Source organism: Streptomyces sp. NBC_01288, from assembly GCF_035982055.1.
GTDB lineage: Bacteria > Actinomycetota > Actinomycetes > Streptomycetales > Streptomycetaceae > Streptomyces.
This window is the reverse complement of sequence record NZ_CP108427.1, coordinates 8402699-8459994: the sequence shown is the minus strand read 5'-3', so window position 1 is coordinate 8459994 and position 57296 is coordinate 8402699. Positions and strand designations below refer to the sequence as shown.

At 69.9% G+C, this 57296-nt stretch carries 50 protein-coding genes and 1 tRNA gene (2 of these 51 running past the window's edge); 25 read left to right on the top strand and 26 right to left on the bottom strand.

The annotated features are described in order from the left end of the window. From prcB to arc, 5 genes are all read right to left on the bottom strand, one after another. A protein-coding gene (gene prcB, locus OG194_RS38050) for a proteasome subunit beta (protein ID WP_327405280.1) crosses the window boundary here: on the bottom strand, window positions 1–760 show its 5' portion. It extends 86 nt beyond the left edge of the window; the window shows 760 of its 846 coding nt (coding positions 1–760); its start codon is at window positions 758–760; its stop codon lies beyond the left edge, outside the window. Continuing rightward, window positions 712–945: an endonuclease VII domain-containing protein gene (locus tag OG194_RS47765; protein ID WP_442811821.1), complete on the bottom strand. Its 234-nt coding sequence runs from the start codon at window positions 943–945 to the stop codon at window positions 712–714. The genes prcB and OG194_RS47765 overlap by 49 nt, the downstream gene beginning before the upstream one ends. Window positions 946–1286: 341 nt before the next feature. Continuing rightward, window positions 1287–1505, bottom strand: a complete 219-nt coding sequence (locus OG194_RS38040) for a ubiquitin-like protein Pup (RefSeq protein ID WP_019066113.1) — start codon at window positions 1503–1505, stop codon at window positions 1287–1289. Between the two features lie 155 nt (window positions 1506–1660). Further along, entirely contained in the window at window positions 1661–3172 is a 1512-nt protein-coding gene (gene dop / locus OG194_RS38035) for a depupylase/deamidase Dop (RefSeq protein WP_327405279.1), read from the bottom strand. A gap of 245 nt (window positions 3173–3417) precedes the next feature. Continuing rightward, a complete protein-coding gene (gene arc, locus OG194_RS38030; RefSeq protein WP_327405278.1) occupies window positions 3418–5184 on the bottom strand; it encodes a proteasome ATPase in 1767 nt (588 codons plus the stop codon). Between the two features lie 386 nt (window positions 5185–5570). Here arc and OG194_RS38025 point away from each other — a divergent pair, with 386 nt between their 5' ends. Then, window positions 5571–5876: a ferredoxin gene (locus tag OG194_RS38025; protein ID WP_327407345.1), complete on the top strand. Its 306-nt coding sequence runs from the start codon at window positions 5571–5573 to the stop codon at window positions 5874–5876. A gap of 17 nt (window positions 5877–5893) precedes the next feature. Here OG194_RS38025 and OG194_RS38020 read toward each other — a convergent pair whose 3' ends face one another. The 3 genes from OG194_RS38020 to OG194_RS38010 all read right to left on the bottom strand — a co-directional run bounded on the left by OG194_RS38020 (window position 5894) and on the right by OG194_RS38010 (window position 9073). Then, complete coding sequence (locus OG194_RS38020) at window positions 5894–6475, bottom strand: hypothetical protein (RefSeq protein ID WP_327405277.1); 582 nt, start codon at window positions 6473–6475, stop codon at window positions 5894–5896. Between the two features lie 247 nt (window positions 6476–6722). Beyond that, the gene (locus OG194_RS38015) at window positions 6723–7631 is read right to left on the bottom strand and encodes a tRNA (adenine-N1)-methyltransferase (protein ID WP_019059114.1); all 909 of its coding nucleotides are present in this window, start codon (window positions 7629–7631) and stop codon (window positions 6723–6725) included. Window positions 7632–7681: 50 nt separating this feature from the next. Further along, a complete protein-coding gene (locus OG194_RS38010) occupies window positions 7682–9073 on the bottom strand; it encodes a site-2 protease family protein (RefSeq protein ID WP_442811820.1) in 1392 nt (463 codons plus the stop codon). Between the two features lie 712 nt (window positions 9074–9785). Here OG194_RS38010 and OG194_RS38005 point away from each other — a divergent pair. Both OG194_RS38005 and OG194_RS38000 read left to right on the top strand, forming a co-directional pair. Next, the gene (locus OG194_RS38005; protein ID WP_327405275.1) at window positions 9786–10844 is read left to right on the top strand and encodes a RecB family exonuclease; all 1059 of its coding nucleotides are present in this window, start codon (window positions 9786–9788) and stop codon (window positions 10842–10844) included. A gap of 180 nt (window positions 10845–11024) precedes the next feature. Continuing rightward, window positions 11025–11696: a response regulator gene (locus OG194_RS38000; protein WP_019059117.1), complete on the top strand. Its 672-nt coding sequence runs from the start codon at window positions 11025–11027 to the stop codon at window positions 11694–11696. Window positions 11697–11873: 177 nt separating this feature from the next. On the opposite strand, the gene OG194_RS37995 is transcribed toward OG194_RS38000, so the two are convergent. The 3 genes from OG194_RS37995 to metH form a co-directional block, all read right to left on the bottom strand. After that, on the bottom strand, window positions 11874–13478 hold the full coding sequence (locus OG194_RS37995) for an ABC transporter substrate-binding protein (protein ID WP_327405274.1): 1605 nt from the start codon (window positions 13476–13478) through the stop codon (window positions 11874–11876). 424 nt (window positions 13479–13902) lie between these two features. Next, window positions 13903–14601, bottom strand: coding sequence for an HAD family hydrolase (locus OG194_RS37990; RefSeq protein WP_327405273.1), 699 nt, complete (start codon window positions 14599–14601; stop codon window positions 13903–13905). Window positions 14602–14750: 149 nt separating this feature from the next. Further along, a complete protein-coding gene (metH, locus tag OG194_RS37985; protein ID WP_327405272.1) occupies window positions 14751–18266 on the bottom strand; it encodes a methionine synthase in 3516 nt (1171 codons plus the stop codon). A gap of 404 nt (window positions 18267–18670) precedes the next feature. On the opposite strand from metH, the gene OG194_RS37980 reads away from it, so the two are divergent. The 5 genes from OG194_RS37980 to OG194_RS37960 all read left to right on the top strand — a co-directional run bounded on the left by OG194_RS37980 (window position 18671) and on the right by OG194_RS37960 (window position 24542). Further along, window positions 18671–19444 (top strand): IclR family transcriptional regulator, encoded by a 774-nt coding sequence (locus OG194_RS37980; protein ID WP_327405271.1) that lies wholly within the window; start codon window positions 18671–18673, stop codon window positions 19442–19444. A gap of 390 nt (window positions 19445–19834) precedes the next feature. Then, complete coding sequence (locus tag OG194_RS37975) at window positions 19835–20614, top strand: MIP/aquaporin family protein (RefSeq protein ID WP_327405270.1); 780 nt, start codon at window positions 19835–19837, stop codon at window positions 20612–20614. A gap of 83 nt (window positions 20615–20697) precedes the next feature. Beyond that, window positions 20698–22236, top strand: coding sequence for a glycerol kinase GlpK (gene glpK, locus OG194_RS37970; protein WP_327405269.1), 1539 nt, complete (start codon window positions 20698–20700; stop codon window positions 22234–22236). Between the two features lie 9 nt (window positions 22237–22245). Continuing rightward, window positions 22246–23862, top strand: coding sequence for a glycerol-3-phosphate dehydrogenase/oxidase (locus tag OG194_RS37965; RefSeq protein ID WP_327405268.1), 1617 nt, complete (start codon window positions 22246–22248; stop codon window positions 23860–23862). Window positions 23863–23981: 119 nt separating this feature from the next. Then, entirely contained in the window at window positions 23982–24542 is a 561-nt protein-coding gene (locus OG194_RS37960) for an SMI1/KNR4 family protein (RefSeq protein WP_327405267.1), read from the top strand. 24 nt (window positions 24543–24566) lie between these two features. Here the strand turns inward: OG194_RS37960 and mtnK are convergent, their stop codons facing one another. The 4 genes from mtnK to OG194_RS37940 are packed head-to-tail and all read right to left on the bottom strand — an operon-like array spanning window position 24567 to window position 29450. Continuing rightward, window positions 24567–25727, bottom strand: a complete 1161-nt coding sequence (gene mtnK / locus OG194_RS37955; protein WP_327405266.1) for an S-methyl-5-thioribose kinase — start codon at window positions 25725–25727, stop codon at window positions 24567–24569. Between the two features lie 22 nt (window positions 25728–25749). Continuing rightward, the gene (locus tag OG194_RS37950) at window positions 25750–26796 is read right to left on the bottom strand and encodes an ABC transporter permease (RefSeq protein WP_327405265.1); all 1047 of its coding nucleotides are present in this window, start codon (window positions 26794–26796) and stop codon (window positions 25750–25752) included. A 25-nt stretch (window positions 26797–26821) separates the two neighbouring features. Next, window positions 26822–28366: a sugar ABC transporter ATP-binding protein gene (locus OG194_RS37945; RefSeq protein ID WP_327405264.1), complete on the bottom strand. Its 1545-nt coding sequence runs from the start codon at window positions 28364–28366 to the stop codon at window positions 26822–26824. After that, window positions 28353–29450: a substrate-binding domain-containing protein gene (locus OG194_RS37940; RefSeq protein ID WP_327405263.1), complete on the bottom strand. Its 1098-nt coding sequence runs from the start codon at window positions 29448–29450 to the stop codon at window positions 28353–28355. The genes OG194_RS37945 and OG194_RS37940 overlap by 14 nt, the downstream gene beginning before the upstream one ends. Before the next feature lie 588 nt (window positions 29451–30038). Between OG194_RS37940 and OG194_RS37935 the strand changes: the two genes are divergently transcribed. Genes OG194_RS37935 through mtnB form a run of 3 tightly spaced genes read left to right on the top strand, consistent with a single transcriptional unit; the run spans window position 30039 to window position 31965 of the window. After that, on the top strand, window positions 30039–30638 hold the full coding sequence (locus OG194_RS37935) for a 1,2-dihydroxy-3-keto-5-methylthiopentene dioxygenase (RefSeq protein ID WP_327405262.1): 600 nt from the start codon (window positions 30039–30041) through the stop codon (window positions 30636–30638). After that, window positions 30635–31360 (top strand): acireductone synthase, encoded by a 726-nt coding sequence (mtnC, locus tag OG194_RS37930; RefSeq protein WP_327405261.1) that lies wholly within the window; start codon window positions 30635–30637, stop codon window positions 31358–31360. Before OG194_RS37935 ends, mtnC begins: the two co-directional genes overlap by 4 nt. Next, window positions 31357–31965 (top strand): methylthioribulose 1-phosphate dehydratase, encoded by a 609-nt coding sequence (mtnB, locus tag OG194_RS37925; RefSeq protein ID WP_327405260.1) that lies wholly within the window; start codon window positions 31357–31359, stop codon window positions 31963–31965. Before mtnC ends, mtnB begins: the two co-directional genes overlap by 4 nt. 111 nt (window positions 31966–32076) lie before the next feature. On the opposite strand, the gene mtnA is transcribed toward mtnB, so the two are convergent. Beyond that, window positions 32077–33117, bottom strand: coding sequence for an S-methyl-5-thioribose-1-phosphate isomerase (gene mtnA, locus OG194_RS37920; protein WP_327405259.1), 1041 nt, complete (start codon window positions 33115–33117; stop codon window positions 32077–32079). A gap of 309 nt (window positions 33118–33426) precedes the next feature. Here mtnA and OG194_RS37915 point away from each other — a divergent pair, with 309 nt between their 5' ends. The 8 genes from OG194_RS37915 to OG194_RS37880 all read left to right on the top strand — a co-directional run bounded on the left by OG194_RS37915 (window position 33427) and on the right by OG194_RS37880 (window position 41937). Continuing rightward, window positions 33427–34479, top strand: coding sequence for a BMP family ABC transporter substrate-binding protein (locus OG194_RS37915; RefSeq protein WP_327405258.1), 1053 nt, complete (start codon window positions 33427–33429; stop codon window positions 34477–34479). After that, entirely contained in the window at window positions 34460–35983 is a 1524-nt protein-coding gene (locus OG194_RS37910) for an ABC transporter ATP-binding protein (protein WP_327405257.1), read from the top strand. The genes OG194_RS37915 and OG194_RS37910 overlap by 20 nt, the downstream gene beginning before the upstream one ends. Window position 35984: 1 nt before the next feature. After that, the gene (locus OG194_RS37905; protein WP_327405256.1) at window positions 35985–37052 is read left to right on the top strand and encodes an ABC transporter permease; all 1068 of its coding nucleotides are present in this window, start codon (window positions 35985–35987) and stop codon (window positions 37050–37052) included. Beyond that, entirely contained in the window at window positions 37052–37924 is an 873-nt protein-coding gene (locus tag OG194_RS37900) for an ABC transporter permease (RefSeq protein WP_327405255.1), read from the top strand. Before OG194_RS37905 ends, OG194_RS37900 begins: the two co-directional genes overlap by 1 nt. Next, on the top strand, window positions 37921–38679 hold the full coding sequence (locus OG194_RS37895) for a nucleoside phosphorylase (RefSeq protein WP_327405254.1): 759 nt from the start codon (window positions 37921–37923) through the stop codon (window positions 38677–38679). The genes OG194_RS37900 and OG194_RS37895 overlap by 4 nt, the downstream gene beginning before the upstream one ends. Before the next feature lie 5 nt (window positions 38680–38684). Then, complete coding sequence (locus tag OG194_RS37890) at window positions 38685–39980, top strand: amidohydrolase (protein ID WP_442811819.1); 1296 nt, start codon at window positions 38685–38687, stop codon at window positions 39978–39980. An 85-nt stretch (window positions 39981–40065) separates the two neighbouring features. Then, complete coding sequence (locus OG194_RS37885; RefSeq protein WP_033283704.1) at window positions 40066–40737, top strand: FadR/GntR family transcriptional regulator; 672 nt, start codon at window positions 40066–40068, stop codon at window positions 40735–40737. Between the two features lie 198 nt (window positions 40738–40935). Further along, entirely contained in the window at window positions 40936–41937 is a 1002-nt protein-coding gene (locus OG194_RS37880) for a PAC2 family protein (RefSeq protein ID WP_327405252.1), read from the top strand. A gap of 84 nt (window positions 41938–42021) precedes the next feature. Here OG194_RS37880 and mshC read toward each other — a convergent pair whose 3' ends face one another. The 4 genes from mshC to OG194_RS37860 all read right to left on the bottom strand — a co-directional run bounded on the left by mshC (window position 42022) and on the right by OG194_RS37860 (window position 45480). After that, on the bottom strand, window positions 42022–43251 hold the full coding sequence (mshC, locus tag OG194_RS37875) for a cysteine--1-D-myo-inosityl 2-amino-2-deoxy-alpha-D-glucopyranoside ligase (protein WP_327405251.1): 1230 nt from the start codon (window positions 43249–43251) through the stop codon (window positions 42022–42024). A 94-nt stretch (window positions 43252–43345) separates the two neighbouring features. Then, the gene (locus OG194_RS37870; protein ID WP_327405250.1) at window positions 43346–44164 is read right to left on the bottom strand and encodes an SCO1664 family protein; all 819 of its coding nucleotides are present in this window, start codon (window positions 44162–44164) and stop codon (window positions 43346–43348) included. Next, window positions 44128–44718 carry a DUF3090 domain-containing protein gene (locus OG194_RS37865; RefSeq protein WP_327405249.1) on the bottom strand — a complete coding sequence of 197 codons (591 nt, stop codon included), beginning with the start codon at window positions 44716–44718 and terminating at the stop codon, window positions 44128–44130. Before OG194_RS37865 ends, OG194_RS37870 begins: the two co-directional genes overlap by 37 nt. 75 nt (window positions 44719–44793) lie before the next feature. After that, entirely contained in the window at window positions 44794–45480 is a 687-nt protein-coding gene (locus OG194_RS37860) for a histidine phosphatase family protein (RefSeq protein WP_327405248.1), read from the bottom strand. Window positions 45481–45542: 62 nt separating this feature from the next. Between OG194_RS37860 and corA the strand changes: the two genes are divergently transcribed. Beyond that, window positions 45543–46541: a magnesium/cobalt transporter CorA gene (corA, locus tag OG194_RS37855; protein WP_327407344.1), complete on the top strand. Its 999-nt coding sequence runs from the start codon at window positions 45543–45545 to the stop codon at window positions 46539–46541. Window positions 46542–46544: 3 nt separating this feature from the next. Here the strand turns inward: corA and OG194_RS37850 are convergent, their stop codons facing one another. After that, window positions 46545–47333 (bottom strand): ferritin-like domain-containing protein, encoded by a 789-nt coding sequence (locus OG194_RS37850; RefSeq protein WP_327405247.1) that lies wholly within the window; start codon window positions 47331–47333, stop codon window positions 46545–46547. A 236-nt stretch (window positions 47334–47569) separates the two neighbouring features. Then, window positions 47570–48625: an LLM class F420-dependent oxidoreductase gene (locus tag OG194_RS37845; protein ID WP_327405246.1), complete on the bottom strand. Its 1056-nt coding sequence runs from the start codon at window positions 48623–48625 to the stop codon at window positions 47570–47572. A gap of 186 nt (window positions 48626–48811) precedes the next feature. Here OG194_RS37845 and OG194_RS37840 point away from each other — a divergent pair, with 186 nt between their 5' ends. Both OG194_RS37840 and OG194_RS37835 read left to right on the top strand, forming a co-directional pair. Then, a complete protein-coding gene (locus OG194_RS37840; protein WP_327405245.1) occupies window positions 48812–49795 on the top strand; it encodes an aldo/keto reductase in 984 nt (327 codons plus the stop codon). Next, complete coding sequence (locus tag OG194_RS37835; protein ID WP_327405244.1) at window positions 49792–52053, top strand: helix-hairpin-helix domain-containing protein; 2262 nt, start codon at window positions 49792–49794, stop codon at window positions 52051–52053. Before OG194_RS37840 ends, OG194_RS37835 begins: the two co-directional genes overlap by 4 nt. A gap of 99 nt (window positions 52054–52152) precedes the next feature. Here OG194_RS37835 and OG194_RS37830 read toward each other — a convergent pair whose 3' ends face one another. Then, the gene (locus tag OG194_RS37830; RefSeq protein ID WP_327405243.1) at window positions 52153–52875 is read right to left on the bottom strand and encodes a hypothetical protein; all 723 of its coding nucleotides are present in this window, start codon (window positions 52873–52875) and stop codon (window positions 52153–52155) included. Between the two features lie 47 nt (window positions 52876–52922). Here OG194_RS37830 and OG194_RS37825 point away from each other — a divergent pair, with 47 nt between their 5' ends. Then, window positions 52923–53111 carry a DUF5703 family protein gene (locus OG194_RS37825; protein ID WP_005485166.1) on the top strand — a complete coding sequence of 63 codons (189 nt, stop codon included), beginning with the start codon at window positions 52923–52925 and terminating at the stop codon, window positions 53109–53111. Between the two features lie 117 nt (window positions 53112–53228). Here the strand turns inward: OG194_RS37825 and OG194_RS37820 are convergent, their stop codons facing one another. The 3 genes from OG194_RS37820 to OG194_RS37810 form a co-directional block, all read right to left on the bottom strand. After that, entirely contained in the window at window positions 53229–54290 is a 1062-nt protein-coding gene (locus tag OG194_RS37820) for a chaplin (RefSeq protein ID WP_327405242.1), read from the bottom strand. A gap of 131 nt (window positions 54291–54421) precedes the next feature. Further along, window positions 54422–54655, bottom strand: coding sequence for a chaplin ChpH (gene chpH / locus OG194_RS37815; RefSeq protein WP_019059153.1), 234 nt, complete (start codon window positions 54653–54655; stop codon window positions 54422–54424). 185 nt (window positions 54656–54840) lie between these two features. Then, the gene (locus OG194_RS37810) at window positions 54841–56166 is read right to left on the bottom strand and encodes a M20/M25/M40 family metallo-hydrolase (RefSeq protein ID WP_327405241.1); all 1326 of its coding nucleotides are present in this window, start codon (window positions 56164–56166) and stop codon (window positions 54841–54843) included. 198 nt (window positions 56167–56364) lie between these two features. Here OG194_RS37810 and OG194_RS37805 point away from each other — a divergent pair. Together OG194_RS37805 and OG194_RS37800 are read left to right on the top strand one after the other, a co-directional pair. Next, window positions 56365–56449, top strand: a tRNA-Leu gene (locus OG194_RS37805). Between the two features lie 277 nt (window positions 56450–56726). Then, window positions 56727–57296: the 5' end (the start) of a Pls/PosA family non-ribosomal peptide synthetase gene (locus tag OG194_RS37800; protein ID WP_327405240.1), read on the top strand. The gene runs 3297 nt beyond the window's last position; 570 of the gene's 3867 nt are visible here — the first part of the coding sequence; it begins with the start codon at window positions 56727–56729; the stop codon falls past the right edge of the window.

Here is a 57296-nt window from a genome sequence, read left to right as displayed (position 1 = left end):
TGAGCCGACGGAAGCCGTCCTCGGTGATCACGGTGACGATCGGGTAGATCCGGCGGGCGACATCGGGACCACCGGTCGCCGAGTCGTCGTCGGCCGCGTCGTAGAGGGCCTGGACCACGAGGGTCGTGGCCTCGCTCTCGGTCAGCTGGTCGTGGAAGAGCTTCTTCATGGCGCCCCGCGCGAACACCGAACCGGAGCCGGTGGACGCGTAGCCGAGCTCCTGGGAACGGCCGCCCGTCACGTCGTAGGAGAAGATGCGACCGATGCCGCGGTCCACGTCGAAGCCGGCGAAGAGGGGGACCACGGCGAGGCCCTGCATGGCCATGCCGAGGTTGGAACGGATCATGGTGGACAGTCGGTTCGCCTTGCCCTCCAGGGAGAGTTGGGCGCCTTCGACCTTCTCGAAGTGCTCCAGCTCCAGTTGGAAGAGCTTGACCATCTCGACGGCCAGACCGGCGGTGCCGGCGATACCCACCGCCGAGTACTCGTCGGCCGGGAAGACCTTCTCGATGTCCCGCTGCGCGATGACATTGCCCATGGTGGCCCGCCGGTCACCGGCGAGCACGACCCCGCCGGGGAACGTGACGGCGACGATCGTCGTGCCGTGCGGAGCCTCGATGACGCCCTGGGTGGGCGGCAGTTGCCGGTTGCCCGGAAGCATCGCCGGCTGGTGGTCGGAGAGGAAGTCCATGAAGGACGACGACCCAGGCGTCAGGAAGGCAGCTGGTAGACGCCCTGTGCTACGAGTGTTGGCTTCCACGAGGATCCTTCCAAGTAGGCGGCAGCCCGACGAACAGCGTCGGGATCATCTCCCAACTTGCCGATGGCCGAATTGCAGTTGAAGCACAGTACGCCACGGACCCTACCCGTCTCGTGGCAGTGATCCACATGAACGGCAGGGGCTTTCAAACAGATAACGCAGAGCCCCATTTGAGAGGCGACCATCGCGTCACGCTCGGCTTCGGTGAGGCCGTAGTTGCGCTTCAAATGATCCTCGCGCCCCTTGATGGCCCCACACGCCTTGCACCGGGTGGACAGGCCGTCCGATGCCGACGAGTTTCGGTGCCACTCGCTGTGCGGGCTTCACCTCCCCGCAGGTTCGGCACAACTTGTGCCCCACGGGGATGTCCACCTTCTCGCGCACAGTCCTGCCGAGCGATTCCCTGCGCCGCCGGTAGTGCGCGGCAGAATGTTCCGCCACACACTCCCGACAGCGCACGAACCGAGCGGCAACTCTCGCCCACATCCGGTACACCGCTTCGATTCAAGCGGGTCCGACATGTCCGCTATTGCCCGCCCTTTTGCACAAATGACCGCACGAAGTCCTCGGCGTTCTCTTCGAGTACGTCGTCGATCTCGTCCAGAACCGAGTCGACATCGTCGCTCAGCTTCTCGTGGCGCTCCTTGAGGTCGTCGGTCGCCTGCGCTTCCTCCGCCTGCTCTTCGACCTCCTCCGTGGAGCGCGTCGCCTTCTGCTGTCCGCCGCCGGTGTCCTTGGTCGCCATAACCCTCACCCCGCTCGGTTCGACGTTCTTGATCAGACCCTACTTGCAGGGACTGACATCGGCCCCGCAGTTCCTACAACGTACGGCGGCCACCTCGATGATTCCCGGCCACCGGACATTCCACCCTGTCCGGAGCCCCGGATCCGAGAGTCCTGTCAGCCGCCCGACAGGACCCTGACCAGGTCTTCCGCGGTTCGACAGCGGTCAAGGAGCTCCTTGACGTGATTACGCGTTCCGCGAAGCGGTTCCAGGGTTGGGACCCGCTGGAGCGAGTCCCGGCCCGGGAGGTCGAAGATCACGGAGTCCCAGGAGGCCGCCGCGACGTCGTCGGCGTACTGCTCCAGGCAGCGTCCGCGGAAGTACGCGCGCGTGTCCTCCGGAGGCGTCGTACGCGCCCGCTCGACCGCGTCCTCGTCCAGCAGGCGCTTGATACGGCCGCGGGCCACCAGGCGGTTGTAGAGGCCCTTCTCGGCCCGTACGTCCGCGTACTGGAGGTCGACCAGTTGCAGCCGGGCCGCGTCCCAGTCGAGGCCGTCGCGGCGCCGGTAGCCCTCCATGAGCTCGCGCTTGGCGACCCAGTCCAGCTCGCCGGCCAGGCTCATCGGGTCGTTCTCCAGGCGGTTGAGCGTGTCCTCCCAGCGGGCCAGGACGTCCTTGGTCTGGTCGTCCGCGTCGGAGCCGTAGCGCTCCTCGACGTATTTGCGGGAGAGCTCGAAGTACTCCATCTGGAGCTGGACCGCGGTGAGGGTCCGGCCGCTGCGGAGGGTGACCAGGCGCTTGAGGGTGGGGTCGTGGGAGACCTGGTGGAGGGTGCGGACGGGCTGGTCCACGGCCAGGTCGACGGCGATGAAGCCGTCCTCGATCATGGAGAGGACCAGCGCTGTCGTGCCCAGTTTGAGGTAGGTCGAGATCTCGGAGAGGTTCGCGTCGCCGATGATCACGTGCAGGCGGCGGTACTTCTCGGCGTCCGCGTGCGGTTCGTCGCGGGTGTTGATGATCGGGCGCTTGAGCGTGGTCTCCAGGCCGACCTCGACCTCGAAGTAGTCGGCGCGCTGGCTGAGCTGGAAGCCGTGCTCGTGCCCGTCCTGGCCGATGCCGACCCGGCCCGCTCCGGTGACGACCTGGCGCGAGACGAAGAAGGGTGTCAGGTGGCGCACGATGTCCGAGAAGGGGGTCTCCCGCTTCATCAGGTAGTTCTCGTGCGTGCCGTAGGAGGCGCCCTTGTTGTCGGTGTTGTTCTTGTAGAGGTGGATCGGCTGCGCGCCCGGGAGTTGGGCCGCGCGCTCGGCGGCCTCCGCCATGATGCGCTCGCCGGCCTTGTCCCACAGGACGGCGTCCATGGGGTTGGTGACTTCGGGGGAGCTGTACTCCGGGTGTGCGTGGTCGACGTAGAGCCGTGCGCCGTTGGTGAGGATGACATTGGCGAGGCCGATGTCCTCGTCGGTGAGCTGGCTGGAGTCGGCGGTCTCCCGGGCGAGGTCGAAGCCTCGCGCGTCCCGCAGCGGGTTCTCCTCCTCGAAGTCCCAGCGGGCCCGCCGGGCCCGGTGCATCGCCGCCGCGTAGGCGTTGACGATCTGGGACGAGGTGAGCATGGCATTGGCGTTGGGGTGGCCGGGGACGGAGATCCCGTACTCCGTCTCGATGCCCATTACTCGCCGTACGGTCATGCGGCCCTCCTTGCCCGGCGGCGCCCTCGGTCGGGGGCGCCGCTCAAGTACCGCTGGCGCTCCGGTGCGTGTGCGGTGCCCGTCCCCGCACTGCGCGACTCGGCGGTACCGAAGAGCCTAGAACGGCTTTGCGCTGGTGGGGAGATCATTTGCGTCATTGCCTCACGCGCCCCTTGTTGCGGCCATGGCCTGAAAAACAGTCAGCTGCGGGTACCCGCCGAGGGCACCCGCAGCCACCCTGCTTTTTACAGGTACTGACCGGTGTTCGCCACCGTGTCGATGGAGCGTCCGGTGTCGGCGCCCTGCTTGCCGGTGATGAGCGTACGGATGTAGACGATCCGTTCGCCCTTCTTTCCGGAGATCCGGGCCCAGTCGTCCGGGTTGGTGGTGTTGGGCAGGTCCTCGTTCTCCTTGAACTCGTCCACGCACGCCTGGAGGAGGTGCGAGACGCGGATGCCCTTCTGCTTGTGGTCGAGGAAGTCCTTGATGGCCATCTTCTTGGCCCGGCCCACGATGTTCTCGATCATGGCGCCGGAGTTGAAGTCCTTGAAGTAGAGGACTTCCTTGTCACCGTTGGCGTAGGTGACCTCCAGGAAGCGGTTCTCCTCGGATTCCGTGTACATGTGCTCCACGGCCGTCTGGATCATGCTCTGGACGGTGGTGGTCTTGTCGCCGCCGTGCTCGCCCACGTCGTCGGGGTGGAGGGGAAGGCGCTCGGTGAGGTACTTGCCGAAGATGTCCTTGGCGGCCTCGGCGCCGGGACGCTCGATCTTGATCTTCACGTCCAGGCGGCCGGGGCGCAGGATGGCGGGGTCGATCATGTCCTCGCGGTTCGAGGCGCCGATGACGACCACGTTCTGCAGGCCTTCCACGCCGTCGATCTCGGCGAGCAGCTGGGGGACGATGGTGTTCTCCACGTCCGAGCTGACACCGGAACCACGGGTGCGGAAGAGGGACTCCATCTCGTCGAAGAAGACGATGACGGGGGTGCCCTCGCTGGCCTTTTCCCGAGCGCGCTGGAAGACCAGGCGGATCTGCCGCTCGGTCTCACCGACGTACTTGTTGAGGAGCTCGGGGCCCTTGATGTTGAGGAAGAAGCTCTTGCCGGTGGCCTGGCCGGTGACCTCGGCGACCTTTTTGGCCAGCGAGTTGGCGACGGCCTTGGCGATGAGCGTCTTGCCGCATCCGGGGGGCCCGTACAGCAGGACGCCCTTGGGCGGCCGCAGTTCGTGCTCCTTGAAGAGCTCGGGGTAGAGGTACGGCAGTTCGACCGCGTCGCGGATCATCTCGATCTGGCCGCCCAGACCGCCGATCTGCTCGTAGCCGATGTCGGGGACCTCTTCGAGGACGAGTTCCTCGACCTCGCTCTTCGGAACGATCTCGTAGACATAGCCGGAACGGGGTTCGAGCAGCAGGGCGTCGCCGGGGCGGATGGTGATGTCCAGCAGCGGCTCGGCGAGCCGCACCACCCGCTCCTCGTCGGTGTGCCCCACCACGAGGGCGCGTTCGCCGTCCTCCAGGATCTCCTTGAGGGTGACGATGTCGCCGACACGCTCGTACTCCATGGCCTCGACCACGTTGAGCGCTTCGTTGAGCATTACTTCCTGGCCGCGGCGGAGCTCTTCGAGTTCCACGCTTGGGCTGACGTTCACCCGCAGTTTGCGACCGCCGGTGAAGATGTCCGCTGTGCCGTCCTCGTTGGCCACGAGGAAGACACCGAAGCCGGCCGGCGGCTGTGCGAGCCGGTCGACTTCTTCCTTGAGGGCCACGATCTGGTCGCGGGCCTCACGGAGCGTGTTGGCGAGTCGCTCGTTCTGGGCGGACACCCCGGCCAGATTGGTCTGCAGCTCGACGATCCGCTCTTCGAGAATCCTCGTGTGTCGCGGAGAGTCGGCGAGCTTACGTCGCAGGACGGCGATCTCCTGCTCAAGGTAGGCAATCTGCCCGGACGGGTCGTCGGACCCTCGTCCCGGGCGGATGCCGCGGTTCATGTCGTCGTCGTGGGCTGCCACGGTCCTCACCTCCTCCAAGGGGAGCTGGACGCTTCCAGACCCTACCTGGGTGGGTGTCGATTGAAACCCCTAGATCACAAAGACTGTCAAGGTGTGTCGTCGGTCACCCTGCGCTCTCCCTCACGCCGAGTGGATACCCACTCAACGTGATTCAGAAGCGGACTGTTCCAAGGCCGGGTTGGTCAAAACCCTTCACGGTGGACGTGAGTTGCCGTGCGGGCGGGTTCTGCACCCTACGGAAACCGGCCAATCCGCTCCTGACTGAGAGTGTCCATGCGGACAGTGTCCGTCATGCGGGGGCATGAAACCTGAGATCGCGGAGAAAGGTCGTTCGGGCGGGCGGAGGTAGGGTCGACGATGTTCAACACCCGGCGGAAACAGGAGACATCACCGTGCAGGACGAGGCCGCGGCCGACGGCGAGGCGCTGGAGGTCTGGATCGACCAGGACCTCTGTACCGGCGACGGCATCTGCGCCCAGTACGCCCCCGAGGTCTTCGAGCTGGACATCGACGGTCTGGCCTATGTGAAGAGCCCGGACGACGAGCTGTTGCAGGACAAGGGTGCCACCACGATCGTGCCGCTGCCGCTGTTGGTCGATGTCGTGGACTCCGCCAAGGAGTGCCCCGGTGACTGCATTCATGTGCGCCGGGTCGCGGACCGGGTCGAGGTGTACGGGCCCGACGCGGCCTGAGGTTCAGCGGGTCGTCGTCAGACGTTCTGGGCGTTGCCGGGGGTGGAGCGGACGAACGCGCCGTCCTGCCACTGCCACTTGGCGGTTTCCTTCACGTCGGGGCAGCAACTGGGCACGTCCGCCGTCGAGTAGCCGAGCAGGGTCGCGAGCACCGCTCCGTCGCGTACGGAGAAGTCGGTGACGGTCTCTCGGGCCTTCGGGGCGACCAGGGTGGCGACGACGCGCGGCTTGGCGGCGCCCGCTCCCTGGGTGAGGACGTAGACGCCGTCGGGCGGGGTGCCCATGCCCGCGTCGCAGTGCACCACCGCCACGGTCTCCGGCCGTCCGTCGCCGTCGAGGTCCCCGGACGCCTTCTTCTGTACGACGGCCTTCACGGGGCCGCAGTCGAGGGGGAAGGCGACTCCTGTGGTCGCGGGGGCCGAGGCGGCGGGCGCGGACTTGGTCTGCGGGCCGGCGGCCTGGGCGGCGTGCGCGGAGTCGGGCTGGAGCCCCGAGGAGAGTGCCACGACACCGGCGAGAGCCGTGGCGGTGGCGACCCAGTGGATGGGTCGGGTGTTCGTGTGTGCCAGTTCCAGTTCCGGGACGGCGGAGTGCTGCACTAGGAGTGTCTCCTGTGAGGGCTGTGCCGGTGGGGGTGGCCTGCATGTTGCCACACGGCACGGTGCGGGGGAACGGCGGGGTCGACAGTTCGTTCGCCCGGTCACACGGGAGGGTCCGGCGGTATCGGTTCTTCAGGAATCGGTGCGTCAGAAGAAAGACGCCGTGGCCGAGTTCCCGGAGATCTCCGGGAACTCGGCCACGGCGTTCGTACGTTGAGTGCGGCACAGGGCCGCCTTTGGGTGCGGCTCAGCGGCCGGCGGCGCCGCCACCGTCGGCGTTCGGGCCGGTGTAGTCGTCGCCGTAGGCACCCTTGGAAGGGCGGCGTCGGCGCATCGGCGGCTCGACGCCGTCCGCGAGGCGGCGGGCGGTGAGGAGGAAGCCGGTGTGGCCGATCATCCGGTGGTCGGGGCGGACGGCGAGGCCCTCGACGTGCCAGTTGCGGAGCATCGTCTCCCAGGCGGTCGGCTCGTTGAAGGAGCCGATCTCGCGGATGGACTCGACGGTCCGCGCGAGCTGGGTGGTGGTCGCGACGTAGCAGCACAGGATGCCGCCGGGCACGAGCGCCTTGGAGACGGCCTCCAGACACTCCCAGGGGGCCAGCATGTCGAGGATGACGCGGTCGACGTCCAGGTCGGACAGGTTGTCCTGGAGGTCGCCGACGGTGAGCTGCCAGGCGGGGTGCGGGCCGCCGAAGTAGCGCTCCACGTTCTGCTGGGCGATCTCGGCGAAGTCCTCGCGGCGCTCGTAGGAGTGCAGCATGCCCTGGTCGCCGATGGCGCGCAGCAGGAAGCTGCTGAGCGAGCCGGAGCCGACGCCCGCTTCCACGACGCGTGCGCCGGGGAAGATGTCGGCGAAGGCCAGGATCTGCCCCGCGTCCTTGGGGTAGACCACGGCGGCGCCGCGGGGCATGGACAGGACGTAGTCGGGGAGCAGGGGGCGCAGCGCGAGGTAGGCGACGTTTCCGGTGGTGCGGACAACGCTGCCCTCGGGAGCACCGATCAGTTCGTCGTGCGGGAAGGAACCCTTGTGGGTGTGGAAATTCTTCCCGGCTTCGAGCGTGAACGTGTAGTGGCGGCCCTTGGGGTCGGTCAGCTGAACCTGGTCCCCGACCTTGAAGGGCCCGCGCCTGCGGGCGGCACCGGTCGGTTCGGACATGTGACCAGCCTACCGGCGTTTGCCGGGGTCGCCGACCACGCGCGCGTGCGTCAGTTGGGGCGGGCCATGGCCTTCACGAAGGCGCGCTCGACGTCGGCGGCGGACAGGACGCCGTAGATCTCGCCGGTCTCCTCGACCACGAGGTATTCGGTGGCGGGGGTGGCGCGCAGGGCGTCCAGGAGGTCCTCTCCGGCGAGTTCCGCGGAGACGCGCATGCCGTCCGTGAGGTCCTGGGCGAGGCCGCTGACGACGACCCAGGGGCGGCGGTGTTCGGGGACGCCGACGATGGCGGCCTCGCGGACGAGAGAGAGGGGCTGGCCGTCGGCGTCGACGACGACCAGGGCGCGGGCGCCGGCGGCGTTGGCGCGGCGCAGGGCCTCGGAGAGCGGGGTGTTGGTCTCGACGGGGACCGCGCGGCGGGTGAGGTTGCGGGCGCGGAGTTCCGGGAGGTGTTCGCGCAGTCGGGCCATACGGAGGCTGTTGCCGGCCCCGGTCCAGATGATCGCGGCGAGGATCGCGGCGAGCAGGGCGTCCGTGACGGTGTCCATGCCGCTGATGTCCTCGGTGTTGGTACCGAGGGCGCCGGTCTGGGTGAGCAGCGGGAGGCCGATCAGGACGGAGACGGCGAGGGCGCGGCCGACCCAGGCGGCGGCGATCGTGCCGCTCATGGGCCTGCCGGTGATCTTCCAGACGACGGCACGGAGCATGCGGCCGCCGTCGAGGGGCAGGCCGGGCAGGAGGTTGAAGACGGCCACGATGAGGTTGGAGACCATCAGGCCGGCCAGCAGGACGCCCGGGACGGTGCCGGGTTCGACGGGCAGCATGGCCAGGTAGAAGATGCCCGACAGGATCAGCGAGAGCAGCGGGCCGACGAAGGCCAGCACGAACTCCCTGCCAGGGGTCTCGGCCTCCTTCTCGATCTCGGAGACTCCCCCGAAGAACTGCAACTGGATGCGGCGGACCGGGAGTTTGAAGCGGAGCGCGGCGACGGTGTGGGCGAGTTCGTGCACCAGGACCGAGCCGTAGAAGGCGACCGCGAAGAAGAGGGCGACCAGGTAGCGGGCGGCGCCGAGTTCGGGCAGCACGCGGTCCAGCTGACCGCCGAACACCCAGGTGATGAGCGCGGCGACGAGGAACCAACTGGGCGCGACGTAGACGGGCACACCGAACGGCCGCCCCATCAGCAGGCCGCCGCCGGGCTCCTTGGGGCGCTGCGGGGGGCGGCCCTTGGCGATGCGGGGGTCTGCGTGGGGGGTGGTGTCGGGGTCGGTGTGGGCGTAGGGGAGGTTCGGGTGGCTGGGGGTGTGGTCGTCTTGGCCCTGGATGCGGTCGGCGTCGTGGTCGGTGGCCGTGGAGGCGCCGTCACGTTTCGGCTCACCGTTCAGGTGGGCGGGTGACGAGGGGGCGGGCTCGCTGTGGCCCTGTGCCGCACGTCCGGGCAGTGTGCCGGGCGTCTCCGTCTCCGCGGCGCCGTTCTCGGGGGACTCTGCCGGTGATCCCGGCTCCGTACGACTCTCTGCGGCCGGCCCGGACGACGTGCCCGGCTCCAAGTCGCCGTCACGCGTGGCGTGTTCGAGCGACTTGGCCGTCTCCTCGCGGTCCCCCGACGACGTGCTCCCGCCGCCGTGGTCCCGGGACGTCCTGCTCGCGTCCGCACGGTCGCCGGACGGCGTACCCGTGTTCCCGTGCTCTCCGGACGACGTGCTCCCGCCCCTGCGGCTCTCGGACGACGTTCCCGTGGCACTGCCCTCTTCGTCCGTGGCGTGCTCGGGTGACTCGGTCGCGCTCCCGTGTTCCGCGGACGACGGGTTCGCGCGCCCGCGCTCCTGCGGGGACGTCTCGGGCTTCTGGTGGGCGGAGTCGTCCGGTTTCGGTTCGGGAGTGCCGGGGTCGGTGGTCGGGGTCGTGGCACCCAGGGCGTGTTCGGTCGGCTCGTTGGTGCCGGACCGCGGCTGCCCGCTCCCGCCGCTCTCGTCCACGGTGTCCCCTCGTTCGAAGCATCCTCCGCGCCAGCCGGGCGGAGGGGTCTCGGGTCGATGGTATGCGGCGGTCGCGACGCGTTCCGCCCCGGCACCCCCCGCGTTTCCCCGGCCGTCGCGGGCTCGCGGGCCGGGATCGGGTCACTGTCAGTGGCGGGCCGTAAGGTCTGTGGGCATGGAGACCAGTGCGGAGGGCGTCGCGGGGACAGTCGGCGACGAGGGCGCGGCGGCGGAGCCGACCGCGGCGGTGACGGTGGAGACGGGGACGGTGGACGTGGTCGAGCGCGTCGCCATAGCGCCCGCCTCGTTGTCGCCCTCGCGTGCCAGTGACTTCATGCAGTGCCCGTTGCTGTACCGGTTCCGGGTGATCGACCGGCTCCCGCAGAAGCCCAGCGAGGCGGCGACCAGGGGGACCCTGGTGCACTCGGTGCTGGAGCGGCTCTTCGACGCGCCGGCGGCCGAGCGTACGGCGCCGCGGGCCAAGTCGCTGATCCCCGGGCAGTGGGACCGGCTGCGGGAGTCCCGGCCGGAGGTCGTGGAGCTGTTCGCCGACGATCCCGAGGGTGAGCGGCTGGCGCGCTGGCTCGGGGAGGCGGAGCGGCTGGTCGAGCGGTGGTTCTCCCTTGAGGATCCGACGCGGCTGGAGCCCGCCGAGCGGGAGATGTTCGTCGAGGCCGAGCTGGATTCGGGACTGAAGCTGCGCGGGATCATCGACCGGGTCGACGTGGCACCCACGGGCGATGTGCGGATCGTCGACTACAAGACAGGGAAGGCGCCGCGGCCCGAGTACGCCGAGGGCGCGCTGTTCCAGATGAAGTTCTACGCCCTGGTGGTCTGGCGGCTGAGGCAGGTCGTTCCGCGGCGGCTCCAGCTGGTGTATCTGGGCAGCGGGGACGTGGTGACGTACGACCCCGTCATCGCCGACCTGGAGCGGGTGGAGCGCAAGCTGCTGGCCCTGTGGGAGGCGATCCGGCTGGCCACGGAGACGGGCGACTGGCGCCCCCGCCCGACCAAGCTGTGCGGCTGGTGCGACCACCAGGACGTGTGCCCGGAGTTCGGCGGCACTCCCCCGCCGTATCCGTTGCCGGTGCGGAGGGCCGACGGCGGTTCTGACGGGGTTGTCGAGGCGGCGGGTGGAGCTTCCGCCGGGGGTGTTGAGGCCGTGGACGGTGTTTCCGCTGAAGGTGCCTCGGGTCCGGAGACTGCGGACGATCCCTCCGCCAAGGGGTCGTAGGCGACGGACCGGCCCTTCCGCCAAGGGTCCGTACGGCGGGTGCCCCGCCACAAGTCCGGACACAGCTGACCGCGTCCCGACACCCCCTCCCACCAAGACCCGACAGCCTCCCCCAAGGCCGGTCGAGTCGGCCGGCGCCGCGCAGGGCAGAATGGGCCCGGGCTAGCGAAGGAGATTCACGTGGCCATCCGCGTCCTACTGGTTGATGACCAGCCGCTGCTGCGAACCGGGTTCCGGATGATTCTGGAGGCGGAGCAGGATCTCGCGGTCGTCGGTGAGGCCGGTGACGGTCTGCAGGCGCTCGACCAGGTGCGGGCTCTGCAGCCCGATGTGGTGCTGATGGACATCCGTATGCCGCGGATGGACGGGGTGGAGGCGACCCGGCAGATCACCGGTCCCGGGCGGGACGGTCCGGCGAAGGTGCTGGTGCTGACCACCTTCGATCTCGACGAGTACGTGGTGGAGGCGTTGCGGGCCGGAGCCAGTGGCTTCCTGCTCAAGGACGCGCCGGCGAATGAACTCGTGCAGGCGATCCGGGTGGTGGCCTCCGGCGAGGCCATGCTCGCGCCCAGCATCACGCGGCGGCTGCTCGACAAGTACGCCAGCCATCTGCCGTCGGGTGACGAGCCCGTCCCGGACGCCCTGCACACGTTGACCGAGCGTGAGGTCGAGGTGCTGAAGCTGGTGGCGCGCGGGCTGTCGAACGCGGAGATCGCCGCCGACCTGTTCGTCAGCGAGACCACCGTCAAGACGCATGTGGGGCACGTCCTCACCAAGTTGGGCCTGCGCGACCGGGTCCAGGCCGCGGTGTACGCGTACGAGAGCGGGCTGGTGCGCCCCGGCGCGCAGTAGACACCGGTTACGCACTAAAGGCAGTAGACACCGGTTTACGTACGAAAGAGGGCGCCCCTTCCTGACAGGGGCGCCCTCTTCGTGTCTGCGGGCCCGGGCCGACAGGCCAGTGGCCGGTCCCGCCGGATTCGGCGGGACCGGCCACTGGTCGAGCTTGTTCAGCGCGCGACCGCGCTGTCAGTTGCCCACGCCTCGGCCCAGCTCCCAGAGCTGGAGGGTCGAGGAGGAGTTGAGCACGTACGCGGTGCCCGTGACGTCGTCGCGGGCGGCGACGTACTGCTTGCCCTGCCACAGCGGGATCAGCGGGACGTCGGTGGCGACGATGTCCTGGATGGCCGTGAGGCTCTTGGACGCGGCGAGCCGGTCGGCCTCACGACGGGACTCCGGGATCAGCGTGCTCCTGATCTTGGTGTTGTCGTACGGCAGGCCGAGGGTGTTGTCCTTGTCGAGGAACGGCGCGAGGTAGTTGTCGGCGTCGGGGAAGTCCGGGAACCAGCCCATCCCGTAGACGTCGTACTTGCCCTTCTGCTCGGCCGGACGGAACGTCGCCCAGGGGGTGCCCTTGATGCTGACGTCGAACAGGCCGCTGTCGTTGAGCTGCTTCTGGAGCTGCTCGAACTCTTCCTTGGTGGCCGAGCCGTAGTGGTCGGTCGTGTAGTTCAGGGTCAGCTTCACCGGAGTGGTGATGTTGGCCCCCTCCATCGTCAGCTTGGCCTTGGCGACGCTCGGGTCGCCGTACTTGTTGAAGAACGAGTTCGAGTGGCCCGTGATGGTCGCCGGGACCATGGAGTAGAGCGGCTCGGCCTCGGTGCCGTAGACCTTGGAGACGAGTTCGCCGCGGTCGATGATCTGGGCCATCGCCTCGCGTACGGCCTTCGTCTTCACGGTCGGGGCGTCGGTGTTGAAGCCCAGGTAGCGGATTTCGAGGCCGGGCATCTCGACGAGGTCGACGTCGCCGTCCGTGTCGTCGCTGAGCTTCTGGATCTGCTCCGGCGACATGGTGCGCGTCATGACGTCGATGTCGCCCTTGCTGATCGCGCTGCCCATGGAGTCGGCGTCGTCGAAGGAACGCATCTCGACCTTGTTGTTGTTCACCTTCAAGGCACCCTTGTAATTGGGGTTCTTGGTGAACGTGGCCGTGGTGATCGCGTCGCCCTTCTTGGCCACCGAGAGGGTGTACGGGCCCGAGCCGTCGATGTCGAAGCCGTCGCGCAGCTTGTCCTTCTGGTAGTCGTCCGGATTCACGATGCCGGCGACGGGAGTGGACAGCTTGTACGGGAACGTGGCGTCGGCCGTCTTCAGGTGGAAGATGACCTCGCGGTCGCCCTGGGTCTCGACGGTGTCGACGGTCGACAGCAGGGCGAACACACCGCTGTCGGCCTTGATGCGCATCGCGCGGTCGATGGAGTACTTCACATCTTCCGCGGTGATCTTGTCGCCGTTGGCGAACTTCAGACCCTCGCGCAGGGTGCAGGCGTAGCGCTCGTTGCCGGTGTCGGTGAAGCCGCACTTCTCGGCGGCCTCGGGCACCGGGTCGCCCTCGCCCTTGGGCTGGATCATCAGGGTCTGCACGGTCTGGCGCAGGATGTTCCAGGTGCCGACGTCGTAGGCGTAGGCCGGGTCGAGCGGCGCCGGAGCGTCCTTCGTCGCCTCGAACCGGTCCGTGGTGCCGACGACTATCGCATCGTCGCTGGAACTCCCGCTGCCGGAGCCGCCACACGCGGCGAGCACCGGCGCGAGCAGGCCGACGACGACCGGCAGCACCAAAGTCTTGCGGTTCATGCGGGAGTTTCTCCAGAGCTGTTCGAGTCCGTGTACCCGGCATGCATGGGGTGGTGATGCCGATCACGGGGATAAGGGCGATGTTCTCGCGTTGAGATTAGTCCGGACCCGCACGGGGGTTCACGGTCACCGTAGTTGAGTTCCCATCACGCTGCGGAACCGGCTGTGGACAGACCGAAAACCCGCCGAGGGAAGGATTAGTGCAGGCTTTCACCAATCGGGACACAAGGGTGCGTGATCGGCCTCAGAAATGGGGTGAACAGCACAGGGCGACGGCGATGTCGACCCTCCTGCACGTGGGGAACCTCACACGCTTCAACTCGGTTGGAGAGCAACGGAATTCGGCTGGTCGATCACTCCCGAATTCCTTTCCCTTTGGTCCCATTGAACTTTGCACGCTCGGTGAACAGCTGGCGCATTTCCGTCATCGGTCGGCCATCAGTCCGCGCAGAAATGCCAGGTCGACGACTTCCAGGGAGGTCACGACGGTGCGCCGGTCGGCCGGGGCGATGGGTGCCACGGACGGCACGGCCACCACCAGGCAGCCCGCCGCCTCCGCCGCCGCGACACCGGTCGCGGTGTCCTCCACGACCGCGCAGCGGGCCGGGTCGACGCCGAGTCCGGCGGCGGCGAGCAGATACGGGTCGGGGTACGGCTTGGTGCGCGCGACCTCGTCACCGGCGACCGTCAGCGCGAAGTGCTGGGGGCCGAGCGCGGTCAGGACGCGGTCGATGATGCGCCGGTGCGAGGCGGAGACCAGGGCCGTGGGGATCTCGTACTCCGCCAGCTCGGCCAGGAGTCTGGCGGCGCCCGGCATCAGCGGCAGGCTCCGCCCGATGCGGTCCTCGAAGCCCGCGTTGAGCAGGACGGACAGCTCGGCGAGGGTGATGTCGGCGCCGGTGGCCTCGATCAGGAAGCCGGCGCTGCGGGTCATGGGGCCGCCGACCACGACATGGCGCCAGGAGTCGTCGAGGGTGTGTCCGAGGGCGGCGAAGACCTCGACCTCTACCTCCCACCAGAAGCCCTCGGTGTCCACCAGGGTGCCGTCCATGTCGAGGAGTACGGCCTGGAGTGCTGAGCCTTCGGCCGTACGGGTTCCGAGCGCGGGGACCGTGCTGGTCATCCTGGCGCACCTCCTTGAGGGACGATCAGGCCGGCCGCCCCTGATACCAACAAGGGCGACCGGCCTGCGGTGGACCGACCAGTGTACGACTTATCCGATCAGTGTGCTTGTCCGTTCCGTGCGCACACCCGATCGGCGTACTCGTCCGCTCAGCGCGCGTTGAAGTACTTCGCCTCCGGGTGGTGGATGACGATCGCGTCAGTGGACTGCTCCGGGTGCAGCTGGAACTCCTCCGAGAGGTGGACGCCGATGCGCTCCGGCTCCAGCAGGGCGGCGATCTTCGCGCGGTCCTCCAGGTCGGGGCAGGCGCCGTAGCCGAGGGAGAAGCGGGCGCCGCGGTACTTGAGGGCGAACATGTCCTCGACGTCGGTGGGGTCCTCGCCGGCGAAGCCGAGTTCGGAGCGCACGCGCGCGTGCCAGTACTCGGCGAGCGCCTCGGCCAACTGGACGGACAGGCCGTGCAGTTCGAGGTAGTCGCGGTAGGAGTTCGACTCGAAGAGCTTCGCGGTCTCCTCGCCGATGCGGTTGCCCATGGTGACGATCTGGAAGCCGACGACGTCGGTCTCGCCGGACTCCTCCGGGCGGAAGAAGTCGGCCAGGCAGAGACGGCGGCCGCGGCGCTGGCGCGGGAAGGTGAACCGGGTGCGCTCGTTGCCCTCGTCGTCGAGGACGATCAGGTCGTCGTCCTTGGAGACGCAGGGGAAGTAGCCGTAGACGACGGCCGCTTCGAGGAGGTTGTCGGTCTGGAGCTTGTCCAGGAGGCCGCGCAGGCGGGGGCGGCCCTCGGTCTCCACCAGTTCCTCGTAGGTCGGTCCGTCGCCCGTGCGGGCCTGCTTGAGGCCCCACTGGCCCTTGAAGAGGGCGCCCTCGTCCAGCCAGGACGCGTACTCCTTGAGCTGGATGCCCTTGATGACCCGGGTGCCGCGGAACGGCGCCTCGGGGACCGGGTTGTCGACGGACACGTCGGAGCGGACGTGGCCCTCTTCGGGGCGCTCCTCGACCTCCACGGCGGCGCTCGCCCGCACCCGGCGCTGCTTCAGCTCGGGCAGCTTCGCGCCGGGCACGCCCCGCTTGACGCCGATCAGGGCGTCCATCAGGCGCAGACCCTCGAACGCGTCGCGGGCGTACCGAACTTCGCCCTCGTAGATCTCGTGCAGGTCCTGCTCTACGTAGGCGCGGGTCAGCGCGGCCCCGCCCAGGATGACCGGGTAGTCGGCGGCCATCTTGCGCTGGTTGAGCTCCTGGAGGTTCTCCTTCATGATCACCGTGGACTTGACCAGGAGGCCCGACATGCCGATGACGTCGGCGCGGTGCTCCTCGGCGGCCTCCAGGATCGCGGAGACGGGCTGCTTGATGCCGAGGTTGACGACGTTGTAGCCGTTGTTGGACAGGATGATGTCGACGAGGTTCTTGCCGATGTCGTGGACGTCGCCGCGCACGGTGGCGAGCACGATGGTGCCCTTGCCCTCGGCGTCCGACTTCTCCATGTGCGGTTCGAGATAGGCGACCGCGGTCTTCATGACCTCGGCGGACTGGAGCACGAACGGCAGCTGCATCTGGCCGGAGCCGAACAGTTCGCCGACGACCTTCATGCCGTCCAGGAGTGTCGCGTTGACGATGTCCAGGGCCGGGCGGGTCTCCAACGCCTCGGCGAGGTCGGTCTCCAGGCCGTTCTTCTCGCCGTCGATGATCCGCCGCTTGAGGCGCTCGTCCAGCGGGAGGGCGGCCAACTCCTCGGCGCGGCCCGCCGTCCGGGACTTGGTGGTGGCGCCTTCGAAGAGGGCCATCAGCTTCTGGAGCGGGTCGTAGCCCTCGCGGCGGCGGTCGTAGACCAGGTCGAGGGCCGTCTGGACCTCTTCCTCGGTGAAGCGGGCGATCGGGAGGATCTTCGAGGCGTGCACGATCGCCGAGTCGAGGCCCGCCTTGACGCATTCGTCGAGGAAGACGGAGTTGAGCAGCACGCGGGCGGCCGGGTTGAGGCCGAAGGAGATGTTCGAGAGGCCCAGCGTGGTCTGCACGTCCGGGTGGCCGGCCTTGAGGCGGCGGATCGCCTCGATGGTGGCGATGCCGTCGCCGCGGGACTCCTCCTGGCCGGTGCAGATGGTGAAGGTCAGGGTGTCGATGAGGATGTCGGACTCGTGGATGCCCCAGTTCGTCGTGAGGTCCTCGATGAGCCGCTCGGCGATGGCGACCTTGTGCTCCGGGGTGCGGGCCTGGCCCTCCTCGTCGATGGTCAGCGCGATGAGGGCGGCGCCGTGTTCCTGCGCCAGCTTGGTGACCTTCGCGAAGCGGGACTCGGGGCCGTCGCCGTCCTCGTAGTTGACGGAGTTGATGACCGCGCGTCCGCCGAGCTTCTCCAACCCGGCCCGGATGACCGGGACTTCGGTGGAGTCGAGGACGATGGGGAGGGTGGAGGCGGTGGCGAAGCGGCCGGCCAGTTCCTCCATGTCGGCGACGCCGTCGCGGCCGACGTAGTCCACGCAGAGGTCCAGCATGTGGGCGCCCTCGCGGATCTGGTCGCGGGCCATCTCCACACAGTCGTCCCAGCGGCCGTCCAGCATGGCCTCGCGGAACTTCTTCGAGCCGTTGGCGTTGGTGCGCTCGCCGATCGCCATGTAGGCGGTGTCCTGGCGGAACGGGACCGTCTGGTAGAGCGACGCGGCGCCCGGCTCGGGCTGGGGGTGGCGCTCGGTCGGCGAGGCCTCGCGGACCCGCTCGACGAGCCGGCGCAGGTGCTCGGGGGTCGTACCGCAGCAGCCGCCGACCAGGTTCAGGCCGTAGTCGTGGACGAAGTGCTGCTGGGCGTCCGCCAGGCCCTCGGGGTCGAGCGGGAAGTGGGCGCCGTCCTTGGTGAGGATGGGCAGACCGGCGTTCGGCATGCAGAGCAGCGGGGTGCGCGAGTGGCGGGCGAGATAGCGCAGGTGCTCGCTCATCTCGGCCGGGCCCGTCGAGCAGTTCAGGCCGATCATGTCGATGCCGAGGGGTTCCAGCGCGGTGAGCGCGGCGCCGATCTCGGAGCCGAGGAGCATGGTGCCGGTGGTCTCGAAGGCCATCGAGACGAGCAGGGGTACGTCGACGCCGGTCGCCTCCATCGCGCGCTTGGCGCCCAGGATCGACGACTTGGTCTGGAGGAGGTCCTGGGTGGTCTCCACGATCAGGGCGTCGGCGCCGCCGGCGAGCAGGCCCTCGGCGTTGGCCTGGAAGCCGTCGCGGAGAGTGGCGTAGCCGATGTGGCCGAGGGTGGGCAGCTTCGTGCCGGGTCCGATCGAGCCGAGGACCCAGCGCTGGCGGCCGTCGCGGGCGGTGAAGTCGTCGGCGGTCTCGCGGGCGATGCGGGCGCCGGACTCGGAGAGTTCCTGGACGCGCTCGGGAATGTCGTACTCGGCCATCGCGGAATGGTTCGCGCCGAAGGTGTTCGTCTCGACGCAGTCCACGCCGACGCCGAAGTACTCCTCGTGGACCGAGCGGACGATGTCCGGGCGGGTGATGTTCAGAATCTCGTTGCAGCCCTCAAGGTTCTCGAAGTCCTCAAGGGTGGGGTCCTGTGCCTGGAGCATGGTGCCCATGGCTCCGTCGGCGACCACCACGCGGGTGGCGAGTGCCTCTCGGAGCGCGGACACACGGGTCCGGCTGTCGGCAGAAGGGGTCAGTGGCGACGAGGCCATGAAGGGGCTCCCTGGAGTGCGACGGCTGTCGGCTTTGCGGCTTCCCTGGGAACCTCTCACGGAACTCCCCGGGGAGCGTGCACGTCGCCAGGGTAACGGGGTCGGGCCGAGGGATGCTCGAAGCGTCCATGGGGCGGACCGCGGTGACGGGGAGACGGACCGGGGTGACAGGAGGCCGATGGGGGTGACGGGGGCGGGCGATGGGGGTGACCGGGGCGGCCGACTGAGGTGACGGGCGGGTCAACGGCGTCTAGGTTCTCGCGACAAGTGACGCAACAGGAGACGTGACCGGAATCGGCCGACCATTAGCGGGAGGTCGGCATGGAACGGTAGTGTTCGACATTGCCGAACGGCGGCAGCGACGTCGCGCGTCGGCGGTCGAACGGGACGGAGGCAGTACGGCGATGGCACGGAACATCCAGTCGCTCGAACGGGCGGCCGCGATGCTGCGCCTGCTCGCGGGCGGCGAGCGACGGCTCGGCCTCTCGGACATCGCCTCGTCGCTCGGCCTCGCCAAAGGCACGGCCCACGGCATCCTGCGCACCCTCCAGCACGAGGGCTTCGTCGAGCAGGACGACGTCTCCGGGCGCTATCAGCTCGGCGCCGAACTGCTGCGCCTGGGCACCACCTACCTCGACGTCCACGAACTGCGGGCCCGCGCCCTGGTGTGGACGGACGACCTGGCCCGCTCCAGCGGCGAGAGCGTGCACCTGGGAGTGCTGCATCAGCACGGCGTCCTGATCGTGCACCACGTCTTCCGCCCCGACGACAGCCGGCAGGTCCTGGAGATCGGGGCCATGCAGCCGCTGCACTCCACGGCCCTGGGCAAGGTGCTGTCGGCCTACGACCCGGTCGCGCACAGCGAGGTCCTGGAGGCCGACCGCAAGCCCTTCACCGAGCGCACGGTGTCCGAGCTGGCCGACTTCGAGCACGTCCTCGACGTCACGCGCGCGCGGGGGTACGCGGCCGACGTCGAGGAGACCTGGGAGGGCGTCGCGTCCATCGCCGCCCCCATCCACGACCGGCGGCGCATGCCGGTCGGCGCGGTCGGCATCACGGGCGCCGTGGAGCGGCTGTGCCGGCCCGACGAGGACGGCGCGCTGCGCCCCGAGCTGATCGCCGCGGTACGGGACTGCGCCCGCGCGGTGTCCCGGGATCTGGGCGCCGGGCGGTTCTGACCAGCCAGGATCCATCCCCGATTCACAGCGAAAAAGAACCGGAACGTCATGAAGACGTTCCGGTTCTAGTCGTACCCTGGATGACAAAGTCGGCCAAAACGCCAAATCACCACACACGGTGTCCATCTGATAGCCGTCCGCATCGACCGCGAGATCGATAGCCCACAGCAATCAATAACGATCGTGTTTTCGATAACAGCACTCTTGACGCGCCTGTAACCCCGGAGCAAGACTCCCGTCCATCGGTCGGCATTGTCGAACACCTACCGGCAATACGCGCTAGAGTGTGGCAACGCCAAAGGCCGGCATCGCTCTCACCCCCGAGGGCGCACGAACCCCCGGCGGGACCCGGGGTTCGGCTTCCCTGGACGAAGGACAAAGGAGTCGCGGGTGTCCAGCTCCGACATCTTCATCGGCGAGACCATAGGTACCGCCGTACTCATCCTGCTGGGCGGTGGCGTCTGCGCCGCCGTCACGCTGAAGGCCTCCAAGGCCCGTAACGCCGGCTGGCTCGCCATCGCCTTCGGGTGGGGTTTCGCCGTCATGACGGCCGTGTACATCTCGGCACCGCTCTCCGGTGCCCACCTCAACCCGGCCGTGACGCTCGCCCTCGCGATCAAGGACGGTGGCTGGGACAACGTCCCGATCTACTGGGCCGGGCAGCTGCTCGGCGCCATGATCGGCGCGACCCTGGTCTGGGTGGCCTACTACGGCCAGTTCCAGGCCCACCTCACGGACAAGGAGATCGTCGGCGAGCCGGCGGCCAAGTCCGTGGAGGCCGAGGAGAAGGGCGCCGGACCTGTCCTGGGCATCTTCTCCACCGGTCCTGAGGTCCGCAACGTGGTGCAGAACCTCGCCACGGAGATCATCGGCACCGTCGTCCTGATCCTCGCCATCCTGACGCAGGGTCTGAACGCCAACGGCAACGGTCTCGGCACCCTGGGCGCCCTGATCACCGCGTTCGTGGTCGTCTCCATCGGTCTGTCGCTCGGCGGCCCGACCGGGTACGCCATCAACCCGGCCCGTGACCTGGGCCCGCGCATCGTGCACGCGCTCCTGCCGCTGCCCAACAAGGGCGGCTCCGACTGGAGCTACGCCTGGATCCCGGTCGTCGGACCGCTGATCGGCGGCGCGATCGCTGCGGGTATCTACAACCTGGCCTTTGCTTAGAACCGGACGAGAACCGGAACTCCGAGCACTGAAGCAGCAGTAGAACCAGTCCTCATGACCACGGAACCCCTCAGGAGCACACAGTGACCGACGCGCACACCGCCGGACCGTTCATCGCGGCCATCGACCAGGGCACGACCTCCAGCCGTTGCATCGTCTTCGACCGGGACGGCCGTATCGTCTCCGTCGACCAGAAGGAGCACGAGCAGATCTTCCCGAAGCCGGGCTGGGTCGAGCACAACGCCACCGAGATCTGGACCAACGTCGAGGAGGTCGTCGCCTCCGCCATCGAGAAGGCCGGGATCACCCGCGACGACATCAAGGCCATCGGCATCACCAACCAGCGCGAGACCACGCTGCTCTGGGACAAGAACACCGGTGAGCCCGTCCACAACGCCATCGTCTGGCAGGACACCCGTACCGACGCGCTCTGCAAGGAGCTGGGGCGCAACGTCGGCCAGGACCGCTTCCGCCGCGAGACGGGTCTCCCCCTCGCGTCGTACTTCGCCGGGCCCAAGGCCCGCTGGCTGCTCGACAACGTCGAGGGACTGCGGGAGCGCGCCGAGGCGGGCGACATCCTCTTCGGCACCATGGACAGCTGGGTCATCTGGAACCTGACGGGCGGTGTGAACGGCGGCAAGCACTACACCGACGTCACCAACGCCTCCCGCACCATGCTGATGAACCTGCACACCCTGGAGTGGGACGAGAAGATCGCCGAGTCCATCGGCGTCCCGATGAACATGCTCCCGGAGATCCGCTCCTCCGCCGAGGTCTACGGCGAGGTCACCGGCGGCCGCCTCGGCGAGCTGCTCGGCGGCATCCCGGTCGCCTCCGCGCTCGGCGACCAGCAGGCGGCCCTGTTCGGCCAGACCTGTTTCGCCGAGGGCGAGGCCAAGTCCACGTACGGCACCGGCACCTTCATGCTGATGAACACCGGCGAGAAGATCATCAACTCCTACTCGGGCCTGCTGACCACGGTCGGCTACCGGATCGGCAACGACGCGCCGGTCTACGCCCTGGAGGGTTCGATCGCCGTCACCGGTTCGCTGGTGCAGTGGATGCGCGACCAGATGGGGCTCATCTCCACCGCCGCCGAGATCGAGACGCTCGCGCTCTCGGTCGAGGACAACGGCGGCGCCTACTTCGTGCCGGCCTTCTCCGGTCTGTTCGCCCCGTACTGGCGCTCCGACGCCCGCGGTGTGATCGCCGGTCTCACCCGGTACGTCACCAAGGCGCACCTCGCGCGTGCCGTCCTGGAGGCCACCGCCTGGCAGACCCGTGAGATCACGGACGCCATGACGAAGGACTCCGGTGTCGAGCTCGCCGCGCTCAAGGTCGACGGCGGCATGACCTCCAACAACCTGCTGATGCAGACGCTCTCGGACTTCGTCGACGCCCCCGTGGTGCGCCCGATGGTCGCCGAGACCACCTGCCTCGGCGCCGCCTACGCCGCCGGTCTCGCCGTCGGCTTCTGGACCAGCACCGACGACCTGCGTGCCAACTGGCGCCGGGCCGCCGAGTGGACCCCCAACATGGCCGCGGAGAAGCGCGACCGTGAGTACAAGAGCTGGCTCAAGGCCGTGGAGCGGACCATGGGCTGGCTCGACGACGAGGAGTAAGAACCCCACATGACCAGTCAGTCCACCCTGCAGTCCGTGCCTGCCCTCGGTACGCACCCGGCCTCCGGCTCGAACCCGAGCCGGGCCGAGACCCGGGAGCAGCTCTCCAAGGCGACGTACGACCTCCTCGTCATCGGCGGCGGCATCCTGGGCATCTCCACCGCCTGGCACGCCGCGCAGTCCGGGCTGCGGGTGGCCCTGGTCGACGCCGGCGACTTCGCCGGTGCCACCTCTTCCGCCTCCTCCAAGCTCCTCCACGGCGGTCTGCGCTACCTGCAGACCGGCGCGGTGAAGCTGGTGGCGGAGAACCACTTCGAACGCCGTGCGGTGTCCCGCCAGGTGGCTCCTCACCTGGCGAACCCGCTCACGTTCTACCTGCCCGTGTACAAGGGCGGTCCGCACGGTGCGGCGAAGCTCGGGGCGGGCGTCTTCGCCTACTCCGCGCTCTCCGCGTTCGGCGACGGCGTCGGCCACCTCCTGTCCCCCGCCAAGGCGGCGCAGGACGTGCCGGAGCTGCGCACCCAGAACCTCAAGGCCGTGGCCGTCTACGGCGACGACCAGATGAACGACGCGCGCATGGCGCTGATGACGGTCCGCGCGGCCGTCGAGGCGGGCGCGGTCGTCCTCAACCACGCCGAGGTCACCGGCCTGCGCTTCACCCAGGGCCGGGTGACCGGCGCGGAGCTGCGCGACACCACCTCCGGCGACGAGTTCGGCGTGAGTGCCCGCCTGGTGCTCAACGCGACCGGCCCGTGGGTCGACCACCTGCGCAAGATGGAGGACCCGAACGCGGCGCCGTCCATCCGCCTGTCCAAGGGCGCGCACCTGGTCCTGAAGCGCACGTCCCCATGGAAGGCCGCTCTCGCCACCCCCATCGACAAGTACCGCATCACCTTCGCCCTCCCCTGGGAGGACATGCTGCTGCTCGGCACGACCGACGAGGAGTTCGAGGGCGACCCGGCGGACGTCTCGGTCACCGAGAAGGACATATCCCAGATCCTGGACGAGGCCGCGTTCTCGGTCCGCGACCAGCAGCTCTCCCGTGACCTGATCACGTACTCGTTCGCGGGCCTCCGCGTGCTGCCGGGCGGCCCCGGAAGCACGGCGAAGGCCAAGCGCGAGACAGTGGTGACCGAGGGCAAGGGCGGCATGCTGTCCGTCGCGGGCGGCAAGTGGACGACCTTCCGGCACATCGGCCGTACGGTCATGCAGAAGCTGGAGGCCCTCCCCGGCCACCCGCTCGGCGAGGACTTCGAGCCGATCTCCTCCCTCCCGAAGAAGCTCCCGCTCCCGGGCGTCGCCAACCCGCGCGCGGTCGCCCACCGCCTCCTGATCGACAACCCGGCACCGGGCCCGCGCATGGCGGCCGACACGGCGAAGCACCTGGCCACGCACTACGGCTCCCTTGCCTTCGACATCGCCCGACTCGCCAACGAGAACCCGGAGTTGGGCCGGCGCGTCCACCCCGACGCCCCCGAGATCTGGGCCCAGGTCGTCTACGCCCGCGACCACGAGTGGGCCGAGACCCAGGACGACGTCCTGCGCCGCCGCACGACCCTGACGATCCGGGGTCTGGCGACGGACGAGGTCCGCGCGAAGGTCCAGGACCTGCTCGACAAGAAGTAGTCGCTACGGCGCCGGTCGCTACGGCGGCTTTTGCTACGGCGTGACAGGGGCGGTTCCTTACGGAGGGAGCCGCCCCTTTGGCGTGCCCGGTTGTCAGTGCCGGATGTTTTCATGGGCGTATGAACAACGATCAAGCCTCCGCCGATGAACTCGCCGCGCTGCGGGCGGCGTTCGGCGTGGACGACGGCGGGGAGTCGGCGCTCGGCTGGGACGCGGTGCGCGCGTTCGAGGCGGAGCACGGGGTGGTGCTGCCGGAGCCGTACCGGACGTGCGTGGCCGAGATATCCGACGGGTCGTTCCAAGGGCCGCCGGAGTACGGCCTGTTGGGGCTGGCCGAGTTGCCGGACGACTGGGGCGACGGCGAGGCGGACCGGGACCCGGGCAAGCCCTTCCCGCTCGCGGCGGGGTGGTTGTGGGAGGAGGACGACGGGCCCTACGAGGACCCCGCCGCGGTCGTCGAGCAGGTTCTCAACCACGGCTCGATCGTGCTCGGGACCGACGGCTGCGCGATGAACTGGCACCTGGTCGTCACCGGCCCCCAGCGGGGGCACGTCTGGCATGTCACCGATGTGGGCGCCATGCCGTTCGGCGCGGAGTTCGGGTTCACGACCTCCGCGCCGGGGTTCGCCGGCTGGGTGGCGCACTGGGCGGCCGACAAGGAGTGGTTCGACGCGGAGTGAGGCCTCTCAGCGGAGTGACGTCCCTCAGACGAGCGCCCTGATGTGCTCCGGTGACGTCAACTCCTCGCGCCGCACGATCAGTTCACGCCCCAGCAGCAACGTCCGCCTCGACGCCGGAACCGGATCTGGCAGTGTCGTCAGGTCGGTCAGGTGGGCGAAGCCGATGATGCGGCGGACGATCTCCGTGCCGGCGTAGCCGACCGAGTCGGTCCAGACGCGGGAGAGGAAGCGGTCGAGGTAGGTGTTGTCGAAGAAGGTGTCGACGCGGGTCGGCCAGAGGCGGCGGAACTCGGTCTCGAACGCCTTCCAGGAGAGGGCGAGTTGGTCGGCGTGGTCGGTCGACGTGCCCAGCTCGCGGGCGCGTTGCTCCGACACCAGGACATTGGCCCAGTACAGGCCGAGGTCGTAGCCGATCGGGCCGACGAAGGAGAACTCGGGGTCGAAGACCCGTACCACGGGGGCGCCTTCGCGTTCGCCGACCATGACGCTGCCGGTGTGCAGGTCGCCGTGGAGGAGGGCCTGCGCGCTGGTCATGAAGGTGTACCGGAGGTCGGCGACCTCCGTGCGCAGGCGGCTGTCGGCCCGGAAGGAGAGGGCGAGGTCGGCCAACTCCGGGAGCCAGTGGTTGTGTTCGTGCTCGATGTACGGCTCGGAGAGCACCACGTCCTCGGTGATCTTGCACAGCTCGGGGCTCACCGAGGTCGCGATCAGCGCCTTGCGCTCGGCGGATTCCATGCCGAAGTCGCTGGTCGCGAAGGCGAGTTGGGCGACGAACTCGCCGATACGGACCGAGGTGTCCGGGCCGTAGGACGCGCCCTCGTTGAGGACCGTGCGCAGGACTTCCAGGTCGGACATGTCCTCCATGACGAGGGCGTAGTTGTCGGCGTCGTAGCCGTGGATCGCCGGGATCTTGTCGGGGGCGACCCGCGCGACCTGCTCGTAGGCCCGGGCCTCGGCGTCGGCGCGCTCGGGGCTCATCGGCCAGGAGGGTCCGGCGACCCGCACCCAGGGCAGCGCCTGCTTGAGGGCGAGGCTGCGGGTGCCGTCGGCGCTGGAGGCGAGGAACACCCGGTTCATGTTGCCGTCGGACACCTCGCGGACGTGAATGTCGGTCACGTCGTCCCAGTGGCCGCGCTCGTGCAGGTAGGCCGGGATGTCGTCGGTCTCCAGGATGCGGTAGCCCATCGTGCGAACTCCTCGAACTTCCTTATGCGGTGCGGCGCTTGGACAGGGTGAAGCTGAAGACCAGGGCGAGGATGAGGACCGCGCCCTCGACGACGTCCTGGGTGTAGTACGGCAGGCCCTTGATGGTGAGACCGGTGGTGATGATGCCGATGAGGACGGCGCCGAGGGCCGTGCCCCAGACGTTCGGGCGGCCCCGGCCGAGGACCGAGGTGCCTACGAGGGCTACCGCGACCGCCTCCAGCAGCTGCGAAGTACCGGCGGACACGTCACCCTGGCCGATCCGGGACGCCAGGATCAGGCCGCCGATCGAGGCGAGGACGCCGGAGAGGACGTAGGCGAGGGCCCGGTACGCGCCGACGCGGATGCCCGCCAGGCGGGAGGCCTCGGGGTTGGCGCCGATGGCGTACAGGACGCGGCCCCAGCGGGTGCGGGCGAGGAACACCCAGGCGATGACCGTCAGCGCGCCGAAGATCAGCACGGAGATGGGGATGCCGAGCATCGTGCCGCGGTCGATACGCAGGAAACCGTCGGTGAACTTGCCGGGCGCGGTGCTGCCGTCGGACTGGGTCATGCCGGCGGAGATGGACTGGCCGTCGACCAGGATGAGTTTGGTGCCCTGGATGACGAACATGGTGCCGAGGGTGGCCAGCATGTCGGGGATCTTCATGACCACGATCAGCAGGGCGTTGAGGAGTCCGGCGAGCGCGCCTGCCGCGATCACGGCGAGGATCGCGACTGTGCCTACCTGGTTGTACGTCACCATCGTCTTCGCGGCGACGGTGACCCCGAGCCCGGCGACCGCACCGACGGACATGTCCATCCCGCCGACGGCCATGGTGACGGTGACACCGAGGCCGAGGATCGCGGCGACGGACACGTACCGGAGGGTGTCGAGCATGGTCGCCGACTCGCGGAAGGAGCCCTCGCTCAGCGCGAAGTACAGGAAGAGCGCGACCGTGACGAAGATGAACCCGTACTTGATGACGGCGTTCTGGACGCGCACGGCGGTGGAGACGGAAGGCGGGGCCAGTGCCTTCGGCGCGGCCTCGGAGCTCTGGGTGGTGGTCATCGGGTGCTTCCTGAAGGGGCCGGCATCACACGGACGCCGAGATGGTCTGGATCACGCGGTCGCGTTCCGCGTCTTCGCCGTACGCGTCGAGGTGGATCTCGCCTGCCGCCAGTACGACGACCCGGTCGGCGATCTCCAGCACCTCGTCCACGTCCGCGGAGAGGACAAGCACAGCCGCACCCTCCGCGGCCAGCGCACGCGCCCTGCGGCCGATGTCACGCCGTGCGCCGATGTCCACGCCTCGGAACGGTTCGTCCAGGATGAGGACGCGGGGGGTCTCGGCGAGCCAGCGGCCGACGACGACCTTCTGCTGGTTGCCGCCGGAGAGTTCCTCCACCGTGCTGTGTTCGTCGCGGGCGACGACGCCGAGGGCGTCGATGGTCCCGCGGCCCAGGGCGTCCTCCCTCGCCGTGTTCACCAACCCCGCCCGGGACAGGGACTTGAGGAACGGCAGCGAGATGTTCTGGGCCACCGACCAGCCGGGGACGAGCGCGTCGGCGTGCCGGTCCTCGGGGACGAGGTGGACGCCGGCGCGGATGGCATCGGACGGGCGGCGGGGGGCGTAGGGCTTGCCGTCGAGGTCGACCTTGCCGGTGGGGAAGGGCTCGGCGCCGAAGAGGCCGCGGGCCAGTTCCGTCTTGCCCGCGCCCAACAGGCCTACGACGCCGGTGACTTCACCGGCGCGCAGGTCGAGGTCGAGGGGGGCGCGGCCCTCGAAGAGGTGGACGCCGTGCAGGCCGAGGACGATGTCGCCGTGTTCGCCGCTGCGCTGCGGGCGGGCGCTCGTCGCCTCGTGGGCCTGGGCGAGCATCGCGCGCAGGGCGCTGTCCCAGTCGAAGGGCTTGACCTGGTCGTCGGTGAGACCGCCGTCCCGCAGGACGACCAAGCGGTCGGCGAGCGCGTCGATCTCGCCGAGGCGGTGGGAGACGTAGAGGACCGCGATGCCGTCGTCGCGCATCTTCTCGACGAGCGCGAACAGCCGCTCGGCCTCGGTGGCGGAGAGTGCCGAGGTCGGTTCGTCGAGGATGAGCAGCCGGGGGCGGGTGGCGAGGGCGCGGGCCAGGATGAGCAACTGGCGGTCGGAGATGCCCAGTTCGGTGACGTCCCGGCGCAACAGGGCGTCGCTCCAGTCCAGTTCGAGACCGGCCTGGATCTCGCGGGCGCGGGCCAGCACGCGGCGGCCGTTCAGGAACGGGTTGCCGCGTTTCTGGGCCAGCTCCTCGAAGACCAGGTTCTCGGCGACCGTGAGGCCGGGCACGATGCCCTCGCCGATCCGCTGGTGGACCGTCTGGATGCCCAACTGTCGGGCGGCAAGCGGCGATTGGAGAGCTGCGGGCTCCCCTGCGACCCGCACCTCCCCGCCGTGGTCCGTGTGCACGCCCGACAGGATCTTGATCAGCGTGGACTTGCCCGCGCCGTTCGCGCCGAGCAGCGCGACCACGCTGCCCGGTGCGATGTCCAGCGAGACGGACTCCAGCACCGTCTTGCCGCCGAAGGCCATGCTGACGTCGCGGAGCGAGACCGCGACGCCGACGGCCGCCACGTCAACCGCCTTGTCAGTGGGCGACATTGGGGATCCAGTCCGCGGTGCTCACCTTGGAGAGGTTCAGGGCGGGCAGGGCCGCGCGCAGCTGGTCCATGTTCGCGATCTTGTTCTTGCGCAGGAAGTCCTGGGTGATGGCGACGGCCGGGAAGTCGACGGAGGTCTTGTTCAACTGGCCCGCCAGCTCAAGGGCCGCCGTACGGACGACGGCCGCGCCGACCGCCGACGGGTCGGTGCCGGCGGTGGCGACCCAGGGGCTGCCCGCGGCGGTCATGTTCTGGATGTCGGCGTTGGAGACGTCCGCGCCGAAGACCTTCACCTTGCTCTGGAGCTTCTTGTTCTGCACGGCGAGGACGGTGCCCTTGGCCAGCTCGTCGTAGGGGGCGAACACGCCCGCCACGTCGGAGTGTTGGGTCAGCGCGGCGGAGACCAGCGGAACGTTGTCCGTGGCCGTGGAGTCGGTGACCTTGCCGACCTTGAACTGCTGCTTCCAGCCGTTGGCGTCGACCGCGGTCTTCCAGACGGAGTTGCGCTTGTCGAGAGCCGCGTAGCCGGCCACGTTGACGTAGCCGACCTTCGCGTTCTTGCCGACCGTCTTGGCCATCACATCGAGGACGGCCTTCGCCATGCTGGCGTCGTCCTGCTCGGTGCTGATCACGGACTTGTTGGTCTGGTCGACGTCGTAGACGACGACCTTGATGCCCTTCTTCACGGCCTGGTCGATCTCGGGCTGGATCGTCGAGGGGAAGCCGTGGTCGACGATGATCGCCTGCGCGCCGGAGTTGATCGCCGAGGACAGGTCGGTGGCCTGCTTGGCGTTGTCGGCCTGGGCGTCGTACACCGTCAGGTCGATGCCGAGGGCCTTGGCCTGCGCCTTCGCGCCGTTGCCCCACTGCTCGAAGTAGTCGCCGGCGCCGCTCTGCCGCACCAGCGCCACCTTGACCGTGCCCTTGCTGAAGGGGGCCGGCTTCTTGCCCGTGGCGGCCGAGGCCGAGGCCGAGGTGTCGTCGCTGCTCTTCGAGGCGTCCGTGGACTGCGAGCAGCCCGCCAGGAGGAGGGCGGAGACGGAGGCCAGCGAGAGCGCGGCGAGGGGGACGCGGGTACGGGACATGAGGGGCTCCTGGTGCGGGGTGCTGCCGAGATGAGAGAAGGCGCGATGAGAGAAGGACGGAGTGCTCACCCGGAGCAGGGGGCGAAAACGCGCCATCGCACGAAGGGTGCGCCACCGTCACGAACGGTGGGACAGGCGGCGGGACGGCCCGCGATGCGGGGCGCGCCGGGGGCTCCGGGTGTGGTCAGCGACAGCGGGCTGTGGTCGACCGGAGCAAGTCCACGTACAGCCGCCGCACGAGCAGCAGCGTCTTCATAAGGAGATCATGAGAATGTTTTCGGCCATTGGTCAAAGGGATGGAAGCGGTTTCTCAAAGAGTGAGACAACGACTACGTCACACCCGGTCCGTTCACCGACGGCGGTTACCATCACGGAACCGGCTCCCGACCCGGCACAGTGAGGCCCCGATGAAGACACCGCGCGCGACGACACCCCCCATGAGCTGCATGTGGCGCTGTCCCGACGCACGCTGTCCGGGCTGACCGACTGTCCGCCGCCGTCGCCCCGCCGCCCCTTCTTCTCCTCCCCCACCCGTCCGGTGCTCGTCCCAGCATCCGGACATCCCTCCCACCTTTCGGAGTTGTTCCCATGACGCTGCTCACCACCTGGGCCGAGTCCGGCCCCGAGACCCTCGTGCGCCGTACCGCCGACCCCGTCGAGATCGCCGCCGCGCTCGCCCCGATCGGCGTGCGCTTCGAGCAGTGGCCGATCCGCGAGGACGTCCCGGCCGACGCCGACAGCGACACCGTCTTCGCCGCGTACGGCCCGGAGATCGACAAACTCAACGCCGAAGAGGGCTTCACCACCGTCGACGTCCTCGGCCTGCACCCCAGCGACGACCCGGAGTACCCGGCGAAGGCGGCGGGCGCCCGCGCGAAGTTCCTCCAGGAGCACACGCACGACGACGATGACGAGGTCCGCTTCTTCGTCTCCGGCTCGGGCATCTTCTACCTGCACGTCAACGGCGAAGTGAACGCCGTCTACTGCGAGAAGGGCGACCTGATCGGCGTCCCGCGCGGCACCACCCACTGGTTCGACATGGGCACCGAGCCCGCCTTCACCGCGATCCGCTTCTTCCACGAGGAGGACGGCTGGGTCGGCAACTTCACCGGTTCGACCATCGCCTCGCGCTTCCCCGACTACGACACGATCCACGCGGGCTTCCAGCAGGACAAGGCCGCCGCGTGACCTTGCGGTACACCGTGGACGCCGTGGTGCTCGACATCGAGGGCACCACGAGCGCCACGGGTTTCGTCGTCGACGTGCTCTACCCGTACTCCCGCTCACGCTTCGCCGCGCTGCTCGCCGAGCGGAGCGACGATCCGGCGGTGGCCCGGGCGGTCGCGCAGGTCCGCGAGCTGACCGGCGACCCGCACGCCGACGCCGTACAGATCGAGAAAACGCTCAACACCTGGTTGGACGAGGACCGCAAGGCCACGCCCCTCAAGACCCTCCAGGGCATCATCTGGTCCGAGGGCTTCGCCCGCGGCGACCTCGTCTCGCACTTCTACGACGACGTCGTACCGGCCCTGCGCGCCTGGCACTCGGCGGGTCTGCGGCTGTACGTCTACTCGTCCGGCTCGGTGGCCGCGCAGCGCGCGTGGTTCACGTCCAGCCCGGAGGGCGACCTCCTGCCGCTGGTCTCCGGTCTCTACGACACGGAGAACGCCGGCCCCAAGCAGGAGCCGGAGTCGTACCGCCGTATCGCGGACGCGACCGGCGTCGAGCCGTCCCGGCTGCTCTTCCTCTCCGACCGGCCCGGCGAGCTGGACGCGGCCGTGGCCGCGGGCTGGCACGCGGTCGGTGTACTGCGGCCGGGCGAACCGTATTTCGAGCAGGGCGTCGGCGACCACGCGCAGGCGGGGGCGTTCGACGAGATCGGCATCACCAGTTCAAGGAGCACCACGTGACCAGCGAGATCAGTGACCTCGACCTGAAGGAGGCGGGGGCTCAACTCGCCGCCGAATCCGCTCGGTTCGCCTCTTTCGGCTGGATGCGGGGGACCTCCGGTAATTTGTCCGTGGTTCTGGGCCGGGATCCGCTGCGGCTGGCTGTGACGGCTAGCGGGCATGACAAGGGTGAACTGACGGCCGACGATGTGGTGTTGGTGGACGCCGATGGTGCGGCTGTCCGGGGTGGTAAGCCGTCTGCCGAGGCCGAACTCCACGCTCGTGTTGCCGCGTTGACCGGTGCGGGTGCCGTCGTTCATGTGCACACCGTGGCGTCCGTTGCCATGGGGCGGCGTGAACCGGGCGGGATCGTGTTCAAGGATGTCGAGATGCTCAAGGGTGTTGGGCAGCCTGCGCATGATGTCGAGGTGACCTTGCCTGTCATCGTCAACAGCCAGGACATGAAGGTGCTTGGGGATCGGCTGGAGGCGGCTCGGGATCCTCGGATGCCGGCCGTTGTCGTCGCCGGGCATGGGCTTTATGTGTGGGGTGCGGATGCTCGGCAGGCTCGGCATCACACTGAAGTGGTGGAGTGGTTGCTGGAGTTGGAACTGACGCAGCGTTGAGCGTTGTAGTCACAGCGCCGGCCGGTGGGGGCTGGGCGCGCCCCGCGGCGGAGCCGCAAATCGACACAGCCCCGCGCCCCTAAAAGCCAAAGCAGGGGCGCGGGGGCTTGGCTACTTCAAGTAGTCGGCCGGGAGTTCGCCTGACGACACTTCCAACACGCCCCGTTCCGTGACCAGTCCGGTCACCAGGCGGCCCGGGGTTACGTCGAAGGCGGGGTTGTGGCCCCGCGACTCCGCCGGAGCCGTCCGTACTCCCGACCACTCCAACACCTCGGCCTCGCCCCGGAGTTCGATGTGGATGGCGTCGCCGGTCTCGGTCGAGAGGTCGACCGTGGTCGTTGGGGCCGCCACCAGGAACGGGATGCCCGCGTCCGCGCAAGCGAGGGCGACGCCCACCGTGCCGACCTTGTTCGCCGTGTCGCCGTTGGCCGCGATGCGGTCGGCGCCGACGATGGCCGCGTCGACCTCGCCGCGCAGGATCGTGCCGGCGGCGGCGCCGTCGGCCTGGACGTAGTGCGGGATGCCTTCCTGGACCAACTCCCAGGCGGTCAGGCGTGATCCCTGGAGCAGGGGGCGGGTCTCGTCGGCGTAGACGACCTCCAGCCGTCCCCGCGCGTGGAGTTCGCGGATGACGCCGAGCGCGGTGCCCCAGCCGGCCGTGGCCAGCGCGCCGGTGTTGCAGTGCGTGAGGATGCGCAACGGCCGCTCCACGCCCGCCTGTTGGAGCCTTTCGAGCAACCAGTCAGCGCCGAAGGCGCCCATCGCGCGGTTGGCGGCGACGTCCTCGCGCTGGACGGCGGCGGCCTCCTCCAGCACCGCTTCGAGGCCCTCGTCGAAGCGGGTCATGACCCGGTCCACGCACACCATGAGGTTGACCGCGGTGGGGCGGGCCTCGCGGACGCGGGCGACGGCCGCGCGGGTCTCGGCCTCGGTCCAGCCCTTGCGCTCGCCCTCGATGAGCGCGATCGCGACGCCGTACGCGCCGGCCGCTCCGATCGCGGGTGCGCCGCGCACCACTAGGCGCTGGATCGCGTCGACCAGAGTGTCCACATCGTGGACAGCCACCGTCTCGTTGCGATGCGGGAGCAGGGTCTGGTCGATCAGCGCGAGACCGGTTCCGGTCCAGTCGACCGCGCGCAATTCCTGGGGCATAACGGGACACTCCTGCTGGTCCGATGGTGTCGGACACCGTACATGACCTGGAAGAACCACAGTTCGAGACAGTCGAGCGGGTGTCTCAAAACGAATGTTAAAGTCCAGCACCCGCAGCCCGAAGGCCGAGACGAAGGAGGACGTGTGCTGCTGACCATGCGCCGTTTCCTCGATCACGGCCGCTGCGCGAGTGACTGCTGTCGACGCTGACCTGTCCCTCTCGCGTCCGCTCCTCGTCTCACCCCGTCTCACCATCTGGTCGCACGCGCTCCCGCCGGAGCGTGCCTTGCCGTACCCCGGAAGGTCTCCATGCCCAGCAGATCCCGCCGTACCCTGCGTCTGGCCGCCGTGGCCACGCTCATGGTCACCGCCGCCACCGCCTGCAACGCCGCCGCGAAGACCGACGCCTCGGACAGCGCGAGCGGGGGCAGCGGGAAGTCGTTCACGCTGGTCACGCCGGACGCGGTCGGGCAGAACGAGTTCCTGAAGCTCGCCGTCACGGGCGTGAAGGCCGCCGCGAAGACGCACGACGGGACCGAGAAGGTCTACGAGTCGACGGACACCGCGTCCCAGCAGCAGAACGTGCAGGCCGCCGTGGACGCGAGCCCGAGCGTGATCGTGCTGGTCGGCTTCGAGTTCGCGGATCTCGTGGCGCAGCAGGCGAAGGCGCACCCGAAGCAGCAGTTCCTGATGATCGACGCGTGCACGACGAAGACGTATCAGAACGTCACGTGCGCTGTCTTCCGTGAGCACGAGGGTGTCTATCTCGCGGGCGCCGAGGCCGGGTTGCTGAGCAAGAGCGGCAAGGTCGGCGCGGTGGACGTGCTCGACACTCCCCAGTTCCGGCGCTACAGCGACCCGTTCGCGGCCGGTGCGAAGAAGGTCGCCGCGAAGACGTCCGCGTCGACGCGCTTCGTCGGCGGCCAGTCCCCGTTCGACGACTCGGCGCGCGCCAAGGAGCAGGCCAACTCCCTTCTCTCCAAGGGCACCGACCAGATCATGGCGGCCGCCGCGGCCGGCAACTACGGCGTCTTCGAGGCTGCGAAGGCCAAGGGCGCGTTCGCGTATGGCGTCGACGTCAACCAGTGCGTCTCCTCCCCCGGCACGGTCGTCGACAACGTGATCAAGAAGACGGACGTCGCCGTGGAGAAGGGCGTCGAGCAGGTCCTCGCGGGCAGGACGGGCACCTCGGTGTCGTACGGCCTGAAGGAGGGCGGCATCAGCCTCACCGGGCTTGAGGCGGGCGTCGACTCGTCGAAGTGCGTGATCGCCCAGCACAAGGACGTCCTCACGAAGGTGAAGGCGCTGCGCGACCAGATCGTCTCCGGAAAGCTCAAGGTCGATGACCCGGCCGCCAGTTGACCCAGCGGTCGAGCTCCGGGGAATCACCAAGCGGTTCCCCGGCACGCTCGCCAACGACGCCGTCGACCTGACCGTCCACCGCGGCGAGATCCACGCCCTCATGGGCGAGAACGGCGCCGGCAAGTCCACCCTCATGTCGATCCTCTACGGCATGGAGCGCGCCGATGCCGGGTCGATCCGGATCGATGGCCGCGAGGTGACCTTCGGCGACCCGAGCGCGGCGATGGCCGCCGGACTCGGCATGGTCCACCAGAGCTTCAAGCTGTTCGACTCGCTGACGGTCGCCGAGAACGTCGTCTACGCCGCCAAGCCGCGCCGTTTCGGCCTGGTGGACCGGGCCGCGGCCCGCCGCCGGGTGCGGGAGCTGGCGGAGGAGCACGGGCTCGCGGTCGATCCGGACGCCCGGGTCGGCGAGCTGCCGGTCGGGCTGCGGCAGCGCGTGGAGATCCTGAAGCTGCTGCACCGTGGCGCCCGCACGCTGATCCTGGACGAGCCGACCGCCGTGCTCACGCCGGCCGAGGCGGACGCCCTGTTCGCGGTCCTCAAGTCGCTGGCCGCGCAGGGTCGTACGGTGATCCTTGTCACCCACAAGCTGCGCGAGGTGCTCGAAGGCAGCGACAACGTGACCGTGCTGCGGGACGGCCGGGTGGTCGCCCGCCTGGTCACCGCGGACACCTCCGCCGACGAGATCGCGGCCGCGATGACCGGCCGCGCGGTCGAACTGGACCGCGTGCACGCGCCCGGGACACCCGGTGACGTGGTCCTGGACGTGAGAGACCTCACCACGGACGCCGTCCACGATGTGGGACTCACCGTCCACGCCGGGGAGATCGTCGGCATCGCGGGCGTCGCCGGCAACGGCCAGAGCGAGCTGATCGAGGCCCTGGCCGGGCTACGGCCGGTCGTCTCCGGCCGGGTCACGCTCAAGGGCCGGGACATCACCCACGTCTCCGCCACCGAGCGCCGCGCGCAGGGCCTCGCCTACGTCCCCGAGGACCGGCACGCGGTCGGTACGGCACCGGCGGCGTCCGTCGCGGACAACCTCGCGATGGGCCACCACCGAACGTCCCTGTCCACCAAGGGACTTCTGCCGCCCGCGTCCGTACGCGCCCACGCCGGGCGGCTGATCGACCGCTTCGGCATCAAGGCGGCCACCCCCGAGGTGCCCGCCTCCGCGCTGTCCGGCGGCAACCTCCAGAAGCTGCTGATCGGCCGTGAACTCGCCCACGAGGCACCGCTGTTGCTCGTCGAGCAGCCCACGCGCGGGGTCGACATCGGCGCCATCCAGAACATCCACGACCAGATCGTCGCCTACCGCGACGCCGGTCACGCCGTCCTCCTCGTCTCCGCCGAACTGAGCGAGATCCGGGGCCTCGCGGACCGGGTCCTGGTCATGTACGAGGGCCGGGTCACGGCGACGTACACGAAGGACGAGGCGGACGAACGGTCGCTCGGACTCGCCATGGCGGGCGGAGCCGTAGCGCCGACGGAGGCCGTCGACTGACATGACGCACACGCAGATACCGCGCATATCAGGGGTGTTGCGCTCCCCCATCACCTTCTCCGTGCTCGCGGGCCTGGTCATCGGCGCCCTGTTCCTCGTCGGCACCGGCGCGGACCCCTTCACGGCGTACGGCGCCGTCCTCACCGGCTCGCTCGGCGCGGACGGCATCGGCTCCACGCTGAGCACCGGCACCAGCGTGCTCGGCATGGCGCTCGCGCTGGCGATCCCGTTGCGGGCCGGGCTGATCAACCTCGGCGGCGACGGACAGATGGTCCTCGGCGGCATCACGGCGGCCGTGACCGGCCTGTACTCGCCGCTGCCCGCACCCCTCACCGTCGCACTCGCGCTGCTCGCGGGCATGGCGGCGGGCGCCGCCTACGCTGCCCTGGCCGCCCTGTGCGAGAACAGCCTCGGCGTTCCGCTCCTGGTCAGCAGCCTGTTGCTGAGCTACCCGGCGGTCTCGCTCGCCTCCTACCTGGCGCGCTACCCGCTCAAGGAACCTGGCTCCAGCCTCCCCCAGACCCGGGCGATGCCGGACGGTGTGGCGCTGCCCGCGTTCGGCGACTCGACGGTCACCATCGGACTCGTCCTGGTGGTCCTCGCGGCAGCCGCGTACTGGTTCACCGACAAGCGCACGGCGTTCGGCTACGAGATCCGCATGACCGGCCTCAACTCCCGCTTCGCCGCCTACGCGGGCGTCGAACGCCGGGGCCTGACCCTCAAGTTGATGTCCGTCTCGGGTGCGCTGGCCGGACTCGTGGGCGCCATCGGGGTGTTGAGCTTCCCGTACCGCTTCGTCGACGGCTCGCTGACCGCACCCGGCTACACCTGGACGGGACTTACGGCCGCCCTGCTCGCCGCTGCGGCCCCGTTCGGCACGGTCGTCGCTTCCTTCTTCTTCGCCGTCCTCGCGGTCGGCGGGCTGGCGATGGAGCGGACGACCGAGGTGCCGCGCGAGCTGACGCAGGTGCTCCAGGCCATTGTGATCGTGTTCCTGGCGGCCCGACTGCGCTTCCCGACGAAGTGGTTGAGATTCGGCAGGCGTACTCAGGAAAGCGGGGCCGTCTGATGTTCTTCGACTCCGATCTGCTGATGTCGGCGCTGCGCGCGCTGACCCCGATCCTGCTGGCCGCACTCGGCGGTGCCCTGTGCGAGCGTGCGGGCGTCTTCAACATCGGCCTCGAAGGCATGATGCTGATGGGCTGCTTCACGTCGGTGGCCACGAGTTGGTTCACGGGCAGCGCCTGGCTCGGCGTGCTCGCCGCCGCCCTCGCGGCAGCCGCGTATTCGTTGATCCTCGCGGTGGGCACGGTAACTCTGCGCGGGGACGCGGTGGTTCTCGGAATCGCCATGAATCTCCTGGCAGTTGGCCTGACCAGCTTCCTGCTGCGTACGGTCTTCGGTGTGCAGGGCACTTTCGACGATCCGTCACTCGCCGGGCTGCCGTTGGTCGGTGGCTTCACCCCGCTCGCGTATCTGGCGTTCGTCGCGGTCGCGGTGGCCGCGCTGATGCTGTCCCGGCATGTGTGGGGGCTGCGGCTGCGCGGGGTCGGCGAGGCACCGGACGCGGCGGCCACGCTCGGGGTGAGCCCGGCGAAGTACAAGTACGCGGCGGTGCTGATCTCCGGTGTCCTGTGCGGGCTCGCGGGGGCCCAACTCGCGCTCGGCAACGTCACGTTGTTCTCCGAGAACATGACGGCGGGCCGGGGCTGGATCGCCGTCGTCGCGGTCATGCTCGGCCGCGCGGCACCCGTCGGCGTGCTGCTCGCGGCGCTGCTCTTCGGTCTCGCCGAGGCCGCCGGCTTCCGCCTCCAGGGCGTCGGCCTGCCCCAACAGGCCACCGATGCCGCGCCCTACGTCGTGACGCTCGTCGCCCTCTTCCTCTCGACGGCCCGCCGCCGTCGCCGTACCGCCAACTCCCCTTCCGGAGCCACCACATGACGCAGGACCTGCTGCCCATCACCCGCATACCGCGCATCGGACTTCCGGCGCACGCGGTCGTCGTCGGCGACCCGGCGCGCGCAGCCGCCGTGGCCGCGCTGCTGGACGGCGCCGAGGAGGTGTCGTACCACCGCGAATACCGTGTGTTCAGCGGGAGTTGGAAGGGCCTGCCGGTCACCGTCGCCTCGCACGGGGTGGGCGGCCCTGGCGCGATCCTGCTGTTCCAGGAACTGGCGGACGCGGGGGTCCGTACCTTCCTGCGCTTCGGCACGGCGGGCGCGATGAAGCCCGGCATCGGCGACGGCGACCTCGTCATCGCGGAGGCGGCCGTACGCGACGACGGCGTCACGCAGCAACTCCTCCCGCCGGAGTACCCGGCCGTCTCCTCCCCCGAGGCCGTCCTCGCCCTCCAGCGCGCGGCCCGCGAGGCCGACGCCCCGCACCACCGCGGCATCGTCTGGACCCGCGCGGCCTTCCAGCCCGGCCTCCTCCCCCTCTTCTCCTACGACGGCGCCGGGCTCGCGGCGATCGAGATGGAGCTGTCGGCGCTGCTGGTGACGGCGTCGCTGCGGGGTCTGGTCGCGGGCGGGGTGCTGGTCATCGACGGCGCCAACGCCGATGAACTCGTCGACGCGGAGACCACCGGCGGGTACGACCCGCACCGGGGTGTCGTCGCGGCCGGTGCCGAGCGGGGCGCGGTGGTCTCGCTGGAGGCGCTCCGACTGCTCGCGGAGGCCCAGGAGTTCACGGGATGAGCACCTTGAACATCGACCTGTTGGTGCACGGCGGTGACGTCCTCACCGTCGACGAGGCCGGAACTGTCGTACGGGACGGGGCAGTTGCCGTCCACGAGGGCGAGATCGTCGCCGTAGGGCCGACCGCGGAGCTGACAACTCGGTTCACGGCGACGGAGTCCATTGACGCGTCGGGCTGTCTCGTCCTGCCCGGGCTGATCAACACGCACACCCATCTCGCGATGACGCTGCTGCGCGGTCGCGCCGACGACGTGACTCTCCAGGGCTTCCTGGAGCGGGTGTTGAAGTGGGAGGCCGAGCTGCTGACGCCGAAGAACGTGGCGGCGGCGGTGCGGCTCGCGGTGGCCGAGAGCGTGCGGGCCGGGGTGACCTCGGCGCTCGACATGTACTGGTTCCACGAGGCGGCCGAGCAGGCGGCCCGCGAGACGGGCTGGCGGCTGCACACCGGGCCCACCTTCATGGACGTACCGGAGCCGCCGGACGGTATCGCCTACGAGGACCGACTGGACTGGGCGCGAAGGGACTTGGCGGCCCGGGGCCCAGCACGTCCCGGCCTGCGCCCGATCCTGTTCGCCCACTCGACCTACACCCTCGCCCCCGACCAGCTCGTCGAAATCGCCGCCCTGGCACGGGAGTTCGGGGCGCTGTTGCACATCCACGCGGCGGAGAACCCGACCGAGGTCGCCACCGTCGAGGTCAAGTACGGCAAGCGGCCTGTGGAGTTGCTCGACTCGCTCGGGCTGCTCGGTCCCGATCTGCTGCTCGCGCACGCCGTGGACCTGACCGCCCTGGAGATCGCGGCGCTGGCCCGCACGGGCACGTCGGTCGCCCACTGTCCGGTGTCGAACCTGAAGTTGGGCTGCGGAATCGCGCCGGTACCACGGCTGTTGAGCGCGGGCGTCACCGTCGGACTGGGCACGGACGGCGCCGTCAGCTCCAACACGCTGGACGTGCTGGGCGCCGTACGGCAGGCGGCTCTCGTGCACAAGGCGGGCGGCGACCCCACGGCGGTCGGCGCCGAACAGGCCGTACGGATGGCGACGATCGAGGGCGCGCGGGCGCTGGGCCTGGGTGATCACCTGGGTTCGCTGGAGGCCGGGAAGCGGGCCGATCTCGTCGTGCTCGACCTGAACGCGCCACATCTGCGGCCCCTGCACGACCCGTGGTCGACGCTCGCCTACGCCGCGCACTCGGCGGACGTACGGGACACGGTGGTGGACGGCCGGGTGCTGATGCGGAACCGGACACTGGGCACGCTGGACGAGGAAGCCGTGCTCGCGGAGCTCGAATCACTTGCCTGAGCTGTGGATTTCCCTCCCGTTCAGCCTGCTGAACCCGCATAATGCACCTGATACATCGGACGTCTGAGCAACAGGAAGGCCGGCCATGGCAGTCACCGATGAGGCGATCGAGAAAATCAAGGGAATGATCGTCTCCGGCGCGCTGCGTCCCGGGGACCGGCTGCCCAAGGAGAGCGAACTCGCCGCCGAACTGGGCCTGTCCCGCAACTCCCTGCGGGAGGCCGTGCGCGCCCTGTCACTGATCCGCATCCTGGACGTACGGCAGGGCGACGGCACGTACGTCACCAGCCTCGATCCCCAACTCCTGCTGGAGGCGCTGAGTTTCGTCGTCGACTTCCACCGCGACGACACGGTCCTCGAATTCCTGGCCGTACGGCGGATTCTGGAGCCGGCGGCCACCGGGATGGCGGCGCTGCGGATCAGCGAGCAGCAACTGGACGCGCTCTCCGCGCAGTTGGACGCGCTGGGCGGTGCTCCCTCGGTGGAGGAACTGGTCGCGTGCGACCTGGAGTTCCACCGGGGCATCGTGCAGAGTTCCGGCAACTCGGTGCTCTGCTCGCTCCTCGACGGTCTGTCCGGGCCGACCACGCGGGCCCGGATCTGGCGAGGTCTGACCCAGGAGGACGCGGTCAGCCGCACCCTGCACGAGCACCGGGCGATCCTGGGCGCGCTGCGCGACCGGGACGCGGAGGCGGCGCGGTCGTGGGCGACGGTGCACATCGCGAGCGTGGAGCAGTGGCTGCGTTCGACCCTGTGATCGAGTGACGCGCCCCGATGATCCATCGGAGGAGTGACCGGCCCGGACGGGACCGCACAGGATGGCGATCTTGTGTGTTCGACCGTCCCGGACGGGGCAGGCATGGGTTCACTCCCCCGTGCAAGGGGGCTGCGGGCGCCCCCGTCGGACGCCGTAAGGTTGGGGCGTACGCGAGGGCAGATCGGAAGGAGGCGCTGGGTGATCGAGCTGGAGGGGGTTCCCGAGCTGATCGACCCAGTGATGGTGGCCGCGTTCGAGGGCTGGAACGACGCCGGCGACGCCGCTTCCACCGCGGTCGCGCACTTGGACAGGGAGTGGAAGGGCGAGGTGTTCGCGGCGCTGGACGCCGAGGACTACTACGACTTCCAGGTCAACCGGCCCACGGTGTGGATGGACGCCGGGGTGCGAAAGATCACATGGCCCACGACGCGCCTCTCGGTGGTCCGGGTCGGCGGCGAGAAGCCGCGCGATCTCGTCCTCGTCCGGGGTATCGAACCGTCGATGCGCTGGCGCTCGTTCTGCAACGAACTGCTGGGCTTCGCGCACGAGTTGGGCGTGGAGCTGGTGGTGATCCTGGGCGCGCTGCTCGGTGACACCCCGCACACGCGTCCGGTGCCGATCAGCGGCACCACGTCGGACTCGGACCTGGCGCAGCGGATGGACCTGGAGGAGACCAAGTACGAGGGTCCCACCGGGATCGTCGGCATCCTCCAGGAGGCGTGCACGCACGCGGGCGTACCGGCCGTGTCGCTGTGGGCCGCGGTGCCGCACTACGTGTCGCAGCCGCCCAACCCGAAGGCCACTCTGGCGCTGCTCAACCGCCTGGAGGACCTGATCGACGTGCGCGTCCCGCTGGGCGAGCTGCCCGAGGACGCGCGCGCCTGGCAGGTCGGCGTGGACCAGCTGGCCGCCGAGGACAGCGAGGTCGCCGAGTACGTCCAGACGCTGGAGGAGGCCCGCGACACCGCGGAGCTGCCGGAGGCGTCGGGCGAGGCCATCGCGCGTGAGTTCGAGCGGTATCTGCGCAGACGGGACGGCGGTGGCCCGCAGCCCGGGGGCCATGCCACGGCGGACGGCAGCGACAGTGCGTCGTATCTCCGGGACAACCCGGGCGGCGGCCGTACGAAGCCGCAGCGGCCGGCGAAGCCGGACACGGAACCGGAGGCCGACGCGGACGACGAGGACTCCTCCGAGGAGTGAGTCCGCCGGTCGGCGGGGTGTGAGACAGGGGCGGTTCCTCCCGGGTGGGAGGAACCGCCCCTGTTCTGTGCGCTGTTGCTGTTGCTAGAGGGCCACGCCCAACAGGGCGTCCACCGCGCGCGAGACGACGCCGGGGGCGCCCTCGTCGCTGCCGCCCCGGTCCCGCTGGAGCGCCGCCCAGCGGTCGACGGCGGCGAGTGCGGCCGGGGCGTCCAGGTCGTTCGCGAGGGCTTCGCGCATCTCCTCGACGAGTGTCACGGCGGAGGGGCCGTCGGGCCGGGAGACGGCGGCACGCCAGCGGCCGAGCCGGGCGACCGCGTCCGCGAGCACCTGGTCGGTCCACTCCCAGTCGGAGCGGTAGTGGTGGGCGAGCAGGGCGAGCCGGATGGCGGCCGGGTCGACGCCCTCGCGGCGCAGCGCGGAGACGAAGACGAGGTTGCCCCGGGACTTCGACATCTTCTCGCCGTCGAGGCCGACCATGCCGGCGTGGACGTAGGCCTTGGCCATGGGGAACTCGCCGGTCAGCACCTGGGCGTGCGAGGCGCCCATCTCGTGGTGCGGGAAGGCGAGGTCGGAGCCACCGCCCTGCACGTCGAAGCCCATGCCGAGGTGGTCCAGGGCGATGGCCACGCACTCGATGTGCCAGCCGGGCCGTCCCTGCCCCAGCGAGCCGCCGTCCCAGCTCGGTTCGCCCTCGCGGGCGGCCATCCAGAGCATCGGGTCGAGCGGGTTCTTCTTGCCCGGGCGGTCCGGGTCGCCGCCGCGCTCGGCGGACAGGAGCCGCATCGCGGCCGCGTCGAGGTTGGAGACCTTGCCGAAGTGGGGGTCGGACCCGACGGAGAAGTAGGTGTCGCCTTCGAGTTCGTAGGCGGCACCGGCGTCCCTGAGGCGCTCGACGAGTGGCACGATGCCGGGTATCGCCTCGACCGCGCCGATGTACTGCTTCGGGGGCAGCATGCGCAGGGCGGTCATGTCCTCGCGGAAGAGCGCGGTCTCCTTCTCGGCGAGGGCGACCCAGTCGACGCCGTCGCGCTCGGCGCGCTCCAGGAGCGGGTCGTCGACGTCGGTCACGTTCTGGACGTAGTGGACCTGCCGCTTGGTGTCGAGCCACACGCGCTGCACGAGGTCGAACGCGTTGTAGGTCGCCGCGTGCCCCATGTGGGTGGCGTCGTACGGCGTGATGCCGCAGACGTAGATACGGGCGACGGGACCGGTGTCAGGGGTTACCAGACCGCCGGTCGCGGTGTCGTGGATCCGGAGGTCGCGGCCCTTGCCGGGAAGGGCGGGGACCTCAGAAGCGGGCCAGGCATACATGTCATGAGCGTAACCGGACGGATGATCCGTTTACGAACCGGACCAGGCCGGATGACCGGTTGGGCGCTCTTGCGCGCTCCCCGCTCGTATGCAGTCACACCGGCGGCCACGGAATCGCCGGCCACTCCCCGCTCGGCTCGGGATGCTTGCCTGCCGCGAGCAACGCGTCGACCCGCGCGCGCGTGGCGTCGAGTTCCACGGTGGTGATCAGCTCGGCGAGCTTCGCGGCGAGTCCGCCGCCGTCCTTCAGCGCCTCCCTGAGCGCCTGGAGGACGTCGACCGCCTCCGGAGTGAGCGGCTCGCCCGCCCAGCCCCACAGGAGGGTGCGCAGCTTGTTCTCGGCGTTGAAGGTGACACCGTGGTCGATGCCGTAGAGGCGGCCCTCGTCGGCGGGCAGTAGATGGCCGCCCTTGCGGTCGGCGTTGTTGATGACGGCGTCCAGGACGGCGAGGCGCCGCAGCCGCTCGTCGTCGGCGTGCACCAGGAGGGCGGTTTTCCCCTCGCCGACCTCGGCGAAGCCGATGGCCTTCCAGCCCGGCTCGGGCTCCTCGGCGTCGACCAGGGCGAGCAGTTCGGACTCGGGCGCCGTCTCGATCCACAGCTGGCACATGCCCTCGCCGTGCGGCCCGTCGCGCAGCACGGTGGTCGGCACGAGGCCCCAGCCGGTCGCCTCGGAGACCTCGTAGGCGGCGACCTCGCGCCGGGCGAGGTTCCCGTCGGGGAAGTCCCACAGGGGGCGCTCCCCGGCGACGGGTTTGTACACGCAGGACGCCTCGCGGCCCTCGTGGGTCACGGAGCAGAACAGCACCGCGTTCGAGGCCTCGCGGATGCGTCCGCGTACCGTCAGCTCACCCTTGGCGAGCAGCTCGGCCGTGGTCACGCTCCGCGGCGGTATCCGTTCTGGCGCGGACATACGTGTCCTTCCGGGTCGAGCGGGAGGCTGCACAGCGGGCAGGGCGGCCGGCCGGCGTTGACGACGTCCAGGGCCCGCTTGGCGAAGGCGCGGGCCTGGGCTCCGGTGAGGCGGACCCGCAGCATCGGGGGTCCGTTCTCCTCGTCCTGGAGGAGGCGCTCCTCGGCCTCGGCGAGGTCCTCGTCGGTGTCGGCGTCGAGCTCGACGAGGGCCTGCGCCTCGACGATCATGCGCTGCTCCTCGCCGTCCCAGGCGAGCGCCATGGTGCCGACGCGGAACTCCTCCTCGACCGGCGTCTCCAGGGGGCGGGTGTCGGAGATCTCGGTGGGGGTGACGGCCGGGACGGCCGCGCTGCCGCCACTGCGCCGTACGACCTCGTCCAGAAGCTCGTCCATGCGCTCGGCGAGCGCGGCGACCTGCGTCTTCTCCAGGGCCACGCTGGTCACCCGAGGACCGGTGGCGGCCTGGAGGAAGAACGTACGGCGCCCGGGGAGTCCGACCGTGCCGGCTACGAAGCGGTCCGGTGGGTCGTAGAGGAACACCTGACGGGACACGTCCTGTCTCCATTGGAATCGACTGCTGACAAGTGCGGCGCTACTGCGACCGCTTCACCCTACTGCGGCCGACGATCACGGTGCGCCCGCGCCGCCCCCGACCGTGGCCTCGTCGCCCGGGGGCTCCTCGCGCGGCGCCAGGGAGGCGAGATCACCGGTGTCCCCGAGCCGTACGAGATAGGGCCTGAGACGGGTGTAACGGATCGCTGTGATGGAACACGGTTCTACAGAGATCCGCTGAAAGAGGTCCAGATGAAGTCCGAGTGCGTCCGCGACAAGGGACTTGATGATGTCGCCGTGCGAGCACATGAGGTAGACGGCGTCCGCGCCGTGATCGCGCTCCACGCGCGCGTTCCACTCGCGTACGGCCTCGGCCGCGCGGGTCTGCATCGCGCGCATCGACTCGCCGCCGGGGAACGCGGCGGCCGAGGGGTGCGACTGGACGACCTCCATCAGGGGCTCGCCGCTGAGCTCGGCGAGCTTGCGGCCGGACCAGTCGCCGTAGTGGCACTCCCCGATCCGCTCCTCGGTGTGCGGCCGCAGTTCCGGGCGGGCGTCGAGGAGGGGCTGGAGGGTCTCCTGGCAGCGCTGCAACGGGCTGGCGACGACCTCGGCGATCGGCAGCGCGGCGAGCCGTCCGGGGAGCGCGGCGGCCTGGGCGTTGCCGCGCTCGTCGAGGGCGACACCGGGCGTCCAGCCGGCGAGCACTCCCCCGGTGTTGGCGGTCGAACGTCCGTGCCGGACAAGGATCAACGTGGGCATGCCGACAAGGGTAGGCGCACGCCAGGGTGCGGGTTCGGGCGGACGGCGGGAGAATGCGCACCGTGATCGTCGACTACGCCATCTACCGTGACGGACGCCGGACGGAGGGACCCGGCGACTTCTCCGACGGCCTGGACCACTGCCGTCGGGTGGGCGACGCCTTCGTCTGGATCGGCCTCTACGAGCCCACGGAGAAGGAGTTCGACCGCGTCACCCAGGAGTTCGCCCTGCACCCCCTGGCCGTCGAGGACGCCCTCACCGCGCATCAGCGCCCGAAACTGGAGGTCTACGACGACTCACTGTTCGTGGTCCTCAAGCCGGTGGGCTACGAGGCGGACAGTGACGTGGTCACCTCCGGCGAGGTCATGGTCTTCGTGGGCGACTCCTTCGTAGTGACCGTCCGGCACGGCATGGAGGCCCCTCTGGCGGCCGTACGGCACCGTCTTGAGGAGGAGCCGGAGATGCTGCGGCACGGGCCGACGGCGGTGCTGTACTCGATCGCGGACGCGGTGGTCGACCACTACGTGGACGTGGCGGGCGAGTTGCAGACCGACCTGGAGGAGCTGGAGGCGGCGGTGTTCTCGCCGACCGGCGGCGGCTCGCGGACCACGGCGTCGCGCATCTACGCCTTCAAGCGGCAGATCCTGGAGTTCCGCCGGGCCACGGGACCGCTGGCGCAGCCGCTGGCCCGGCTCGCGGGCGTCGGCCTCGCCGGGGACCGGGTGCCGTTCGTGAACGACAGGTCGCGGCCGTTCTTCCGTGACGTGAACGACCACCTGATGAAGGTCAACGAGTCCGTGGAGGGCCTGGACCGGCTGGTCTCGGACGTCCTGTCGGCGCACCTCGCGCAGACCAGCGTCCGGCAGAACGACGACATGCGGAAGATCTCCGGCTGGGCCGCCATGGCCGCCGTCCCCACGATGATCGCGGGGATCTACGGCATGAACTTCGACCACATGCCGGAGCTGCACTGGCTGTGGGGGTATCCGGCGGTGATCCTGCTGATGGCCGCCCTGGAGGTGCTGCTGTACAGGACGTTCAAACGGCGCGGCTGGCTGTGACCCTCATGCGAACTCGGGTGCCGCGGTGGCCGGTCCGCCGAGGGCGTCGCGTCGTTCCGGCATCCTCAGGGACACCATCCGCCGCCAGCCGCCGAGCCGTTCGTACGCGTACACGGCGTGGATGCCCGCGGCGAGCACGGCCGACTTGGCGCGCGGCCAGCCGAGGACGCGTCCCATGTGGGCCATCACCGCGAGGCTGACGTCCCGGTAAACGCGGATCTCCGCCAACGCGCACGCGCGGAGCGTCCGTTGGATGGCGCGGCCGTGTCCGGCGGCGGCGAAGCGCAGCAACTCCTCGTGGCAGTAGGCGAGATGGTTGTCCTCGTCGTTCGAGATCACGCGTACCGCGCGGCCGAGGTCGGGGTGGTCGGCGAAGTGCCTGCGCAGCAGGTCCATCTGCTCGGAGGCACGCTGTTCGGTGACCCGGCTGTGCGCGAGGTAGGTGACGACGTCCTGGACGGTCAGCGCCGACTCGCCCTTGAGCTTCTCGTGCGCGAGACCGATGCCGTGCCGCTCCAGGAGCATCGTGTAGTCGGTCTCGGCGGGCACCCGGACGGGTTCGAGGCCGCGCTTCTTCAGAAGGGCGTTGAAAATGCGCCCGTGCTTGTCCTCGTCGGCGCCGTGCCGGCTGATCTTGGGGGCGAGGTCGCGTTCGGTCGGCGGGACGAGCACGGCGATGCGCCCGTTCTCCCAGCCGCCCTGGGACTCGCCGCCGGCCGCGATGGAGCAGAACAGCCGGAAGGACTCGTCGTTGTCGAGGATCTCCTGGAACAGACTCTTGGCCGACAGCATCTGGACGCACCTCCATGCAGGATTCCGCCGCATTCCGCAAAGAACGAGTCAAATGCGACGTCAGAGGTGCCGCAACAGCACTGTCGGACAACTCCGCCAAAAGGAGGACTACGGATGTCCCGTCAGGGGCGTAACCGCACGGGCCGCCGCGCGTTGTTCCCCGTGACGGCCGTGGCGGGGAAGACCCCCCGAGCCCCCACCACGGCCGTAGAAAACTTCCGTACGGCAGAGTCGCGTCACGCGAGACCCGCGCGCTCCAGTGCTTCGGTTCCGGCGCGGAGCGCGGCGATCCGCTCCTCCAGGGTCCAGCCCGCCGGGGAGAGCGTCAGGGTGGTGACGCCGGCCGCCGCGTACTCCTTCATCCGGTCCGCGATGCGGTCCACGGAGCCCAGCAGGGCCGTCTTGTCGATCAGATCGTGCGGGATGGCGGCGGCGGCGCCCTCCTTGTCGCCGGCCAGGTACTTGTCCTGGATCTCGGCGGCGGCCGCCTCGAAGCCCATGCGCTGGGCCAGCTTGTTGTAGAAGTTCTGCTGCCGGCTGCCCATGCCGCCGACGTACAGCGCGGTGTACGGGCGGAAGGTGTCGGCGAGCTTCTCGACGTCCTTGTCCTCGCCGAAGGCGAGCGGGACCGTCGGGACGATGTCGAAGCCCTCCAGGGTCTTGCCGGCCTTCTCGCGCCCGGCCCGCAGGTGTCTGATGGCGGTGTCCTCAAGATGCTCGGCCGAGGGGAAGATCAGCAGCGCGCCGTCGGCGATCTCGCCGGTCTGCTCCAGGTTCTTCGGGCCGATCGCCGCGATGTAGAGCGGGATGTGCTCGCGCTCCGGGTGCACGGTCAGCTTGAGGGGCTTGCCCGGGCCGCCGGGCAGCGGCAGCGTCCAGTGCTCGCCGTCGTAGGACAGGCGCTCGCGGGTCATCGCCTTGCGGACGATCTCGACGTACTCACGCGTGCGTGCCAGCGGCTTGTCGAACTTGACGCCGTACCAGCCCTCGGAGACCTGCGGGCCGGAGACGCCGAGGCCGAGGCGGAAGCGGCCGCCGGAGAGCGAGTCGAGGGTCGCCGCGGTCATCGCGGTCATCGCGGGCTGGCGGGCCGGGATCTGGAAGATGGCCGAGCCGACGTCGATGCGCTCGGTCTGCGCGGCGACCCAGGTGAGCACGGTGGCCGCGTCGGAGCCGTAGGCCTCGGCGGCCCAGCACACCGAGTAGCCGAGCCGGTCGGCCTCCTGCGCCACGGCGAGATTGTCGCCGTCCATTCCGGCACCCCAGTAGCCGAGGTTGATCCCGAGCTGCATGGCAGACCCCTTACCGATCAGTAACGTCGCTGTTGTGCCGACCCTAGCGCGAGGTGGTCCGGGCGGACAGGACGGGTGCCGGTGAGTGATCACGGAGCGTGCCGTGCGACCGACTGTGGATCATCGTGGAAATCGGTTATCCACAGGCCACCACACCGCAGGTTCAGGCCAGTAATCTCGGCGTTCATGGAGCAGAGGCATCTCGGCCGTACCGGCCTTCGTGTGTCCCGGATCGGACTCGGCACCCTCACGTGGGGGCGCGACACCGACGAGCATGACGCCGCGGACCTCTTGAAGGCGTTCTGGGAGGCCGGCGGCACCCTCGTCGACACGGCGGACGTGTACGGCGACGGGGAGGCCGAGTATCTGCTCGGGCAGCTCATAGAAGGGCTCGTGCCGCGCCGGGACCTGGTCATCTCGACGAAGGCGGGGAGCGTGCCCGACCCCGACCGCCGCTTCGACGGCTCGCGCGGCCATCTGCTCGCCGCGCTGGACGCCTCGCTGGCCCGCCTCGGCACGGACTACGTCGACGTGTGGCACATCCACGGCTTCGACCCGTTCACGCCGCTGGAGGAGACCCTCCAGGCCCTCGACCTGGCGGTCAGCAGCGGGCGGGCGCGCTACGCGGGTGTCTCGAACTACTGCGGCTGGCAGCTGGCCAAGGCGGCGACCTGGCAGCTGTCGGCGCCGGGCACGCGGACGCGGCTGGCGAGCACGCAGCTGGAATACTCGCTGCTTCAGCGGGGCGTGGAGCGCGAGGTGCTGCCGGCCGCGCTCGACCTGGGCATCGGGCTGCTGCCCTCCTCGCCGCTCGGGCGCGGGGTCCTCACCGGCAAGTACCGGCACGCGACCCCGGCCGACTCGCGCGGCGCCTCGGAGCACATGGCGCCCTTCGTCGCGCCGTATCTCGACGACACGGCGGCCCGCATCGTCGACGCGGTGACCATCGCCGCGGACGGGCTCGCCGTGACGCCCCTCCAGGTCGCCCTCGCCTGGGTCCGCGACCGGCCCGGGGTGGCCGCCCCGATCGTCGGCGCGCGCAACGCGCACCAGCTCACGGCCGCATTGTCAGTGGAGGCCCTTAGTCTTCCTGACGAGATCTGCCGAGCGCTCGACGATGTGTCGGCGCCTCTGCACCGCTATCCCGATCACGACTGGAGCACGCTGTGAGCACGGACCCGGAGACCACGGAGACCTCGCCGTCCGAGGACACGGGCACGGACGCCGTGGAGGACGCCGAGGGCGCGGGGGCGGACGTAGCCTCGGGCACCGAAGGCACGGCTCCTGAGAGCACCGGGGAGGACCCGGCCGCGGAAGGCACCGACGGCACCGGTGAGGCCAAGGCCGAGGCCGCCGCCCCCGAACTGTCCGAGGCCGCCGCCGAGTTGCTGGCGCAGCAGGCGGAGCGGGAGCGCATCGAGCGGCGGAAAGCGGAGAAGGCCGGGCCCATCGCGGCCGGGACCAAGCTCACCGGCACGGCCGCCGATCTGCTCGCGGCGGTACGGGCCGTGGAGAGCGGCGAGAAGCCCGTGACCACCCCCTTCGCCAAGCCGGAACCCGCCGCCCCGCGCCGATCGGCCGCCCCCGAAACGGTGCGACAGCCACAGCCCGTCCCGACCGAGCCCGGCGCCCCCGCGACCGAGACCGTCGAGTCCGTACGCCGTGTGCTGGCCGAGGGCGGCGCGCCCGAGACACTCGCGGCGCAGGTCGCGGCGGCGCTCGGCGAGGGCGGGGACGATCAACTCCGCGAGGACCCCTGGCAGTTGCTGCGCGTCCCGGGGGTACGGCCCGAGCAGGCCGACGGGTTCGCGCGGGCGCTGCTCGGCGCCGAGTGCGCGCCGGACGACGAGCGGCGGGGTCGCGCGGTCATCGGCTGGCTCCTGGAGCAGGCGGCCCTGGCCGGTCACACGGCCCTGGAGGCGGCGGCGTTGACGGCCGCGATGGCCAAGCAAGGGGTGCCCGACCCGGACGCGGCGACGCAGAGCGCCATCGCCGAGGGTGAAGTGCTGGTCTTCCAGGACGCGTTGGACGAGCCCGCGGTCCCGGTGCAGCGCACGGACGACGCGTCCGACGAGGAGGCCGAGGAGCGTCCGGTCCGCGTGCTGATCGGCCTGGAGCGGTACGCGCTCGCCGAGGAGAGCCTCGCCGACGGACTCGCCAAGCTGATCAACTCGGTGCCGAAGGAGGACGGTTCGGCGGCGGACTGGGAGCAGGCCGGTGCCGCCAAGGGTTCCACCGGCGAGCTGATCCGCGCGGTCGCGGGTCATGGGCTGGTCCTCCACACCGGCGGTGAGGCGTCCCTGGAGGAACCGGCGGCGCTGCTCCGCGCGGCGGCGGGGTTCGGGTTGCGTGTCTGGGCCGCCGCCCACAGTCCGGTCGGGCGGGACCGGTTCGCCGCGTTGCTGACGCGGTCCGCGGAGTCGGAGGGTCCCGCGTCCGCGGAGTCGGAAGGTGCCGTGTCGACCGACGGCCCCCGCGCCGCCACCGTCGCCGGGCTCCTGTCCGGTGCCGAGGGCCCCGGGCGGGACGCGGACGGTGCCCTCGATCTGGATCTGCTCGTCGTGCTGGACGCGCCTCAACTGGACGTCGAGACGGCGGCGTTGGTCAGTGAGTCGTTGCCGGACGGGGCTCGGCTGGTGCTGGCCGGTGACCCCGGGGTGTTGTGGTCGGCCGGGCCCGGGCGGGTGTTCGCCGATCTGCTCGCGTCGAAGGCCTGCCCCCAGGTCGTGTCGCGGCGGCCGGATCTCGGTCCCGTGGGCGAGCTGGTCTCGGGCATCGGTATCGGTGAGCTGAACCAGGTGGAGGCTCCCGGCAAGGAAGTCGTGATCGTGCCGGTGCGGGACGCCGGCGAGGCCGTGCACCGGACCGTGCAGCTCGTCGCCGACTCGGTGCCCCGGGTGATCGGCGTCCCATCCGAGCAGACGGTGGTGATCACCCCGGGCCACGGCGGCGCGGCCGGCACCCGTGCCCTCAACGTGGCGCTGAAGGAACGGCTCAACCCCGGGCCCGGCCGCTTCGGCGGCTTCGACCCCGGTGACCGGATCGCGTACTCCCCCGCCCCGGGTCGTACGGTTCCCGGCCGGGTGGTGAACGCCGACGCCGAGGGGCTGCACCTGGCGTGCGCCGGCGGCCCCGTCGTCGTACCGAAGGAGCGGGTCGAGCAGTCCGTGCGGCACGGGTGGGCGTTGACCGCGCACCAGGCCGTGGGGGTGCGGTGGCCCGCGGTGGTCGTGGTGCTGCCCGGGGACGCGGCGCAGGCGCTCAGCCGGCCGTGGGTGTACACGGCGTTCAGCCGGGCCGACCGGCATCTGTCCGTGGTGCACGGCGTGGACCAGGCGCTGCCCCGGGCCGTCGCCGAGGTCCCGGCCAAGCCGCGTACGACCCGGTTGCCTGTGCTGCTGCGACCGCAGGTCCCGGCGGGGGTCTGAGCCCGGACGACACGGACGACGGACGGCGGCGGTCACCGAGGAAGTCAGTCCCTCGGTGACCGCCGCCGTCGTGGTCCCAACAGCCGGGCGCGGCGCGGATCAGCGGTCCGCTTCCAGCGCCTCCAGGTCCTCGTCCTCGTCGAGATCGGCGTCCAGGTCGGGATCGAGTTCGTCCTCGGCCTCGTCCACCTCGTCGATGTCGTCGATCTCGTCGTTGATCTCGTCATCGAAGACCGCGCTGACGTCGAAGCGGCACACCACCCGCTGCGGATCGACGCCCTCGAAGGGGGCCTCCAGCCAGGCGCCGGGTTCGGCCGTCTCGTCGGCTGCGGTCACCCACAGCGTGGAGTCGCCCTCCTCCAGCCCGAACTCCTTGGGCCGGGAGGCGATCTCGTCCGCCTCGAACTCGTCGAAGAGGATGCCGAGCGCACCGTGGATCGTGCCGGAGGCCTCCGTGCCCGTGCCGTCGCCGACCGCCGCCTCGACCCGCTGCGCCTGGGCCAGCAGCCGCTGCGGCTCCGCCACGGCGTAGTCACGGCGGATCAGCACGCTCACCGCGTTCGGCTCCTCGGGGCCGGTGTACGGCGGCAGGGAGTCGTCCGTACCGGGGATCTCGAAAGGCGTGACCTCGTCATAACGGTCGTAGAGCAGCTCGTCGTAGACCTCGGCGGCCGCGGCGAGCTGGTTGAACGCCTCGTAGACGGCCGGGTCGTCCTCCCCCGACCGGCCTTCGACCGCGGCCAGGTGGCGGTCGAGCGCGGTCTTGACCGCCTCGGCGGCGGCGCGTACCTCGGCAGCGGTGGGCTGCGCAGCATCAGACATAGTGCAGACGCTATCCGTACCGGGGCTCTGCCCGCACAATAGATGCGATGCCGGAATACGAATTTGTCGACGTGTACGTACCGCGCGGGGTCTCCCGCAAGGACGCCACACGTCTGCTGACGGACCATGCCGAGTACGGACACTGGGAATTGGACCGACTGAGCCTGCTGCGCGACGGCAGTCGCAGGGTGCGGCTGCGCCGGCGGATCATCCGCCAGGTGCGCGCCACGTGGTGAGCTGAGCCGGACGCGACGGAGCGGGCCCCGACGGTGCGGGGCCCCTCCGTCGCGCGGATCACATGTCCCGGTTCACATGTTCCGATCCACCTGCCTCGGGTCACATGTGCCCGGGAGTCACACCGAGGCGCGCGCCTTGCGGTACAGCACCGCGCCCGCGAGCAGCGCGCCCGCGCCGACCGGCAGGGCGAGGCCGAGCGGCAGTTCGCTGCCGGTGTGCGCGAGATGCGCGCCGCCCGGGGTCTGGACGGCGGACTGCGCACCGGGCTGCGTCACGTGCGCGGAACCGGTCGGCGCGTGAACGCCCTTGATCGGCGAGGTGCCCGGCGAGGTGGGGTGGGTGGGCGTGCCGGGAGTTCCCGGGTGGCTGGGCGTGCCGGGGTGACCCGGCGTTCCCGGCGGGGTGGTCCCGTGACCGCCGTGGCCGGGAGGCGTGCCGTGGTGATGACCGCCGCCCGGGTGGTGACCGTGATGGCCCTCGCCCGGAGGGGTCCCGTGGTGACCGCCGCCGTGGTGACCGCCACCGTCGGGCGGAGTCCCGTGGTCGTGGCCGCCACCGTGGTGACCACCTCCATGGTGACCGCCGCTCCCCGGAGGCGTCCCGTGGTCATGGCCGCCGCCGTTCCAACTCCCGCCGTTGGCACAGTCGTTGCCGGTGACGGCGTTGCCGATGCCGATGACGTCGATGCTGTTGCCGCAGACGTTCACCGGTACGTCGATGGGTACCTGGACGTGGTTGCCGGAGCCGACGCCGGGCGAGTTCGAGGCGTGTCCGCCGGCGTGCGAGCCCCCCGAGCCGCCGTGCGCGCCGTGTCCGCCGGAGCCGGTGTGGCCGCCCGACGAGCCGTAGCCCCCGGAGTCGCCGTACCCACCGGAGTCCCCGTACCCACCCGACGAGCCGTGGCCGCCGCTCCCGTGACCGCTTCCGCCGCCCCCACCCGGATTGGCGCACTTGTTGCCGACCGCCGGGTTGAGGATCCCCACCACGTTCACGGTGTTGCCGCAGACGTTGACCGGCACATGCACCGGTGCCTGCACGGTGTTGCCGGACAGTACGCCTGCCGAGTCCGAACTGGAGCCGCGCGCGCCCGAGTCGGCGTGGGCGACACCGCCCGCGGCGGCGATCACCCCGGTCGCGGCCGCCACGGTCATCAAGCTCTTGCGGGTAACCTGTCGCATTTCTGAATTCCCCCCTGCCTTCATTCCTGACTGAATTTCTCGCGCGATTTCTCGCACAAAGACCATCGGCCCCGGAGCGCATGGCGCGCGCTCCGGGGCCGAGGATGTGGTCACCCCTCAGAGGGACGACGTCACTTGTTGACGCAGGTGTTGCCGAAGGCGGGGTTCAGCAGACCGATCACCGAGATCGTGTTGCCGCACACGTTCACCGGGACGTGCACGGGAACCTGGATGACGTTGCCGGAAACGACACCCGGGGAGTGCACAGCGGCACCCTGAGCGCCGGAGTCGGCGACGGCCAGACCCGCACCCGCGAGAACCAGGCCACCGGTGGCAGCCGCAGCGGCGACGACCTTCTTGATCATTATTCCTCCTTGTTGGCAAAAGCGATCTCGTGTTGCCGATCGCATCACCTGTAACGAGGAGGGAGTAATGGAGCTACGAGCTTATGAGCACATTCACCCGTCCCAGTGGCTTCCGTACGCGCGGTCGAATTCCGGCGTCAACCGACGTCGACCGGTGTTTCAGGACACGGTTTCAGGACACGCCTTCAGGACGCGTCGATGAACCGGTCCAGCACCCGCACCCCGAACTTCAGCCCCTCCACCGGCACCCGCTCGTCGACCCCGTGGAACATGCCCGCGAAGTCCAGCTCCGGCGGCAGCTTGAGCGGGGCGAAGCCGAAGCCCCGGATGCCCAGGTCGTCGAAGGACTTGGCGTCCGTGCCGCCGGAGAGCATGTAGGGGATGGCCTTCGCGGTCGGGTCCTCTGCCAGCAGCGAGGACTGCATGGCCTCGACCAGTGGCCCGTCGAAGGTGGTCTCCAGGGCCTTGTCGGAGTGGACGCCCTCACGCTTCACGTTCGGCCCGAGAATCCGGTCGAGGTCGGCGAAGAACTCCTCCTTGTACCCGGGCAGGAACCGCCCGTCGACGTTCGCGGTGGCCTCGCCGGGGATGACGTTGACCTTGTAACCGGCGTTCAGCTGCGTCGGGTTGGCGGTGTTGCTGAGGGTCGCGCCGATGAGCTTGGCGATGCCGCCGAGCCGCTTGAGGGTGGCCTCCATGTCCTCGGGGTCGAGCTGGGTGCCGAGCGCGTCGCCGAGTTCGTCGAGGAAGGCGCGCGTCGTCTTGGTGACCCGTACCGGGAACTTGTGCCGGCCGATACGGGCGACCGCCTCCGACAGCTCGGTGATCGCGTTGTCCCGGTGGATCATCGACCCGTGCCCGGCGGTGCCCGCCACGGTCAGCTTCATCCAGTGCATGCCCTTCTCGGCCGTCTGGATCAGATAGAGCCGCCGCTCCTCGCTCACCGTGAACGAGAACCCGCCGACCTCGCTGATGCCCTCGGTGACGCCCTCGAACAGTTCGGGGTGGTTGTCGACGAGGTGCCGCGCACCGTACGTACCGCCCGCCTCCTCGTCCGCGAGGAAGGCGACCACGATGTCGCGCGGAGGCCGGCGCCCGCTGCGCAACCGGTCGCGGACGACCGCCAGGGTCATCGCGTCCATGTCCTTCATGTCGACCGCGCCGCGCCCCCACACGCACCCGTCCGCGACCTCGCCGGAGAAGGGGTGGTGGGTCCAGTCCGCCGCGTTCGCCGGTACGACGTCCAGGTGGCCGTGGATGAGGAGCGCGGGCCGGGAGGGGTCCGTGCCCTCGATCCTGGCCACCGTGGACGCGCGTCCCGGGTGCGACTCGAAGATCTCGGGTTCGAGGCCCACCTCGGCGAGCTGCTCGGCGACGTACTCGGCCGCCTTGCGCTCACCGGGTCCCGAGTGGTCGCCGTAGTTGCTGGTGTCGATCCGGATCAGCTCGCGGCAGAGGTCCACGACCTCGTCCTCGCCGGTGACGCCCTTGGCCGTGTCCGTGTCGCTCACGCTGCTTCCTCCCACTGTCACTGCTGGTGGTCCTCCCCCATCCTCTCTCCCCATCGCGCCGCACCCCAAGGGCGGTCCCGGCCCGTCACACGCCGTTCACGCGGGACGCGAGCGGGAACAGGGGGTGATCGGCCACCCCTGGAAGCCTGGTAATGTTTCCTTCGTCGCCGCGGGGAAACTTCGCGCGACAAACACCTTGTCCGGGTGGCGGAATGGCAGACGCGCTAGCTTGAGGTGCTAGTGCCCTTTATCGGGCGTGGGGGTTCAAGTCCCCCCTCGGACACATCGCAGGCGAGGGCCGCGACCACCAAGGTCGCGGCCCTCGCCGCATTTGTGGGGGATGTCTCCTTCGCTTCGAAGATCACCAGGTCAGAGCGTTGCCGGACGCTCACGGAGCGCCCCCGTTCGGCTCCCCCGAGTGGTCGTCGGCAGGCCAGGAGCCTAGCGTCGTACTAAAATTTCCGGCTTGTTACGGAACGGAGCTGGAGCTGGACAACCCGCGGCGCACCTGCGGGCCCGCCGGCGCCCCGGAAGTTACCGGGCTTGAGACGCGAGGACCGATGGCAGCCATACACGAGAGCAGTGCTCTCGGCTCGCTCGACGATGAGATCCGCACCCAGTTCGGCGATACGGCACGTTTCTCCGCGGCGCCCGCCGCCTCGGCCCGCACCCTTGTCGACATCCTCGACGCGTCGGTGCGGTCGTATCCCGACGAACTCGCCCTGGACGACGGCACCGTCCGCCTCACCTACCGTGCGCTGGCCGTCGAGGTGGAGACCCTGCGCCGCACCCTGGCCGCGGCCGGTGTCGGCCTCGGCGACCGGGTCGGCGTGCGCGTCCCGTCCGGGACCAACGACCTCTACATCGCGATCCTCGCCGTGCTGGCCGCCGGTGCCGCCTACGTCCCCGTGGACGCCGAGGACCCCGACGAGCGCGCCGAGCTGGTCTTCGGCGAGGCCGATGTGCGGGCCGTCATCGGCGCCGAGCACGCGCTGACCGTCCTCGGGCACAGCGACGCCCCGGCCGCCCGACCCGGTGTCGAGCAGGACGCGTGGATCATCTTCACCTCCGGCTCCACCGGCAAGCCCAAGGGCGTCGCCGTCACGCACCGCAGCGCGGCGGCCTTCGTG

Coding starts and splice junctions, on each gene's coding strand:
- OG194_RS47765 (WP_442811821.1), bottom strand. CDS start 945: ATGGTCGCCTCTCAAATGGGGCTCTGCGTTATCTGTTTGAAAGCCCCT.
- OG194_RS38040 (WP_019066113.1), bottom strand. CDS start 1,505: ATGGCGACCAAGGACACCGGCGGCGGACAGCAGAAGGCGACGCGCTCC.
- dop (WP_327405279.1), bottom strand. CDS start 3,172: ATGACCGTACGGCGAGTAATGGGCATCGAGACGGAGTACGGGATCTCC.
- OG194_RS38015 (WP_019059114.1), bottom strand. CDS start 7,631: ATGTCCGAACCGACCGGTGCCGCCCGCAGGCGCGGGCCCTTCAAGGTC.
- OG194_RS38005 (WP_327405275.1), top strand. CDS start 9,786: ATGGAGACCAGTGCGGAGGGCGTCGCGGGGACAGTCGGCGACGAGGGC.
- OG194_RS37995 (WP_327405274.1), bottom strand. CDS start 13,478: ATGAACCGCAAGACTTTGGTGCTGCCGGTCGTCGTCGGCCTGCTCGCG.
- OG194_RS37990 (WP_327405273.1), bottom strand. CDS start 14,601: ATGACCAGCACGGTCCCCGCGCTCGGAACCCGTACGGCCGAAGGCTCA.
- metH (WP_327405272.1), bottom strand. CDS start 18,266: ATGGCCTCGTCGCCACTGACCCCTTCTGCCGACAGCCGGACCCGTGTG.
- OG194_RS37980 (WP_327405271.1), top strand. CDS start 18,671: ATGGCACGGAACATCCAGTCGCTCGAACGGGCGGCCGCGATGCTGCGC.
- OG194_RS37965 (WP_327405268.1), top strand. CDS start 22,246: ATGACCAGTCAGTCCACCCTGCAGTCCGTGCCTGCCCTCGGTACGCAC.
- OG194_RS37960 (WP_327405267.1), top strand. CDS start 23,982: ATGAACAACGATCAAGCCTCCGCCGATGAACTCGCCGCGCTGCGGGCG.
- mtnK (WP_327405266.1), bottom strand. CDS start 25,727: ATGGGCTACCGCATCCTGGAGACCGACGACATCCCGGCCTACCTGCAC.
- OG194_RS37950 (WP_327405265.1), bottom strand. CDS start 26,796: ATGACCACCACCCAGAGCTCCGAGGCCGCGCCGAAGGCACTGGCCCCG.
- OG194_RS37945 (WP_327405264.1), bottom strand. CDS start 28,366: ATGTCGCCCACTGACAAGGCGGTTGACGTGGCGGCCGTCGGCGTCGCG.
- OG194_RS37940 (WP_327405263.1), bottom strand. CDS start 29,450: ATGTCCCGTACCCGCGTCCCCCTCGCCGCGCTCTCGCTGGCCTCCGTC.
- OG194_RS37935 (WP_327405262.1), top strand. CDS start 30,039: ATGACGCTGCTCACCACCTGGGCCGAGTCCGGCCCCGAGACCCTCGTG.
- mtnA (WP_327405259.1), bottom strand. CDS start 33,117: ATGCCCCAGGAATTGCGCGCGGTCGACTGGACCGGAACCGGTCTCGCG.
- OG194_RS37915 (WP_327405258.1), top strand. CDS start 33,427: ATGCCCAGCAGATCCCGCCGTACCCTGCGTCTGGCCGCCGTGGCCACG.
- OG194_RS37910 (WP_327405257.1), top strand. CDS start 34,460: ATGACCCGGCCGCCAGTTGACCCAGCGGTCGAGCTCCGGGGAATCACC.
- OG194_RS37905 (WP_327405256.1), top strand. CDS start 35,985: ATGACGCACACGCAGATACCGCGCATATCAGGGGTGTTGCGCTCCCCC.
- OG194_RS37900 (WP_327405255.1), top strand. CDS start 37,052: ATGTTCTTCGACTCCGATCTGCTGATGTCGGCGCTGCGCGCGCTGACC.
- OG194_RS37895 (WP_327405254.1), top strand. CDS start 37,921: ATGACGCAGGACCTGCTGCCCATCACCCGCATACCGCGCATCGGACTT.
- OG194_RS37885 (WP_033283704.1), top strand. CDS start 40,066: ATGGCAGTCACCGATGAGGCGATCGAGAAAATCAAGGGAATGATCGTC.
- mshC (WP_327405251.1), bottom strand. CDS start 43,251: ATGTATGCCTGGCCCGCTTCTGAGGTCCCCGCCCTTCCCGGCAAGGGC.
- OG194_RS37870 (WP_327405250.1), bottom strand. CDS start 44,164: ATGTCCGCGCCAGAACGGATACCGCCGCGGAGCGTGACCACGGCCGAG.
- OG194_RS37860 (WP_327405248.1), bottom strand. CDS start 45,480: ATGCCCACGTTGATCCTTGTCCGGCACGGACGTTCGACCGCCAACACC.
- OG194_RS37850 (WP_327405247.1), bottom strand. CDS start 47,333: ATGCTGTCGGCCAAGAGTCTGTTCCAGGAGATCCTCGACAACGACGAG.
- OG194_RS37845 (WP_327405246.1), bottom strand. CDS start 48,625: ATGCAGCTCGGGATCAACCTCGGCTACTGGGGTGCCGGAATGGACGGC.
- OG194_RS37840 (WP_327405245.1), top strand. CDS start 48,812: ATGGAGCAGAGGCATCTCGGCCGTACCGGCCTTCGTGTGTCCCGGATC.
- OG194_RS37830 (WP_327405243.1), bottom strand. CDS start 52,875: ATGTCTGATGCTGCGCAGCCCACCGCTGCCGAGGTACGCGCCGCCGCC.
- OG194_RS37825 (WP_005485166.1), top strand. CDS start 52,923: ATGCCGGAATACGAATTTGTCGACGTGTACGTACCGCGCGGGGTCTCC.
- OG194_RS37820 (WP_327405242.1), bottom strand. CDS start 54,290: ATGCGACAGGTTACCCGCAAGAGCTTGATGACCGTGGCGGCCGCGACC.
- chpH (WP_019059153.1), bottom strand. CDS start 54,655: ATGATCAAGAAGGTCGTCGCCGCTGCGGCTGCCACCGGTGGCCTGGTT.